General features: G+C 60.8%; 53 protein-coding genes and 2 riboswitches (2 of these 55 cut by a window edge). Of the genes, 19 read left to right on the forward strand and 34 right to left on the reverse strand.

Annotated features, from left to right (window positions below; genetic code table 11):
* The 6 genes from moaA to B5G06_RS01795 form a co-directional block, all read left to right on the forward strand.
* A protein-coding gene (moaA, locus tag B5G06_RS01770) for a GTP 3',8-cyclase MoaA (protein WP_087187393.1) crosses the window boundary here: on the forward strand, nucleotides 1–524 show its 3' portion. The gene continues 451 nt to the left of window position 1, outside the view; 524 of the gene's 975 nt are visible here — the last part of the coding sequence; its start codon lies off the left edge, out of view; its stop codon occupies nucleotides 522–524.
* A gap of 4 nt (nucleotides 525–528) precedes the next feature.
* The gene (locus tag B5G06_RS01775; RefSeq protein WP_087187394.1) at nucleotides 529–966 is read left to right on the forward strand and encodes an MOSC domain-containing protein; all 438 of its coding nucleotides are present in this window, start codon (nucleotides 529–531) and stop codon (nucleotides 964–966) included.
* Nucleotides 967–968: 2 nt separating this feature from the next.
* A complete protein-coding gene (locus B5G06_RS01780) occupies nucleotides 969–1454 on the forward strand; it encodes a MogA/MoaB family molybdenum cofactor biosynthesis protein (protein ID WP_087187395.1) in 486 nt (161 codons plus the stop codon).
* A gap of 3 nt (nucleotides 1455–1457) precedes the next feature.
* Nucleotides 1458–1576: riboswitch (molybdenum cofactor riboswitch) on the forward strand.
* Nucleotides 1569–2444, forward strand: a complete 876-nt coding sequence (modA, locus tag B5G06_RS01785) for a molybdate ABC transporter substrate-binding protein (protein WP_087187396.1) — start codon at nucleotides 1569–1571, stop codon at nucleotides 2442–2444. It overlaps the preceding riboswitch by 8 nt.
* A 55-nt stretch (nucleotides 2445–2499) precedes the next feature.
* Nucleotides 2500–3198 (forward strand): molybdate ABC transporter permease subunit, encoded by a 699-nt coding sequence (gene modB, locus B5G06_RS01790; RefSeq protein WP_087187397.1) that lies wholly within the window; start codon nucleotides 2500–2502, stop codon nucleotides 3196–3198.
* The gene (locus B5G06_RS01795; RefSeq protein WP_087187398.1) at nucleotides 3198–4253 is read left to right on the forward strand and encodes a sulfate/molybdate ABC transporter ATP-binding protein; all 1056 of its coding nucleotides are present in this window, start codon (nucleotides 3198–3200) and stop codon (nucleotides 4251–4253) included. The genes modB and B5G06_RS01795 overlap by 1 nt, the downstream gene beginning before the upstream one ends.
* A gap of 35 nt (nucleotides 4254–4288) precedes the next feature.
* Here the strand turns inward: B5G06_RS01795 and B5G06_RS01800 are convergent, their stop codons facing one another.
* The 12 genes from B5G06_RS01800 to B5G06_RS01855 all read right to left on the reverse strand — a co-directional run bounded on the left by B5G06_RS01800 (nucleotide 4289) and on the right by B5G06_RS01855 (nucleotide 19469).
* A complete protein-coding gene (locus B5G06_RS01800) occupies nucleotides 4289–4918 on the reverse strand; it encodes a YigZ family protein (protein WP_087187399.1) in 630 nt (209 codons plus the stop codon).
* On the reverse strand, nucleotides 4915–5448 hold the full coding sequence (locus tag B5G06_RS01805) for a GNAT family N-acetyltransferase (protein ID WP_087187400.1): 534 nt from the start codon (nucleotides 5446–5448) through the stop codon (nucleotides 4915–4917). Before B5G06_RS01805 ends, B5G06_RS01800 begins: the two co-directional genes overlap by 4 nt.
* Nucleotides 5449–5461: 13 nt before the next feature.
* Nucleotides 5462–6754, reverse strand: coding sequence for a GTPase HflX (hflX, locus tag B5G06_RS01810; RefSeq protein ID WP_087187401.1), 1293 nt, complete (start codon nucleotides 6752–6754; stop codon nucleotides 5462–5464).
* A gap of 34 nt (nucleotides 6755–6788) precedes the next feature.
* Complete coding sequence (locus B5G06_RS01815; protein ID WP_087187402.1) at nucleotides 6789–7292, reverse strand: flavin reductase family protein; 504 nt, start codon at nucleotides 7290–7292, stop codon at nucleotides 6789–6791.
* A 118-nt stretch (nucleotides 7293–7410) separates the two neighbouring features.
* Entirely contained in the window at nucleotides 7411–7617 is a 207-nt protein-coding gene (gene rpmE, locus B5G06_RS01820; protein ID WP_007489589.1) for a 50S ribosomal protein L31, read from the reverse strand.
* Between the two features lie 128 nt (nucleotides 7618–7745).
* A complete protein-coding gene (gene addA, locus B5G06_RS01825) occupies nucleotides 7746–11303 on the reverse strand; it encodes a helicase-exonuclease AddAB subunit AddA (RefSeq protein ID WP_087187403.1) in 3558 nt (1185 codons plus the stop codon).
* Nucleotides 11304–11347: 44 nt separating this feature from the next.
* Nucleotides 11348–12763 (reverse strand): alanine/glycine:cation symporter family protein, encoded by a 1416-nt coding sequence (locus B5G06_RS01830; protein WP_343286346.1) that lies wholly within the window; start codon nucleotides 12761–12763, stop codon nucleotides 11348–11350.
* A gap of 124 nt (nucleotides 12764–12887) precedes the next feature.
* On the reverse strand, nucleotides 12888–16205 hold the full coding sequence (locus B5G06_RS01835; RefSeq protein WP_087187405.1) for a PD-(D/E)XK nuclease family protein: 3318 nt from the start codon (nucleotides 16203–16205) through the stop codon (nucleotides 12888–12890).
* A gap of 114 nt (nucleotides 16206–16319) precedes the next feature.
* Nucleotides 16320–16577, reverse strand: a complete 258-nt coding sequence (locus B5G06_RS01840; RefSeq protein ID WP_087187406.1) for a hypothetical protein — start codon at nucleotides 16575–16577, stop codon at nucleotides 16320–16322.
* A 3-nt stretch (nucleotides 16578–16580) separates the two neighbouring features.
* On the reverse strand, nucleotides 16581–18056 hold the full coding sequence (gene guaB, locus B5G06_RS01845; RefSeq protein WP_087187407.1) for an IMP dehydrogenase: 1476 nt from the start codon (nucleotides 18054–18056) through the stop codon (nucleotides 16581–16583).
* Nucleotides 18057–18095: 39 nt separating this feature from the next.
* Nucleotides 18096–18848 carry an acyl-[acyl-carrier-protein] thioesterase gene (locus tag B5G06_RS01850; protein WP_087187408.1) on the reverse strand — a complete coding sequence of 251 codons (753 nt, stop codon included), beginning with the start codon at nucleotides 18846–18848 and terminating at the stop codon, nucleotides 18096–18098.
* A 3-nt stretch (nucleotides 18849–18851) separates the two neighbouring features.
* Nucleotides 18852–19469 (reverse strand): hypothetical protein, encoded by a 618-nt coding sequence (locus B5G06_RS01855; RefSeq protein ID WP_143382691.1) that lies wholly within the window; start codon nucleotides 19467–19469, stop codon nucleotides 18852–18854.
* Between the two features lie 192 nt (nucleotides 19470–19661).
* Between B5G06_RS01855 and spoVAD the strand changes: the two genes are divergently transcribed.
* From spoVAD to B5G06_RS01890, 7 genes are all read left to right on the forward strand, one after another.
* Nucleotides 19662–20675: a stage V sporulation protein AD gene (spoVAD, locus tag B5G06_RS01860; protein WP_087187409.1), complete on the forward strand. Its 1014-nt coding sequence runs from the start codon at nucleotides 19662–19664 to the stop codon at nucleotides 20673–20675.
* A gap of 9 nt (nucleotides 20676–20684) precedes the next feature.
* Nucleotides 20685–21053, forward strand: coding sequence for a stage V sporulation protein AE (gene spoVAE / locus B5G06_RS01865; protein WP_087187410.1), 369 nt, complete (start codon nucleotides 20685–20687; stop codon nucleotides 21051–21053).
* A 115-nt stretch (nucleotides 21054–21168) separates the two neighbouring features.
* Nucleotides 21169–22779, forward strand: a complete 1611-nt coding sequence (locus tag B5G06_RS01870; RefSeq protein WP_087187411.1) for a CTP synthase — start codon at nucleotides 21169–21171, stop codon at nucleotides 22777–22779.
* A 237-nt stretch (nucleotides 22780–23016) separates the two neighbouring features.
* A complete protein-coding gene (gene glnA, locus B5G06_RS01875; RefSeq protein ID WP_087187412.1) occupies nucleotides 23017–24348 on the forward strand; it encodes a type I glutamate--ammonia ligase in 1332 nt (443 codons plus the stop codon).
* A gap of 41 nt (nucleotides 24349–24389) precedes the next feature.
* Complete coding sequence (locus B5G06_RS01880) at nucleotides 24390–24926, forward strand: ANTAR domain-containing response regulator (protein WP_087187413.1); 537 nt, start codon at nucleotides 24390–24392, stop codon at nucleotides 24924–24926.
* Between the two features lie 114 nt (nucleotides 24927–25040).
* The gene (gene gltB, locus B5G06_RS01885; RefSeq protein ID WP_087187414.1) at nucleotides 25041–29579 is read left to right on the forward strand and encodes a glutamate synthase large subunit; all 4539 of its coding nucleotides are present in this window, start codon (nucleotides 25041–25043) and stop codon (nucleotides 29577–29579) included.
* 2 nt (nucleotides 29580–29581) lie between these two features.
* Entirely contained in the window at nucleotides 29582–31039 is a 1458-nt protein-coding gene (locus B5G06_RS01890; RefSeq protein WP_087187415.1) for a glutamate synthase subunit beta, read from the forward strand.
* Between the two features lie 37 nt (nucleotides 31040–31076).
* Here the strand turns inward: B5G06_RS01890 and B5G06_RS01895 are convergent, their stop codons facing one another.
* The 4 genes from B5G06_RS01895 to B5G06_RS01910 all read right to left on the reverse strand — a co-directional run bounded on the left by B5G06_RS01895 (nucleotide 31077) and on the right by B5G06_RS01910 (nucleotide 34391).
* Nucleotides 31077–31826, reverse strand: a complete 750-nt coding sequence (locus B5G06_RS01895; RefSeq protein ID WP_087187416.1) for a PAQR family membrane homeostasis protein TrhA — start codon at nucleotides 31824–31826, stop codon at nucleotides 31077–31079.
* Nucleotides 31827–32066: 240 nt separating this feature from the next.
* Nucleotides 32067–33077, reverse strand: a complete 1011-nt coding sequence (tsaD, locus tag B5G06_RS01900; protein WP_087187417.1) for a tRNA (adenosine(37)-N6)-threonylcarbamoyltransferase complex transferase subunit TsaD — start codon at nucleotides 33075–33077, stop codon at nucleotides 32067–32069.
* Between the two features lie 94 nt (nucleotides 33078–33171).
* Entirely contained in the window at nucleotides 33172–33738 is a 567-nt protein-coding gene (locus tag B5G06_RS01905; RefSeq protein WP_143382692.1) for a hypothetical protein, read from the reverse strand.
* A 209-nt stretch (nucleotides 33739–33947) separates the two neighbouring features.
* Nucleotides 33948–34391 (reverse strand): DUF4234 domain-containing protein, encoded by a 444-nt coding sequence (locus B5G06_RS01910; protein ID WP_087187419.1) that lies wholly within the window; start codon nucleotides 34389–34391, stop codon nucleotides 33948–33950.
* 107 nt (nucleotides 34392–34498) lie between these two features.
* On the opposite strand from B5G06_RS01910, the gene B5G06_RS01915 reads away from it, so the two are divergent.
* Nucleotides 34499–34702, forward strand: coding sequence for a helix-turn-helix domain-containing protein (locus B5G06_RS01915; protein WP_087187420.1), 204 nt, complete (start codon nucleotides 34499–34501; stop codon nucleotides 34700–34702).
* Nucleotides 34703–34764: 62 nt separating this feature from the next.
* Here the strand turns inward: B5G06_RS01915 and rimI are convergent, their stop codons facing one another.
* The 9 genes from rimI to B5G06_RS01960 form a co-directional block, all read right to left on the reverse strand.
* Nucleotides 34765–35217, reverse strand: coding sequence for a ribosomal protein S18-alanine N-acetyltransferase (gene rimI, locus B5G06_RS01920; protein ID WP_087187421.1), 453 nt, complete (start codon nucleotides 35215–35217; stop codon nucleotides 34765–34767).
* Nucleotides 35218–35229: 12 nt separating this feature from the next.
* On the reverse strand, nucleotides 35230–35463 hold the full coding sequence (locus tag B5G06_RS01925) for a DUF6199 family natural product biosynthesis protein (protein WP_087187422.1): 234 nt from the start codon (nucleotides 35461–35463) through the stop codon (nucleotides 35230–35232).
* A complete protein-coding gene (locus B5G06_RS01930; protein ID WP_087187423.1) occupies nucleotides 35448–36062 on the reverse strand; it encodes a GNAT family N-acetyltransferase in 615 nt (204 codons plus the stop codon). The genes B5G06_RS01925 and B5G06_RS01930 overlap by 16 nt, the downstream gene beginning before the upstream one ends.
* Before the next feature lie 11 nt (nucleotides 36063–36073).
* On the reverse strand, nucleotides 36074–38734 hold the full coding sequence (gene polA, locus B5G06_RS01935) for a DNA polymerase I (RefSeq protein ID WP_087187424.1): 2661 nt from the start codon (nucleotides 38732–38734) through the stop codon (nucleotides 36074–36076).
* 210 nt (nucleotides 38735–38944) lie between these two features.
* Entirely contained in the window at nucleotides 38945–39598 is a 654-nt protein-coding gene (locus B5G06_RS01940; protein WP_087187425.1) for a hypothetical protein, read from the reverse strand.
* 153 nt (nucleotides 39599–39751) lie between these two features.
* Nucleotides 39752–39946: riboswitch (cobalamin riboswitch) on the reverse strand.
* Between the two features lie 52 nt (nucleotides 39947–39998).
* Entirely contained in the window at nucleotides 39999–40826 is an 828-nt protein-coding gene (locus B5G06_RS01945) for a DUF975 family protein (RefSeq protein WP_087187426.1), read from the reverse strand.
* A 48-nt stretch (nucleotides 40827–40874) separates the two neighbouring features.
* Nucleotides 40875–42515: a sensor histidine kinase gene (locus B5G06_RS14565; protein WP_087187427.1), complete on the reverse strand. Its 1641-nt coding sequence runs from the start codon at nucleotides 42513–42515 to the stop codon at nucleotides 40875–40877.
* A 1-nt stretch (nucleotide 42516) separates the two neighbouring features.
* Nucleotides 42517–43188, reverse strand: a complete 672-nt coding sequence (locus B5G06_RS01955) for a response regulator transcription factor (RefSeq protein WP_087187428.1) — start codon at nucleotides 43186–43188, stop codon at nucleotides 42517–42519.
* Between the two features lie 102 nt (nucleotides 43189–43290).
* Nucleotides 43291–44454, reverse strand: a complete 1164-nt coding sequence (locus tag B5G06_RS01960) for a toxic anion resistance protein (RefSeq protein WP_087187429.1) — start codon at nucleotides 44452–44454, stop codon at nucleotides 43291–43293.
* 165 nt (nucleotides 44455–44619) lie between these two features.
* Here B5G06_RS01960 and ilvA point away from each other — a divergent pair, with 165 nt between their 5' ends.
* From ilvA to recR, 4 genes are all read left to right on the forward strand, one after another.
* The gene (gene ilvA / locus B5G06_RS01965; RefSeq protein WP_087187430.1) at nucleotides 44620–45840 is read left to right on the forward strand and encodes a threonine ammonia-lyase; all 1221 of its coding nucleotides are present in this window, start codon (nucleotides 44620–44622) and stop codon (nucleotides 45838–45840) included.
* A gap of 258 nt (nucleotides 45841–46098) precedes the next feature.
* A complete protein-coding gene (rpe, locus tag B5G06_RS01970; protein ID WP_087187431.1) occupies nucleotides 46099–46746 on the forward strand; it encodes a ribulose-phosphate 3-epimerase in 648 nt (215 codons plus the stop codon).
* Between the two features lie 2 nt (nucleotides 46747–46748).
* The gene (locus tag B5G06_RS01975; RefSeq protein ID WP_087187432.1) at nucleotides 46749–47216 is read left to right on the forward strand and encodes a cupin domain-containing protein; all 468 of its coding nucleotides are present in this window, start codon (nucleotides 46749–46751) and stop codon (nucleotides 47214–47216) included.
* Between the two features lie 18 nt (nucleotides 47217–47234).
* Nucleotides 47235–47837 (forward strand): recombination mediator RecR, encoded by a 603-nt coding sequence (recR, locus tag B5G06_RS01980; protein WP_087187433.1) that lies wholly within the window; start codon nucleotides 47235–47237, stop codon nucleotides 47835–47837.
* 48 nt (nucleotides 47838–47885) lie between these two features.
* Here the strand turns inward: recR and B5G06_RS01985 are convergent, their stop codons facing one another.
* The 8 genes from B5G06_RS01985 to B5G06_RS02020 form a co-directional block, all read right to left on the reverse strand.
* Nucleotides 47886–49109, reverse strand: coding sequence for a zinc ribbon domain-containing protein (locus B5G06_RS01985; protein WP_087187434.1), 1224 nt, complete (start codon nucleotides 49107–49109; stop codon nucleotides 47886–47888).
* Between the two features lie 103 nt (nucleotides 49110–49212).
* On the reverse strand, nucleotides 49213–50262 hold the full coding sequence (locus B5G06_RS01990; RefSeq protein ID WP_087187435.1) for an alcohol dehydrogenase: 1050 nt from the start codon (nucleotides 50260–50262) through the stop codon (nucleotides 49213–49215).
* Between the two features lie 83 nt (nucleotides 50263–50345).
* Complete coding sequence (locus B5G06_RS01995; protein ID WP_087187436.1) at nucleotides 50346–50912, reverse strand: prolyl-tRNA synthetase associated domain-containing protein; 567 nt, start codon at nucleotides 50910–50912, stop codon at nucleotides 50346–50348.
* 3 nt (nucleotides 50913–50915) lie between these two features.
* Nucleotides 50916–52199, reverse strand: coding sequence for an O-acetylhomoserine aminocarboxypropyltransferase/cysteine synthase family protein (locus tag B5G06_RS02000; protein WP_087187437.1), 1284 nt, complete (start codon nucleotides 52197–52199; stop codon nucleotides 50916–50918).
* A gap of 117 nt (nucleotides 52200–52316) precedes the next feature.
* A complete protein-coding gene (locus B5G06_RS02005) occupies nucleotides 52317–53240 on the reverse strand; it encodes a GerMN domain-containing protein (RefSeq protein ID WP_087187438.1) in 924 nt (307 codons plus the stop codon).
* Nucleotides 53237–54670, reverse strand: coding sequence for a sensor histidine kinase (locus B5G06_RS02010; protein ID WP_242955308.1), 1434 nt, complete (start codon nucleotides 54668–54670; stop codon nucleotides 53237–53239). The genes B5G06_RS02005 and B5G06_RS02010 overlap by 4 nt, the downstream gene beginning before the upstream one ends.
* 28 nt (nucleotides 54671–54698) lie before the next feature.
* The gene (locus B5G06_RS02015) at nucleotides 54699–55385 is read right to left on the reverse strand and encodes a response regulator transcription factor (RefSeq protein WP_087187440.1); all 687 of its coding nucleotides are present in this window, start codon (nucleotides 55383–55385) and stop codon (nucleotides 54699–54701) included.
* A 19-nt stretch (nucleotides 55386–55404) separates the two neighbouring features.
* Complete coding sequence (locus tag B5G06_RS02020) at nucleotides 55405–55839, reverse strand: ComEA family DNA-binding protein (RefSeq protein ID WP_087187441.1); 435 nt, start codon at nucleotides 55837–55839, stop codon at nucleotides 55405–55407.
* Nucleotides 55840–55937: 98 nt separating this feature from the next.
* Between B5G06_RS02020 and B5G06_RS02025 the strand changes: the two genes are divergently transcribed.
* Nucleotides 55938–57329: a D-alanyl-D-alanine carboxypeptidase family protein gene (locus B5G06_RS02025; RefSeq protein WP_087187442.1), complete on the forward strand. Its 1392-nt coding sequence runs from the start codon at nucleotides 55938–55940 to the stop codon at nucleotides 57327–57329.
* A gap of 42 nt (nucleotides 57330–57371) precedes the next feature.
* Here B5G06_RS02025 and B5G06_RS02030 read toward each other — a convergent pair whose 3' ends face one another.
* Nucleotides 57372–57671: the 3' end of an ABC transporter substrate-binding protein gene (locus tag B5G06_RS02030; RefSeq protein WP_343286347.1), read on the reverse strand. It continues 717 nt past the right edge of the window; only the last 300 of its 1017 coding nucleotides appear in the window; its start codon lies beyond the right edge, outside the window; its stop codon occupies nucleotides 57372–57374.

Raw genomic sequence — 57671 nt, forward strand, 5'->3', positions numbered from 1 at the left:
ACCTCACCGTTAAGGTCAACTGCGTCCCTTCAGGCGGCAATGACGCCCAGCTGGTGCCTCTGGCCGCGCTGGCAAAGGACCGGGACCTGACCGTCCGCTTCATCGAGCTCATGCCCATTGGTCTAGGAGACACCCTCACTCGCCGCACCGAGGAGGAGGTATTGCAGCAGCTGGAGGCTGCCTTCGGCCCCGCCCTTCCCTGCCCCTCCGATGCTCTGGGCGGGCCCAGCCGGAATGTGACCTTCCCCGGCTTCCAGGGCAAGGTGGGCTTTATTAGTGCGGTGTCCCATCAGTTCTGTCAAAGCTGCAACCGGGTGCGGCTCACTGCCACCGGTTTTCTCAAGACCTGTCTGCAATACGACCACGGGGTGGATCTGAAGGCCCTGCTGGATGCCGAAGCAGACGATTCCGCTCTTCTCCAGGCCATGGCCGACGCTATCGGCCACAAACCCGCCAGCCATCACTTTGGCGGAGACAGGCAGGCCCGGGACGAAGGGCGCAATATGAATCAAATTGGAGGATAAGACCATGGGCAAAGTGATCGCTGTCTGTGTCAGTGAACAGAAGGGTACCCAGAAGAAGAATGTGGGCTCCGCCCAGTTCGTGGAGGACTGGGGTATCCAGGGGGACGCCCATGCCGGCAAGTGGCACCGTCAGGTGTCCCTGCTCTCTCATGAGCAGGTGGAGGCCTTCCGGGCCAGAGGTGCCGTGGTGGATGACGGTGCTTTTGGGGAAAACCTGGTGGTGGAGGGCTACGACTTCAAGACCCTGCCCATCGGCACCAAATTCAAGTGCAACGACGTGGTGCTGGAGCTGACCCAGGTGGGCAAGCAGTGCCACGCCCACTGTGAGATCTACAAGGTCATGGGCGACTGCATCATGCCCCGGGAGGGAGTATTTACCAAGGTGCTCCATGGGGGCACCATCTCGGTGGGGGACGACCTCACCATCGTGGAGGAGGGCTGAATATGCGGGTAGCTATCATCACCCTCAGCGACTCCGGCTATGCCGGACAGCGGGAGGACAAGAGCGGCCCGGCCATCCGGGAAATGGTGGAGGCGGCAGGTTATGAGGTGGTCCACACCGCCCTGCTGCCCGACGGCATGGAACCGCTGGGCGGTGAGTTAAAACGGCTGTGCGACAACGATCTGGCCGACCTGATCCTCACTACCGGCGGCACCGGTTTCTCCCCTACCGACCTGACTCCGGAAGCCACCCTGGTGGTCACCGAGCGCCCCGCCCCCGGCATTGCCGAGGCCATGCGGTGGCAGTCTCTCCAGATCACTCCCCGGGCCATGCTGAGCCGGGCGGCGGCAGGCATCCGCAAACAGACCCTCATGGTCAACCTGCCCGGCAGTCCCAAGGCGGTGCGGGAGTGTCTGGAGTTCATTCTCCCCTCTCTGGCCCACGGCCTGGAGATTTTAAGGGGGACTACGGGTAACTGCGCCCGTTAAGATAAGTTCTGAATTCTTCGAGCCCGTAACGCCTAAAACCTTTGCCGTCATGGCGGCGGGCCGGGGCGCTCCTGGAAACGGGGCCGCCTACCATTTTGTAAAGGAGAATGCAGCATGAAAAAAATCGTATCCCTGATCCTGTCCCTGTCATTGATCCTGGCGTTAGCCGCCTGCGGCGGCAATTCCGGTGCCGCCCAGAGCCCCGCTCAGAGCAGCGAGACTCCCGCTGAAACCACCCCCGCTCAGGCCGAAGAGGTGGAAGTGGTGGTGTTCGCCGCCGCCTCCATGGAGGCCACCCTTACCCAGATCGCCGACCTCTACAAAGAGGTGGCTCCCAACGTCACCCTCACCTTCACCTTTGACTCCTCCGGTACCCTCAAGACCCAGATCGAAGAGGGCGCGGTGTGCGACCTGTTTATCTCCGCTGCCCAGAAGCAGATGAACCAGCTGGACAGCACCGACACCACCGGTACCAACGAGGGCCTGGATTTCGTGCTGTCCGACACCCGTATCAACTTTGTGGAGAACAAGGTGGTGCTGGCAGTGCCCGACGACAACCCCAAGGACATCCGGTCCTTCTCCGATCTGGCCACCGACAAGCTGTCCCTGCTCTGCCTGGGCAACGATGATGTCCCCGTGGGCGCCTACTCCCTCCAGATTCTGGACACCCTGGGCATTGATATCACCGCCCTGGAGGACGCCGGCAAGGTGACTTACGCCTCCAACGTATCCGAGGTGGCCAATCAGGTGAAGGAGGGCGCTGTGGACTGCGGCATCATCTACGCCACCGACGCCTTTACCTATGAGCTCACCGTGGTGGATCAGGCCACCGCCGAGATGTGCGATCAGGTCATCTATCCCGCCGCCGTCATGAAGTGCGGCGGCAGCGAAGCCAGCCAGGCCGCCGCCCAGGCCTTCCTGGACTATCTGCACACCGACGAGAGCGCCATCGCCGTGCTGGAGGGTGTTGGCTTTACCGTCATCCAGTAAACACAAGGGCCTGCCGCACAGCGGCAGGCCCATTTAATAAGGCAGGTGATCGGTTCTGGATCTCTATCCCCTCTTTAATTCCCTGCGCATTGCCGCTATTTCCACCGTGCTCATCTTCTTCCTGGGTATTCTGGCGGCCTACTATGTGGCCAAACTGCCCCGGCTGGTGAAGGGTGTGCTGGACGTGGTACTCACGCTTCCACTGGTCCTCCCCCCCACCGTGGTGGGCTATTTCCTGCTGCGGCTGCTGGGCCCCAAGCGGACCATCGGGCTGTGGTTCCTGGAGGTCTTTGACCTGCGGCTGACCATGGTGTGGTACTCGGCCATCTTCGCCTCGGCAGTGGTGGCCTTTCCTCTGATGTACCGCACTGCCCGGGGAGCCTTCGAGTCCTTCGACGTGACTCTGGCCCACGCCGCCCGCACCCTGGGCAAGTCCAATACCTGGATTTTCTGGCGGGTCATGATGCCCTACTGCAAGCAGGGCATCATCGCAGGCACCGTGCTGTCCTTCGCCCGTGCTCTGGGCGAATACGGCGCCACCGCCATGATTGCCGGATACACCCCCGGTAAGACGGCTACCATCTCCACCACAGTGTACCAGCTGTGGCGCACTGGCGACGACGCCGGAGCCATGCAATGGGTGCTCATCAACCTGGCCATCTCCGCCGTGGTACTGCTGTGTGTCAATATGCTGGAGAAAAAGGACCGCCGGCCCCGCCGCCGGGCCGCTCCTGTCTCCGGGGAGGTGGAGTGATGCGGTTACAGGTTGACATTCACAAAGACTTCGGTAAATTCCGGCTGGACTGCTCCTTTGAGACGGAGAGCGGCCAGGTTACCGGCCTGCTGGGTGCCTCCGGCTGCGGCAAGAGCCTGACCCTCAAGTGCATTGCCGGCATCGAGAAGCCCGACCGGGGCCGCATTGTGCTGGACGACAGGGTACTCTTCGACTCGGAGCGTCGCATTGACCTGCCCCCGCAGAAGCGGAAAGTAGGCTATCTCTTCCAGAATTACGCCCTCTTCCCCAACATGACGGTGGCACAGAACATTGCCGTGGGGGTGCAGGACAAATCCTCCAGAAAAGAGACGGTAAACCGTCTGATCTCCTCCTTCTACCTGGAGGGGCAGGAGCACAAATACCCCCGTCAGCTGTCCGGCGGCCAGCAGCAGCGGGTGGCCCTGGCCCGTATCCTGGCCAGTCAACCAGAGGTACTGCTGTTGGACGAGCCCTTCTCCGCCCTGGACAGCTATCTGAAATGGCAGGTGGAACTGGAGCTGGCCGACATTCTCGCCGCCTTCTCCGGGCCGGTACTTTTCGTCACCCACAACCGGGACGAGGTACAGCGGCTGTGCCAGCAGGTGTGTGTACTGGATGATGGCCGCCCCCAGGCCATGATGCCGGTGCATGAACTCTTTGAGGCTCCCCGCACCCTGTCGGCCTGTCTGCTGTCCGGCTGCAAGAACGTGTCCCGTGCCAAGGCTACAGCGGACGGCAAGGTAGAGGCTCTGGACTGGGGCGTAACTCTGAACCCAGGCCAACCGCTGCCGGAGGGACTGACCCACATCGGCGTCCGGGCCCACTACATCAGGCCGGTGGAGGGCCCCGGCCCCAACGCACTCCCCTGCCAGGTGGAGCGGGTGGTGGAGAACGTATTCTCCACGGTGGTCATGCTGTCCACCCCCGGCGGCAGCCAGGGCTTTTCCCGTCTGCGCATTGAGCTGGAGAAGGACCGCTGGGCCGCTCTGTCCCAGCGCGACCCTCTGTGGCTGGAGCTGCCCACCAAAGACCTGCTGCTGCTGACCAGCAAATAAAAAGCGTCCCCACGGCGTTGCCGTGGGGACGCTTTTTATTTGCTGGGTACTGCCCGGAAGGCTTCTCCCAAAGTCATGGGAGCCACACCTCCTGCAGTCATCTCGGTGAGCCGGGCGGCGAAAGCCTCGGTGTTCTCCTCGGGCAGCAGCACATGGACGGTAACGTCGGCGGCGTACTCGCTCTCCCCCAGTACACCACCCTGGGCCTCCGCCTCCTGGCGCACCCGCTCGAAGAAGGAGTAGGGGCAGGTCACCGCCGTCTCTACCCACCGGCGCACCACCGAGATCCCGGCGGCATCCAGAGCGTCCTTGGCGCTCTGGGTGTAGGCCCGCACCAGGCTCCCCGCCCCCAGCAGCACCCCGCCAAAGTAACGGGTCACCACACAGCACACGTTGGTGACCTCCTCCCGCTGGAACACGTTGAGCATGGGCTGACCGGCGGTGCCCTGGGGCTCTCCGTCGTCGGAGTAGCGCTCCACGCCGCCTTCCTTGATGCGGTAGCACCAGCAGTTGTGGCGGGCGTCGTAGTACTTCTTCTTCATGGCCTCAATGTAACCGCGGGCCTCCTCCTCGCTCTCCACCGGCCAGACATGGCCGATAAACCGGGAGCGCTTCTCCACAAATTCCGTCTCCGAGGGGGCGGTTGGGACATAGTATTCCGTCATCTGGCCTCCCACTCCCTTCTGGTGATGGCAAAGTAGTGGGCCAGCCGGGTCTCATTCAGCTGCTCCACCGGCTCCACCCGGCTGAGGCGGTAGGTCATGCCGCATTTCTGCATCACTCGCTTGGATTTGCGGTTGCCGTCGTAGTAAGCGGCCCAGATGGCAGCATAGCCCAGGTCCACAAAGGAATGGCGGAGGATGGCCTCCACCGCCTCTGGGATCAGGCCCTGGCCCCAGCAGTCCCGAGCCAGGGAGTAGCCCACCTCCTCGCTGGGGGTGCCCAGCTCGGTGCGGTGCTTGCCCACAAACCCGGCGGAGCCGATGAGCCGCCCGTCGGACTTTTGAATCACCGCAAGGGTGTCAGAGGGCAGGAAGATCTCCCGGATCACCCGCAAGCTCTCCGCCTCATCGGCGTGGGGCTTCCACCCCGCCCAAGGACCCACCTCCGGGTGTCTGGCATAGGCATACAGGCCGACCGCGTCCTCCTCGGTAAAGGGGCGCAGAATCAGGCGCTCGGTCTCCAGTGGCTTCATGGCGTTGCCCTCCTCAATCTTCCCAAAACTCCTTGGGTGGCGTCCAGCCGGACACAATATAGTCCTTTAACCGGCCCAGCTGGATGGGGGTACACACGGCCTCCACCTCAATGGACTCGCCGTAGTCCACCCGCTCCACCTTGGCCTCCCGGTGGAGCAGATCCACAATGCCGCCCTTGTCATAGGGGATGTGGAGCACCACCCGGTGGGCGCCGGTGTCCAGCCGGTCGCCGATCTTGCTGAGCAGCTCGTCCAGCCCCTGGCCGGTCTTGGCGGAGATGGACACGATGTCCTCCCCGTGGGGCAGAATCTCGCTGGGGCAGCGGTCGATCTTGTTGAACACGTCGATGCGGGGGGTCTGCTCCGCCCCCAGCTCACAGATCAGCTTCTCCACCACCTCGGCCTGCTCCCGCCACTCCGGGTTGGAGGTGTCAATGACATGGAGCAGCAGGTCGGCGTAGGACAGCTCCTCCAGGGTGGCCTTGAAGGCCTCCACCAGATGGTGGGGCAGCTTACGGATGAAGCCTACCGTATCGCTGAGGAGCACCGTGCAGGTGTCGGAAATCTCCAGAGTACGGGTGGTGGTGTCCAGTGTATCGAAGAGCCGGTTGTTGGCGGGGATGTCCGCCCCGGTCAGCTTGTTGAGCAGGGTAGACTTGCCCGCGTTGGTGTAGCCCACGATGGCCACCACCGGCACCTCGTTCTTCTCCCGGCGGGAACGCTGGGTGGCACGCACCCGGCGCACCTGGTCCAACTCCTCCCGCAGCTTCTGGATCTTTCGGCGGATGTGCCGCCGGTCGGTCTCCAGCTGGGTCTCACCGGGACCGCGGGTTCCGATGGCGCCTTCCTGCCGCTCCAGGTGGGTCCACATACCCAGCAGTCGGGGCAGCAGATACTGGTACTGGGCCAGCTCCACCTGGAGGCGGCCCTCCTTGGTGCGGGCCCGCTGGGCAAAGATATCCAGGATGAGGGCCGCCCGGTCCAGCACCTGGACCTTCAGGTCCTCCGACAGGGCCCGCTGCTGGGAGGGAGACAGGGGGTTGTCCACGATAACCATGTCCGCCCCCATGGCGTCCACCAGCTCCTTCACCTCCGCCACCTTGCCCTCGCCCATGAAGGTGCGGGGATCGGGGGTATCCTTATTCTGAAACACGGTGCCCACGCACTCGCCGCCCGCCGTCTCCAGCAGGTCGGCCAGCTCCTCCATAGAGGAGTCGTCGGCACTTTCCTCCCGGGACAGGCAGTGGGCATTGAGGCCCACCAGCACCGCCCGGTTGATGGCTTTTTTCTCTTGGTTTTCTGTCATGTGTCCTCCGATGGGCGCAGGACGCGCCCCTACATTATACTTTCCGCAAGACCTCCAGGATCTCGCCGATGAAGATGCGGTGATAATCCTTTTCGGGGTACCACTTGCTGTCGATCTCCCCGTCCAGGAAGTGGGTAGGGTCCATGTCCTGCCAGTAGGACTTCTTGCACACAAACACCAGGTCAGCCTCCTCAAAGTAGGGGGCGCCCTCCGCCGTGGCCACCGTGAAGCCGCACTCCTTCACCTTATCCACATCCCGGCCGCTCTTGGAACCGCACAGGGCCAGAGCCTTCCGGTACTCCTCTCCAAAGAAGCACAGGGTAAAGGTGTCCTCCCGCTCCACAAACTCCAGGGTGTACCGCTGGGGCCGGATGTAGACCGTAGCCACCGGCTTGCCCCACAGCACCCCCAGGCCGCCCCAGCTGGCGGTCATGGTGTTGCACTGGTCCTTGGTTCCGGCGGTAATGAGCATCCACTGATCCCCGATGAGGGAAAAGACGTTTTGATCCAACGCCTTGGGGTCGATCTTTTCAAACATAGCGCACACCTCCTGTTGTCTTTGCTCTATATTATATGTATCTTCCTCAGAAAAAGAAAGTGCTGTACGAGTAAAAAAGGGCCCGTACCGAAACCGGTACGGGCCCTTGTATACGGACTTACTTCTTGTCCAGGCCGAACTTCTTGTTGAAGCGGCTGACACGTCCGCCAGTATCCACCATCTTCTGCTTGCCAGTAAAGAAGGGGTGACACTTGGAGCAAACTTCCACGCGGATGTCCTTCTTGGTAGAGCCGGTCTCGATCACATTACCACAGGCACACTTGATGGTGGTCTGCTCGTAGTTGGGATGGATGCCTTCCTTCATTGTTGTGTTCACCTCTTTCTCGTTCCGGATGAAGCGGCGCAGCAAACCTCCACGCCTTATAAACGCTAGAATATAATAGCACAAAGCCTGGTGGATTGCAACAGTTTTTTTCAGAAATTTTCAAATTGCTACAGATCCACACTCTGGTTCAACGCAAAGAACCACAGCACCCGGCGGATCACCTGTTTTCCAGTGATTTCCGCCAGAGCCCGGCTGTATGCCTCCAGCTGGGGGCGGTAATGCTCTGCACGTTCTGCCACAGTGCGCTTGGTCACCCGGTCGGTCTTGAAGTCCACCACCGTGATGCCCTCCAGAGTCTCATAGTAGCAGTCCACCACGCCCTGGAAAAGCACCTGCTCCCCCTCCCCCGCCTGGGGATAGTAGCGGCTGGCAGGTTCCAAAATGGAAAACTTGAACTCCCGCCGCAGGGAGACAGAGGAGAGCAGCTGCTGCCCCAGGTCCGACCGGAAGAAGGCAGCGATGGGGGCAGGGTCCACCGCTTCCCCCTGCTGGGGGGTGATGTACTGCTGTTCCACCAGGCGGGCTATCTCCGCCCGCACCCCTTCCACCGTCTCGGACCGCTCAAAGTCGATGTACTGGAGCACCTGATGAAGGGCGGTACCCTGCTGAGCGGCGGTGAGACCCATCTCCTCGGCGGCAAACCGGGGCCGTCCAAAGCTGAGAGGTCTGGCAGGCCGTGGGGCCTCCTCCGCCGCTTCCTCGTCCAAAGCCCGGCCCTTCAGCTGAGTAGCGGTAAGCTTGGAGGGAATGGCCACCTCCGCCTCATGAGGATAGGTCCAGCGCAGCAGGTTGGCCAGATCCTCCCCACCTTCTTCCTCTTCCTGCTCCCGCTGCGGAGCTGTCCAGCGGTGAGGCGGCATCTGCGCCAAGGGCGTTCCATCCACAAATCGGATGTCCCACGCCGGACCAAAGGAGGTATCCAAGACCACCTCGTCCTGTCCTGCCGCCCGGCGGAGGGCTCCCGCCTCATGGCGGCACAGAGCATGGAGCAGCACCCACTGGCCCACACTCTGGCAGGCCAGCAGTACCTGGGGGTCCACCGGATCACCTACGTCCCCTGCCAGCTTCTCCAGATCCTTCCCCCCTCCGGTGAGGGCCACCGACAGGATCAGCTTCTCTTTGGCACGGGTCATAGCCACATATAAAAGCCGTAGTTCCTCGGCCATCATCTCCCGCTCCAGCTGGCGGGCCACTGCCATCCGGGCCAGAGTGGGGTACTCAATGCCCCGCTCCACGTCCAGCCCCTTGGGACCCACACCCAGCTTGGGGTGGAACAAGATGGGGCGGCTCATGTCCTCCCGGTTGAGCCGCCGGGCCAAGCCGCACAGTAGCACCACCGGGAATTCCAAACCCTTGGATTTGTGGATGCTCATAATACGCACTCCGCCGCCGGTGCGGCCTGGGGTAGGGGGCGTCAGAGTGTTCCCGTTCTCCCGCAGCCGGGTCAGGTAGGTGAGGAACCGGAACAGGCCCTTGTGGCCCGCCCCCTCAAACTGCCGGGCCAGCTCAGCCAGGGCCAGCAGGTTACCCTGCCGGGTCTCTCCCTCCTCCATGGCACCGAAGATACCCAGCAAATTGGTGCGGTCATAGATGTGCCACAGCAGCTGGTGGCTGCTCATGTCCCCTGACCCGAACCGCAGGTCATCCAGCTCAGCCAGGAAGGCCTTACTGTCCTCCCCGTCGTCAGCGGCCAAGGCAGCGTAAAAGTCGGTATCCGGGCTGGCCGCCCGGATCTGGGCCAGCCGGTCGGCAGAGAAGCCGTACACCGGGGAGCGCAGCACCGAGATGAGGGGCACATCCTGCCGGGGATTGTCCACGATCTGGAGCAGAGACAGGACCACTGAGATCTCGGTGGAGCTGAAGAAGTCTCCACCTCCCTCGGCCTCCCACAGGATGTCCCGCTCCCCCAGAGCCCGGGCATAGTGGCGCAGCACCGTGTTGGGAGAGCGGAGCAGAATCACGATATCGGAGGGACACACCGGCCGGGTACCCCCTTCCCCGTCGGAGACAGGGAAGTTTTGGTCCAGCAGGTCCCGGATGCGGTGGGCAGCAAACCGGGCCTCCAGCAGGTCCCGGCTCACCTTCTCCGCGCCCTCTTCTCCATCGATATCCCCGTCCAGGGCGTCCAGCTCCACGCAGTAGGTGGAGTCCGGTTGGAAAGGGGCTCCGGGGTAGAGGGCCTGGTCGTCGGAGTACTCCATCTCACCAAAGGGCACCGACATGACGGCCCGGAACAGGTCGTTGCATCCCTCCAGCACCTCGGGCCGGGAGCGGAAGTTGCGGGACAGGATGACCCGCCGCTCTTCCCCCTCCCCTGCCTCGGTGTAGGGCTTGAAAGAGCGGTACTTGCCCAGGAAGATGGTGGGGTCGGCCAGACGGAAGCGGTAGATAGACTGCTTCACGTCGCCCACCATAAACAGATTAGTCCCATCTTTGGACAGAGCGGAGAAAATGGCGTTCTGTACCTCGTTGGTGTCCTGGTACTCGTCCACCATGATCTCATCGTACCGGGTGCTCCACTGACGGGCCAGCTCGGTGGGCTGGCCGTCCTCCCCTACCAGCAGGCGTACCGCCATATGCTCCAGATCGGAGAAGTCCACCAGCCCACGCCGGGCCTTCTCGGCGGCATAGGCCTCCTCAAAGTCCCGCACCAGGGCGAACAGCCCCCGCATGGCGGGGTACACCGTCCGCAGGTCGGCTAACAGGTCGTCCCCGCTGTCGGCAAACCAGTCCTCCAGTTTTTCCAGCCGCTTTTTGCAGGCGCTGCGGATGACCTTCACCCGCTCCACGGCGGCGGGGTCATCCACCATCTTCTTCCGTCCCACTGTGGGGAAGGGAATAGGCAGCAGAGCCCGGGCAGCATCCCACCCCTGGCTCGCCGCCTCCACAAACTGCTGTAAGGCCTGGGCGGTCTGGGCTACGCTGTCCCCGTAATTGGCCAGCAGATTGGCGTCCCGCTCACACAGATCCCGGGCCTCCTCCATCCGCCGCCGCCAATAGGCGGCCTGCCCGGCGGCATCAGCCAGCAGCAGCTGCCCCCAGGGTGTCTGCACCGGATCGGAGATTCCCTCCAGAGCAAAGGTTCGCTCCTGTTCCTCCAGCCAGGCTGCGGGATTGGGGTGGGCCTGGACCCGGCCCCGGATGTCCAGCACGATTTGGATCAGCCGGGCGTCGTCCCGCCCGGCTGACATGGTGTCCACCAACTGGGCAAAATCGCTGTCCATGGCCTCATACCGCCTGTCCAGCACATCGTTGAGGGCGCGGAGCATGAGGATGCCCGCCTCCCCCTCGTCGCACAGCCGGAAATCCGGGTCCAGATCCAGCAGGTGGCCGCACTCCCGCAGCAGTTGGGCACAGAAGGCGTGGATGGTGGAGATGCCCGCCTTGTACACCAGGGTGGCCTGACGGCGCAGGTGGCCGTCGGTGGGCCGCAGAGCCAGCCGGTCGGACAACTCCTGCACAATACGGCTCCGCAGCTCGGCAGCGGCAGCCTTGGTGTAGGTGATGACCAGGAAGCGGTCTACGTCGGCCCCCTCCTCCACCCGGGCCAGCAGACGTTCTACCAGCACCCGGGTCTTACCGGAGCCTGCCGCAGCGGAGACCAGAAGGCCGCCCCCCCGGTTATCTACCGCCGCCTGTTGTTCTTCTGTCAGGGAAAAGGCCATCTGGTTTCCCCCTTTCTATGGGATCGGGTTTTATCTACGGAATATCAGTTCTCCCACTTGCGGGCATGGGCCTCGTTCCAGATCTCAGGATCGCCGACGCCCACCTCCTCATAGCGGTATACCGGGTTCTTGCCCGCCTTCTTCTGGTTCACATAATCTTTCAGCACCTTCAGGGCCTTGCCGCCCAGCAGCAGAATGGCCACCAGATTCACCAGTGCCATCAGACCCATGAGCACATCAGCCAGGTCCCACACCATGGAGAAATTCATCTGGGCGCCGATGAAGATGGCCGCCACGCAGGTCAGCCGGAAGATGAGCAGGCCGGTCTTGGAGTCACGAATAAATTTAAAGTTGGACTCGGTGTAGTAGTAGTTACCCACTAGGGAACTGAAAGCAAAGAGGAAAATGGAAACGGTGATGAAGATGGGGCCAAAGGAACCCACCTGGGCGTGGACCGCCGCCTGGACAAAGTTCATGCCCTCGCTGTAGGCGTCAATGGGCACCCCGGACAGGAGCAGCATAAAGGCGGTGGTGGAGCAGATCACAATGGTGTCGATGAACACGGACAGCATCTGCACCAGGCCCTGCTTCACCGGATGGGACACATCAGCGGCAGCGGCGGCGTTGGGGGCGGAGCCCATACCGGCCTCGTTGGAGTAGAGCCCCCGCTTGATGCCCTGCATGATGCAGGAGGCTCCGATCCCGGCAAACATGGCCTTGGGATCGAAGGCCTGGGAGAAGATCAGGGAGATCATGTGGGGCACCTGGCCGATGTTCTTAATGGTGATGAAGAGGCCCAAAGCGATATAGATGGCGGCCATCACAGGCACGATGCCGGAGGTGATGGCACTGATGCGGCGCACGCCGCCAAAGATACACACACCGGTGAGGATGGCCAGCACCGCGCCCACCACCATGGGCCAGATGCTGTTGGAGTAGTCGGGCAGATAATACTGGAGGGCAGAACCGGCGTTATAGGCCTGGAGGGCGTTGAAACCATAGGCAAAGCAGGCGATGAGCAACACGGCAAACACCACACCGAAGAAGCGGCTGCCCAGCGCCTTCTGGATATAGTAGGCCGGGCCGCCTACCCAGTTCTCCCCGTGCTTCTCCTTGTAGCACTGGGCCAGGGTGCTCTCAATAAAGGCGGAGGCGGCGCCGATGAGGGCCAGCAGCCACATCCAGAACACCGCGCCATAGCCGCCGATGAGGGTGGCGGCGATGATGGCGTTGGCCACACCGGCGATGTTGCCGGTACCCACCCGGGAGGCGGTGGAGATCATCAAGGCCTGGAAGGACGAGATATCCTTGCCGTCCTTTTTCTTCTCTCCCAGCACACGGATGGCCTCAGGGAACAGGCGAAACTGGACGCCCTTGGTACGGATGGTGAAGTAGAGCCCCGCGAAGATAAGCAGAGCAATCAAAATATAGGTGTAGAGGAAGTTGCTTGTGTTGCTCAAAAAGCTTCCAAAAAACGCCATAGAGTTTTAGTTCCTTTCTCTTATCTCTTAAGGAGATTTTGTGCTTGCTCGGTTGGATTTAAACACCAGGCCTTCTATAGCCTGTCCGAAACTGGAGGCAATTTTACTCTTGTTCCACAGCCGCCCAGAACTCCTCGCTCTTGACTGTGGGCAACCACCGCTTTTTATCGTTCCCCCTGCCCTCCTCAAAATGGCAGGCAGCAGCGTAGTCGCACCACTGGCAGGCATTGTGCTCCGGTCCCCGCCAGAAGGGGTCGGCGTTGATGTTGCCTGCCGCCAGTTCCTGACCGATCTCCCGCAGGATATGGTCGGTGTGCCGGGCCAGCTTGCCCAGCCGTTGGGCGGACACCAAGGCCTCGCCGGTGATCTGGCCGCTCTTATTTACCCGGATAGGCAGGAAACGGATGGGCCCCTCCTCCGGGTCCTCCATGGCGGCCACCACGGCGGGGTCGTCCAGCACCACGCCCTTGCGGCGCAGCTCCGTGTCCACCTTCTTTTGCCGTGCCTCATCGCTCATGGCCCGGCTGCCCGCCACCACTGCGTCTCTGGCGGGCAGGTAAAGGACGCCAGCCCCTGTCACATCTTGATTGTAAAGGTCTTTTCCCTCACGCTCCAGCGTGAAAAGATAGAGCAGCATCTGAAGGCCCATTCCATGCCAAATATCTGTCAAGTCAAATGACTTGCGTCCTGTCTTGTAGTCTACAATTCGCAGGTATAGCCGTCCGTCGTGAACCCAGCCGTCCACCCGGTCCACAAAGCCGGAGATACTGACGGTGATCCCGTCCACATTCAGCTCCACCGGAGGTAAATCTTTGCCGCTGCCGAAGCCCAATTCAAAAGAGATGGGCTGGAACTGAGAGGCCCGCAGCTCCTGGGCCACGTTGTCCACCACGGCGTACACCGACTTGCGAAGGCGACGGAACAGATACTGGAACCGGGGGCTCTCCCCCTCCAGTCCCCCCAGCTCTTCCTGCACATATTGCTCCACCACCTGATCGGTAATGGCACGCAGTTCCTCGGGCGACACTTCCTTCACGCCCCCCCGCTCCTGGCAGGCTTTGAGGACGTGTTCCAGCACAAAGTGGATAAAGGTACCGTACTCAGGAGCCTGGAACCCGGCGGCCCGCCGGGGCTCCGCCTTCAGTCCGTACTGCATGAAGTAGGAGAAGTGGCAGGCCTTGTACTTGTCCATTCGGGAGGCCGACATGGGCACCCGCCGCCCGTAGAGTACATCCACCGCCGGTCTTGACAGCCGCCCCCGTTCCCGGCAGGCAGCAGAGGTCATCCGCTCCACCAGGGAAGCGTACTCCGGCAGAGCCGTGAGGGCTGCCGCCGCCTGGGGGAACCGTCCAGCCAGCTCCAGCGCAGGCCGTGGGGCCGCCAGGCGGAAGGAACCGTCCAGCCTTCCCTCTTCCACCCGGCGCAGATGGGGCAGCAGGGCTTTCAGCCTTGACACCAGGAAGGCAGGGCGGTGCTCTTCTCCCTGGGCCCCTGCGGCAGACCAGCTGACATAAAACCGTTCCCGAGGCAGGGCGCAGGTCTCATAGACGATGGTCATCTCCCGGTACAGCTTGTCCCCTGTCCGTGGGGCAGGCTCCAGGCCATAGGAGGCCAGCAGGCTGCGGTCATCGTCGCTGAGCAGGCCGGGAGAGGGGGACACCGCCGGGATAGCCCCGTCGTCCACCCCCAGCAGGAACACCGCACGGTAACCCTTGTGAGCCAGCCGGGGCATTTCGCCAGCGTTCACCCGGTCCAGGGACACAGGGATGGAACCCACGTCGTACTGAGAGAGTACCAGAGAGAACAGTCTGGAGAACTCCTCCAGCTCCATGGGGGTATCCCCCAGGATCTGGGCGCACTGTTCCAGACCGCCGCACAAAATGTCCCACAGCTGGGCGTACTCCTCCGCCAGGGCGGCCTGATCCCGCTCTTGCAGTTCCTGGGTCCGCTGTGCCAGACGCTCGGGTACCCCCATAGCCTCCAGCAGGCGGTAGAGAGCCATGGCCTGGCCCTTTCCTGTCTTGTCCGGCTGCTTCCGCAGCTCCTCCAGAGGGGCGGTCACCTGCCGCCGCAGGCCGTTGAGCCGGGCCAGCAGGGCGGTGTCCTCCTCGGTGAATTTGCGCCCATAGCCCTTGGGGTGGTTGGTCCAGTCCTTTTTGCCGGTCCAGGCACTTCCCTCCAGACCCCAGGTCAGGGCATAGTTTTCCAACAGATCTACATCCTCCTGACTCAAATCAGTGAGGCCGGTTTTGAGGCAGCGGAAGAGATCGTCGTACCGGTAGCCCCCGGATACGGTATCCAGTGCCGCAGTAATGAAGGTTAGGATGGGCTTTTCCAGGATGTCACTCATGCGGCTGAGAAATACCGGTACCCCGTAGCGGGCAAACACCGTTTCAATGGTGGGTCCATACCCCTCCATGCTGCGGGCACACACGGCGATGTCCCGGAAGCGATAGCCCTCCTCCCGCACCAGGCGCAGGATCTCCGCCGCCGTCCACTCCACCTCGGAGTAGGGGGTGTTGGCGGTAAAGAGGGTGATTTCCTCCCCACCTTCCTCCAGAGGGGCAGGGCGGGCAGCAAACAGTTGTCCTTCCACATGGGCCAGGGCAACTCTTCGGCCGGTCCGGTCCCCCGTCAGCACCTCCACCTGAGCAGGCACGCCTCGGTCCTTGGCCAGCCGCAGCAACTGCCGGGCAGTACGCCGGGCGGGGGAAAAGATACCGGTACCCCCCTCATCCTCCTCCAGCTTATCGCAGGTCAAGGCCACCGTCACCGAGGCACCCTTATCCAGCAGGGCGGAAAGCATCTGCCGCTCCTGAGGGGTAAAGTCGGTGAAGGCATCCACATAGAAGTCCTTGCCCACCGCCCATTTGGTCCGGGTCAGCTGCTCAGCCAGCCGGGTCAGCTTGTCCCTGGGATCGGCCCACCGTTGGGCGGTCAAGGCCTCATAAGCGCCAAAGATAAGGGAGAGGTCGGTGAGCTTGTCCCCCTCCCCGCCTCCGGTATCGCTGCCAGCCTCCCACAGCTGTTCCGGGGTAATGCAGCAGCTTTTCAATTCGTCCACCGTGGCCAGCAGACTGCTGAGAAAGGCAGGCTTGCGGGAGGGCCGCTGGTAAACCTTGAGCTGATCGGACACCGATTTGAGGGCGGTATACAGCAGCAGCAGCCGTCCTCCCTGGTCCAGCGTAGGCGCGGCCAGACCGCCGTGGGCAGAGAACACCCGGTTAGCAAGCCGTGTGAAGGAGAGCACCTCAGCGTGGAGAGAGACCGCGTTTCCGCCAATGGCACACAGCTGCCGTTCCATGTCGTGGGAGTGCTGCTCGGGCACGATGAGAACCTGTGGCCGGGTAGCCGCCCCCATAGCGGTAAGCATGGCGTAGGTCTTGCCGGTGCCCGCCCGGCCCAACAGCAGCTTGAGCATGGTACTCCCTCCTTTTTGGTCAGTGGTGAGATTATAGCATATTTACCGCTCCCACACAATGCACCGCGCACAAAAGGGGACTGCCGCAAAGGCGGCAGTCCCCTTTTTGGTACTTTACCGAACGCCGTAAGTCTCCCACAGCGCCAGGGTATTCTGATTCATGAGCTTTTCCCCAAACAACTCCCGGAACTGAGCCGTCTTTTGCTTCCCCTGGGCCTTCAATGCCTCCATTTTGGCGGCAATCTCGCTCTGGCGGGCGATCAGGCGCTCATAGGCATTTTCAAAGGCGGCCAGACGGGCAGCGGCAGCTTCGCTCTGCTCCGACGGGATACTCCAGCGACCGGAAGAATCCTTTTCGGTGATACGCTCCATACCTTACTGGGGATTGACGGTATAGTTGGGAGCTTCCTTGGTGATATAGATATCGTGGGGATGGGACTCCTTCAGACCGGCAGCGGTGATCTGCATGAACTGAGCCTTGGTGTGCAGCTCCTCGATGTTGTGGCAGCCGGTGTAGCCCATGCCGGCCCGCAGGCCGCCGGTGAGCTGGTAGATGGTGTCGCCGGTCAGCCCCTTGTAGGGCACGCGGCCTTCCACGCCTTCGGGCACCAGCTTCTTGTTGTTCTGCTGGAAGTAACGGTCCTTGGAGCCGCAAGCCATGGCACCCAGAGAACCCATGCCGCGGTAGACCTTGAACTGACGGCCCTGATAGACCTCGGTGTCCCCGGGGGACTCCTCACAGCCGGCCAGCAGGGAGCCCAGCATGACCACGTTGGCGCCGGCGGCCAGAGCTTTGGCGATATCACCGGAGTACTTCACGCCGCCGTCGGCGATGATGGGAATGTCGTACTCAGCAGCCACACGGGCGGCATCATAGACAGCGGTGATCTGGGGCACGCCGATACCGGCCACCACGCGGGTGGTACAGATGGAGCCGGGGCCAATACCGATCTTCACGCAGTCGGCGCCAGCCTCAATGAGGGCGCGGGTACCCTCGGCGGTAGCCACGTTGCCGGCGATCAGCTGCACGTCGGGGTAGACGGCCTTGATGCGGCGGACACAGTCCAGAATATTGTGGGAGTGGCCGTGGGCGGAATCCAGGCACAGTACATCGGCGCCGGCATCCACCAGAGCGCGCACACGATCCAGCACGTCGGAGGTGACGCCGATGGCGGCGCCCACCAGCAGGCGGCCCTTGTCGTCGCGGGCGGAGTTGGGATACACGGTGGCCTTCTCAATGTCCTTGATGGTGATGAGGCCCTTCAGGCGGTACTCGTCGTCCACGATGGGCAGCTTCTCAATCTTGTGCTTGCGGAGGATTTCCTTGGCCTCCTCCAGGGTGACGCCCTCCTTGGCGGTGACCAGGTTGTCCTTGGTCATGACGTTGTCCACCAGCTGGCTCATGTCGGTCTCAAACTTCATGTCCCGGTTGGTGATGATACCGATGAGCTTGCCGTCCTTACAGATGGGCACGCCGGAGATCCGGTACTTGGCCATCAGGGCGTCGGCCTCGGCCAGCGTATGGCCGGGAGCCAGCCAGAAGGGGTTGGTGATAACGCCGTTCTCACTGCGCTTGACCATGTCCACCTGCTCAGCCTGAGCACCGATGGACATATTCTTGTGGATGATGCCGATGCCGCCTTCACGGGCAATGGCGATGGCCATGCGGTACTCGGTCACCGTGTCCATGGCAGCGCTCATCAGGGGCACATTCAGTTTGATTTTGCGGGTGAGTCTGGTGTGCAGGTCGATGTCCGCAGGCAGAACGTCGCTCTCCGCGGGGATGAGCAGCACGTCGTCAAAGGTAAGGCCCTGCTTCAGAAACTTCTGGTGCTCGTCAGTGTTGACCATAGTGCATCTCCTTTTTCTTTTTATAAAATTTTACCTATTCTACTTGATTGCAGACGCTCTGTCAAGTGGCGTCAGGGTAACCGCACCTTCAAAACGGCTTTTTCCAGCCGTATCAGCGCCCCGGACATATCGCAGGCCATCCTGCTCCCCGGTAAAGAGGGTTATGGTCTCACCCGCCATACACTCCGCCAGATAGTCCACCTGGAGGGCAGAGACGTAAAAATCCTGCCCCAGCTGATCCATTCGGATGGCATCGCAGATGAAGTCGGCATAGCGAACATTGTTCACATGACCGTTGATATCGGTATCGCTGTAGTGCATAGCCCGATGATCCGCCGCCGCCATCTCCTGGGGCAGCTTGAACCGGGAGAGGCTCTTGTCCTTACACAACTCGCCCCCGTCGGTACCCTGGAACTCCTCTATCTTGCTCATACGGGCCAGGCGGTGGGTATCCGCGTCGGCCAGCACCCATACAGACACCGCTTCACCTACCGGCTTACCGTCCACAAACAGGTCAAAATCCCGGTAGCTGGAGGCGCCGCTGCCGCCCCGGTGCCAGGTGCGGATGCTGAGGGTCTCATTCCACTTCAGTGGCCGGTCCAGCCGGTACCACATCCGGGCCAGCATCCAAAACAGATTGTACTTTTCCATCATCTCCGGCCGGGAGGCATGGAGCTCGCAGGCCGCGGCCACCGCCGCCTCCTGCAAAATGCCCATCAGGCCGGAGGGCTTACAGTGGTTCCAGGGGTCCACATCCCGGGAATCAATGGGGTAGCCGCCCTCAAAATACACCGCTTACCCCTCCTTTTTACCACGGATGACCAGCTTTGTCTTGCAGCAGATGTCGTCAATGTCATTGTCGGTAGCCGCCGGGATACGCATGGCAGCTCCGCAGTCGGCACAGAAGAGATCAATGGAGCTGTAGTTGACCTGGAGCTTCCAGCGGTGGGACCCGCAGGTGCAGGAAATACCGTCCCGCTGGGCAATCTCCTTCAGCTCGGAGAGCACCTCGTGCATCACCAGCTCGTCCAAAAAGGCGCCTTTCTCCTCCCCTTCCGCCCGCTCCAGCTTATCGGCGGCGGCCTCCAGCCGCTGGAGGGCAGCAAATACCGGACCTTCTTCACCCACATAGCAGCAGTCCAGGCCGGACTGGGCGCAGGAAAAGGCCAGCACCTTCTGGTGTAAGAACGCCTGGGTGGAGCAGGTCACGGTGTGGTCCCGGCCGCAGGAGAGGCAGGGCACCGTCAATCTCACCCGATCCCCCATCATCTCCACCCGAAGGGCAGACTTGCCGCAGGGACAGGGCAGTTCATTGGCGGACGCCGCCAGTTGAAACACCGTACGCTCCACCGCTACACTCCGGTGGCAGGAAGGGCACAGATAGGCCAGGGTACGTTTGGATTGTTCTTCCATAGCGGACCTCCCGTTCGGCCCGTAAGGCCGGTTGTGCCGGTGACCCGGCAATATATATGTTACATTATAACGCAAACAGGACGGATTGACCAGCCAGTCCGCCTACAAAATCCAGAGTCATATTTTGCGTACTTTTCGTTCAAAATAGTATTTGTCAGGCGGACAGCCGCCCAAGCAAACAGAGGTGAGGATATGGCAAACAAAAAACTGGGCCGGCAGACCGTGGCCCTGCAGGACCCGCCTTCGGTCATCGGCAGCGCCGCCGTGGTGGGCAAAAAAGAAGGGGAAGGTCCTCTGGCCGCCACCTTCGATCACATCAGTCAGGACGATTCCTTTGGAGAACGGAGCTGGGAAAAGGCGGAGAGCGCCATGCAGAAGCTGGCCCTGGCCGCCGCGCTCAGCAAGGCTGGCCTCAGTGTATCCGGTCTGGACTACCTGCTGGCGGGAGATCTGCTCAACCAGTGTATCGGCTCCGGCTTTGCCGTCCGGGGACAGGACGTGCCCTTCTTTGGGCTGTACGGGGCCTGCTCCACCATGGCGGAGAGTCTGTCCCTGGCCTCCATGCTGCTGGACGGGGGATACGGCACAAAGATCGCGGCCATGACCTCCTCCCACTTCTGCTCCGCCGAGCGGCAGTACCGCACCCCCCTGGAATATGGGGGCCAGCGCACTCCTACCGCCCAGTGGACGGTGACCGGGTCGGGCTGCGTCATTCTGGCCGACCAGGGGCCGGGGCCCTATATCACCCACGTCACCACCGGCAAAGTGGTGGACAAGGGCATCAAGGACGCGGCCAATATGGGCGCCGCTATGGCGCCCGCCGCCTATTCCACGCTCTCAGCCCATTTTCAGGACACGGGCCGCAAGCCCTCCGACTACGATCTGATCGTCACCGGCGATTTGGGTCAGCTGGGCCGTGACATTGTGGCCGACTGGTTTCACCGGGATGGCATGGACCTGAAAAACTTCAATGACTGCGGCACCCTGATCTACGATCTGGAGGGGCAGGACGTCCACTGCGGTGGCTCCGGCTGCGGCTGCTCGGCAGTGGTGCTGGCAGGGATGCTCCTTAACGGTATGGCAGGAGGCCGCTGGAAACGTATCCTGTTCTGCGGCACCGGCGCTCTCCTCTCTCCCACCTCCTCCCAGCAGGGGGAGAGCATCCCCGCCATCTGCCATGCGGTGGCGCTGGACATCAGAAAGTGAGGTATATCCATGGAGATTTTCTGGACCTATGCCCGGGTCTTTCTCTGCGGCGGGACCCTCTGCCTCATCGGGCAGATTCTCATTGACAAGACCTCCCTCACCCCCGCCCGCATCCTGGTCTCCTATGTGGTGGCCGGGGTAATTCTGGGCGGACTTGGGATCTACCCCTGGCTGGTAGAGTGGGGCGGAGCAGGAGCCACCGTGCCCCTCACCGGCTTCGGCTATCTGCTGTCCAAGGGTGTGGCGGAGGCAGTGGCTGAAAAGGGAGCCCTGGGCATTCTAACCGGCGGCATCACTGCCGCAGCAGGCGGGATCACCGCCGCGGTGCTTTTCGGCCTGCTAGGGGCGCTGCTCTTCAAATCCCGTCCAAAATCTTGACAAACCGTCCCTGTGGTGGTAAAGTATCCGCCGTGAACGAGGGCGTTCCATGAAATGAGGCCGTACTGCCTCCTTTGATGGACGCCCTCGCTTTTTATTGTCAGGAGGGGATTGGATGACAAAGTATATTTTTGTGACCGGCGGCGTGGTTTCTGGTTTAGGCAAGGGCATTACGGCCGCTTCCCTGGGCCGGCTGCTGAAGGCCCGGGGGCTGAAGGTAGCCGCTCAGAAACTGGACCCGTATATCAACGTGGACCCGGGCACCATGAGCCCCTATCAGCACGGCGAGGTCTTTGTAACCGAGGATGGGGCGGAGACCGACCTGGATCTGGGCCACTATGAGCGCTTTATTGACGAGGATCTGAATCAGTTCTCCAACCTGACCACCGGCCGGGTCTATTCCAACGTGATTGCCAAGGAGCGCCGGGGAGAATATCTGGGCAAGACGGTGCAGGTCATCCCCCACATCACCGACGAAATCAAGCGTTTTATCTACGCTGTAGGCCGAAAAACAAACGCGGATGTGGTGATTACCGAGATCGGCGGCACCACCGGCGATATGGAGAGCCAGCCCTTTTTGGAGGCCATCCGTCAGGTAGGCCGAGAGGTGGGACAGGGCAACGCCCTCTACATTCATGTAACCCTGGTTCCCTACCTGAAGGCCTCCGGCGAACACAAGTCCAAGCCCACCCAGCACTCGGTCAAAGAATTGCAGGGCATGGGTATCTCTCCCGACCTCATCGTGCTGCGGTGCGACGAGCCGATTACCGGCCGCAGTATTTTTGAAAAGATTGCCGGGTTCTGCAACGTGAAGCCGGACTGCGTTATTGAAAATGTTACCCTCCCCACCCTCTATGAGGCTCCTCTGATGCTGGAGGCCGCTGGTTTTTCCTCCGTGGTGTGTCGGGAGCTGGGACTGGAGGCCCCCACACCCGACCTGGCCGAGTGGACCGCCCTGGTGGAACAGATCAAAGGTCTGCGCTCCACTGTCACCATCGGCCTGGTTGGCAAATATGTACAGCTCCACGATGCCTATCTGTCAGTAGCCGAGGCTCTCCGCCACGCCGGATATCCCTTGGGAGCAAGGATCGACATTCGCTGGATCGACTCGGAGACCGTCACCGAAGAAAATTACACCCAGGTACTGGAGGATCTGGACGGCATTCTGGTGCCCGGCGGCTTTGGCGCCCGAGGCATCGAGGGCATGATCCTGGCCGCCCGGTATGCCCGGGAACACCAGGTCCCCTATCTGGGTATCTGCCTGGGGATGCAGGTGGCGGTCATCGAGTTTGCCCGCCATGTGGCCGGGTTGACAGACGCCCACTCCGGTGAGTTTGAACCTCAGTGCCCCCACAAGGTCATTGACTTTATGCCCGGCCAGAGCGACGAGATTGACAAGGGCGGCACCCTGCGGCTGGGGGCCTATCCCTGCGCCGTCCAGCCCGGAACCACGCTGGACCACTGCTACGGTGCGCCCCTGATCCAGGAGCGGCACCGCCACCGCTATGAATTCAATAACCAATTCCGGGAGACGCTCACTGAGGCCGGACTGGTGCTCAGCGGCCTGTCCCCCGACGCCCGGCTGGTGGAAGCTGTGGAACTGCCCAGCAGCCCCTTTTATGTGGGCGTGCAGTACCATCCGGAGTTTAAGAGCCGCCCCAATCGTCCTCATCCCCTGTTCCACGGCTTCGTGGCCGCTGCCGCTCATTGCCATCGTCAGGCCTGATCTCCCGCTTATGCAAGTCTATATATCGCTAGTTGCATAAAATTTAGCTTGTCAAAGCATCCCGTTTACAGTTATCTTTCCTAAATTCATTTGTACCACCAATTTCCTATTGACAAAAACAGCTGTCCACACTATACTTACACCATCAGTTGAGAACGAAGGCGTTCCAACCCGGCCAGGGTGGGAGCGCCTTCTTCTTTTTCTTTCAATTTGAAAGAAGGAAAGGAGATACCTGCAATGTCGTACACCAAGGAAGACATCATCCGCATCGTCCACGAGGAGGATATCGAATTTATCCGCCTCCAGTTCACCGACATCTTTGGTCAGCTGAAGAATGTGGCCATCACCGCCTCCCAGATTGAGAAGGCGGTCAACAATCAAATCATGTTCGACGGTTCCTCCATCGAGGGTTTCGTCCGTATCGACGAGTCTGACCAGTATCTCTATCCTGATCTGAACTCCTTCGTGGTCTTTCCCTGGCGGCCCAGCCACGGCAAAGTGGCCCGTCTGATCTGCGATGTCCATAACCCCGACGGCACTCCCTTTGTGGGCGATCCCCGCGGCACTCTGAAGCGTGTCCTCCAGCGTGCTAAGGACATGGGCTACGATGCCTTTAACGTAGGCCCCGAGGCCGAGTTCTTCCTGTTCCAGACCGACGACGAGGGCCGTCCCACCACCAAGACCAACGACGAGGCGGGCTACTTCGATCTGGGCCCCCTGGACCACGGCGAGGGCACCCGCCGGGAGATCTGTATGGCCCTGGAGCAGATGGGCTTCGAGATCGAGGCCAGCCACCACGAAGTGGCCGCAGGTCAGCACGAGATCGACTTCAAGTACGAGGAAGCCCTTCACGCTGCCGACAACATTATGACCTTCAAGCTGGCGGTCAAGACCCTGGCCCAGAAGAACGGCCTTCACGCCACCTTTATGCCAAAGCCCATCTTCGGCATAAACGGCTCGGGAATGCACACCAATATGTCCCTGTTCCGGGGCGGCAAGAACGCATTCTACGATCCCAGTGACGAGCGGGGCCTGTCCAAGGAAGCCTACTCCTTCATCGCCGGTCTGCTGGCCCATGTGAAGGGCATGGCCGCCGTAACCAACCCTCTGGTCAACTCTTACAAGCGTCTGGTGCCCGGCTACGAGGCTCCCTGCTACCTGGCCTGGTCCGCCTCCAACCGCTCCGCCCTCATCCGCATCCCCGCCTCCCGCGGCCAGTCCACCCGTGTGGAGCTCCGCTCCCCCGACCCGGCCTGCAACCCCTACCTGGAACTGGCCGTCTGCCTGGCCGCCGGTCTGGACGGCATTGAGAAGGGCATGGTTCCCCCGGCGGAGGTCACTGAGAACATCTTTGTGATGGATCAGGCCACCCGCGAGGCCCACGGCATCGACTCCCTGCCCGGCTCCCTGGAGGAGGCCATCCAGGCTATGAAGGCCGACTCCCTCATTATGGACACTCTGGGCGAGCACATTACCAGCAACTATCTGGCCGGCAAGGAAGCCGAATGGGATGAGTACCGCACCCGTGTATCCTCCTGGGAGCGGGAGAAGTACATCATCAACTATTGATTTCTCAGCAACACCCTCCTCACAGTTGGGAGTGATGATCCATGGAACAGGTGATCGTTGCCTTTGAAAATACCAAAAGCGCAAGCCGCATCAAGGAGATCCTGGAGACCTCAGGCACGGCCTCCTGTATTCTCTGCAAGACTGCCGACCAGGTCCGCCGCACGGCAAATAAACTCCACATCACCGCAGTGATCTGCGGCTTCAAGCTGGCTGATCAGAGCGTGGAGGCTCTGGCAGGCGATCTGCCCTCCTCCTGTGCCGTCCTGGTTCTGGCCTCCCAGAACCTGCTGGACCTGCTGCAGAACGACGATCTCTTCCAGCTGCCCGCCCCGGTATCCAAAGGGGACCTGACCGCATCGGTGCGGATGCTTCTCCAGATGGGGCGGCGGCTGGAGCGGGCCCTGCGGCCCCGCCGCTCCCCGGAGGAGCTGGAAGTCATTCAGCAGGCCAAGGCCCTGCTGATGGACCGCAACGGCATGACAGAAGAGCAGGCCCACCGCTTTTTACAGAAGTCCAGTATGGACAACGGTACAAAATTGCTTCAGACTGCCCAAATGGTACTGGACAGCGCAGAATAGGGCAAACTAAACAGGACGAGACAATGCAGTCTCACGGCGGCAGTCGGGGACGTACTGCCGCCGTTTTTTACTACCGTCCCACTGCCCAAACTCACCCGGAAAGGGGAATGAACCATGAAAACAGAAGGCTATCCGCCCCGGGGACTCTATCACCCCGCCTTTGAACACGACAGCTGCGGTATCGGGGCCGTGGTGGACATCCAGGGCAAACCCAGCCACCAGACAGTGGACGACGCACTGAAAATTGTGGAGAAGCTGGAACACCGCGCCGGCAAGGACGCCGAGGGCAAGACCGGCGACGGCGTGGGTATTTTGGTCCAGATCTCCCACCGCTTTTTCTCCAAGGCTGCCCAGGCGGCAGGCATCCAGCTGCCCGGACCCCGGGATTACGGCGTTGGTATGTTTTTCTTCCCCCAGGATACCCTGAAGCGGGGGCAGGCCAGAAAGATGTTCGAGGTCATCGCCGAGAAGGAGGGCCTCACCTTCCTGGGCTGGCGGGACGTACCGGTGTGCCCCGAGATCCTGGGGCAAAAGGCCCGGGACAAGATGCCTGTCATCCAGCAGGCTTTTGTGGCCCGCCCGACAGACACTGAACAGGGCCTGCCTTTCGACCGGAAGCTCTATATCGCCCGCCGGGTGTTTGAGCAATCCAACGACAACACCTATGTGCCCTCCCTGTCCAGCCGCACCATTGTTTATAAAGGAATGTTCCTGGTGGACCAGCTGCGGAAGTTCTATCCCGACCTGCAGAGCAAGGACTACCAGTCCGCCATTGCCCTAGTTCACTCCCGATTCTCCACCAACACCAATCCCTCCTGGGAGCGGGCCCACCCCAACCGGCTCATGGCCCACAACGGCGAAATCAACACCATTCGCGGCAACGTGGACCGGATGCTGGCCCGGGAGGAGACTATGTCCTCTCCCCTGCTGGATGATCAGATGGACAAGGTGCTGCCGGTGGTCAATGTCAACGGCTCCGACTCCGCCATGCTGGACAACACCCTGGAGTTCCTCATGATGGCGGGCATGGACCTGCCTCTGGCCGTTATGGCCTGTATCCCGGAGCCCTGGATGGAGGACAAGGCCATCTCCCGGTCCAAGCGGGATCTGTACCAATATTACGCCACCCTGATGGAGCCCTGGGACGGCCCGGCCTCCATCCTCTTCTCCGACGGCGACGTGGTAGGGGCGGTGCTGGACCGCAACGGCCTGCGGCCTTCCCGGTATTATGTCACCCGGGACAGGCGGCTCATCCTCTCCTCCGAGGTGGGCGTACTGGATATCCCGGCGGAGCAGATCGTGGAGAAATCCCGGCTCCAGCCCGGTCGGATGCTGCTGGTGGACACCACCCAGGGCCGCATCATCGGCGACGACGAGCTGAAGGAATCCTATGCCGCCCGGCAGCCCTACGGCGAGTGGCTAGACCGCAACCTGCTTCATTTAAAGGATCTGCCCATTCCCAACCGCCGGGTAGAGCGCCACACCAGAGAAGGGCTTCACCGCCTCCAGAAGGCCTTTGGCTACACCTATGAGGATGTGCGCAACACCATCCTCCCCATGGCCCGCACCGGTGCCGAGCCTACTGCCGCCATGGGCACCGACATTCCTCTGGCGGTGCTGGACCACAAGGATCAGCCCCTGTTCAGCTACTTCAAGCAGCTCTTTGCCCAGGTGACCAACCCGCCTATCGACGCCATTCGTGAGGAGATCGTCACCGACACCACTGTCTATGTGGGCGACGACGGCAATCTGCTCTCTGAAACGGCGGATAACTGCCGGGTACTTCAGATCCACAACCCCATCCTCACCTCCACCGATATGATGAAAATCAAGGCCATGAACCAGCCCGGCTTCCAGGTGGAAACGGTGTCCATTCTCTACTATAAGAACACCCCCTTGGACCGGGCCCTGGACCATCTGGCGCTGGCAGTGGACCGCGCCTGGCGAAAGGGCGCCAACATCATTATTCTCTCCGACCGGGGTGTGGATGAGAACCATGTGGCCATCCCCTCCCTGCTGGCAGTATCCGCCATGGAGCAGCACCTGATCCGCACCAAGAAGCGCACCGCCGTCTCCATCCTGCTGGAGTCCGCCGAGCCCCGGGACGTCCACCACTTTGCCACCCTGCTGGGTTACGGCGCCCGGGCCATCAACCCCTACCTGGCGGAGGAGACCATTGTGGAGCTCATCGAGGAAGGCCTGCTGGACAAGGACTACCACACCGCCGTGGCCGACTACAACGCCGCCATTCTCCACGGCATCGTAAAGATCGCCTCCAAGATGGGCATTTCCACCCTCCAGTCCTATCAATCCGCCCAGATCTTTGAGGCCATCGGCATCAACAAGACGGTCATTGACAAATACTTCACCAATACCGTCTCCCGGGTGGGCGGCATCGGCCTGACCGAGATCGCCGCCATGGTGGACCGCAACCACTCCAAGGCCTATGACCCGCTGGGGCTGGGGGCCGATCCTACCCTAGACTCTCTGGGCGCCCACAAGGCCCGGTCCGGCGGTGAGGACCATATGTACAATCCCCAGACCATCCACCTGCTCCAGCAGGCCACCCGCCGGGGGGACTACGATCTGTTCAAGCAATACACCGCCCAGGTGGACGACGAAACCAGTCCCCACACCCTCCGCGGCCTGCTGGACATGAAATACGCCGACACTCCCCTGCCTCTGGACCAGGTAGAGAGCGTGGACTCCATTGTCAAGCGCTTCAAGACCGGCGCCATGAGCTACGGCTCCATCTCCCGGGAGGCCCACGAGTGTCTGGCCCAGGCCATGAATCTGCTGGGGGGCAAATCCAACTCCGGCGAGGGCGGCGAGGAGCCCGACCGGCTGAAAGATCCCGCCCGCAACTCCGCCATCAAGCAGGTGGCTTCCGGCCGATTCGGCGTCACCAGTGAATATCTGGTATCCGCCAAGGAGATCCAGATCAAGATGGCGCAGGGCGCCAAGCCCGGTGAGGGCGGCCACCTGCCCGCCGGTAAGGTATACCCCTGGATCGCCCGGTGCCGTCACTCCACCCCCGGCGTCACCCTCATCTCTCCCCCGCCCCACCACGACATCTACTCCATTGAGGATCTGGCCCAGCTGATCTACGACCTGAAGTGCGCCAACCGTCAGGCCCGCATCTCGGTGAAGCTGGTCAGCGAGGCAGGCGTGGGCACCATCGCCGCCGGCGTGGCCAAGGCCGGCGCTCAGGTGGTACTGGTGTCCGGCTATGACGGCGGTACCGGCGCCGCCCCCCGCACCTCCATCCACAACGCCGGTCTGCCCTGGGAGCTGGGCCTGGCGGAAACCCATCAGACTCTGATCCAGAACGGCCTGCGGTCCCGGGTGGTGGTGGAAACCGACGGCAAGCTGATGAGCGGCCGGGATGTGGCCATTGCCTGTATGCTGGGCGCCGAGGAGTTCGGCTTTGCCACCGCTCCCCTGGTGACCATGGGCTGCGTCATGATGCGGGTGTGCAATCTGGACACCTGCCCTGTAGGCGTTGCCACCCAAAACCCTGAGCTGCGTAAGCGCTTTGCCGGCAAGCCGGAATATGTGGTCAACTTCATGCGCTTTATCGCCCAGGAACTGCGGGAGCATATGGCCAAGCTGGGTGTGCGCACTGTGGAGGAGCTGGTGGGCCGCACCGACCTTCTGGCCATCCGCAGCCCGGCAGTCAATGACCGGGCCGCCACCGTAGACCTGTCCGCCATTCTGGACAACCCCTATGTAGGCGCGGAAAAGGCCCACTTTGATCCCGCCGACGTCTATGACTTCCATCTGGAGGATACTGTGGACCTGAAGGTGCTGGAGCGCAAGCTGGGCAGCGCACTGGCTCAGGGTGCTCCCAAGCGTCTGGAAGTGGCGGTCTCCTCCACCGACCGGGCGGTGGGCACCATTCTGGGCTCCGACATTACCCGTCTCCACGGCGACAGCCTGCCCGGCGGCACCTTTACGGTCAAGTGCACCGGCGGCGGCGGCCAGTCCTTCGGCGCTTTCCTGCCCAAGGGCCTGACTCTGGAGCTGGAGGGCGACGCCAACGACTACCTGGGCAAGGGCCTCTCCGGCGGCCGTCTGGTGGTCTATCCCCCCAAGGACAGCACCTTTGATCCCGCGAAAAACATCCTGGTAGGCAACGTAGCCCTCTACGGCGCCACCAGCGGCCAGGCCTACCTGAACGGCGTGGCGGGCGAGCGTTTCTGTGTCCGCAACTCGGGCGCCACCGCCGTGGTGGAGGGCGTGGGCGACCACGGCTGCGAGTATATGACCGGCGGCCGGGTGGTGGTGCTGGGTCCCACCGGCAAGAACTTTGCCGCCGGTATGAGCGGCGGCGTGGCCTATGTACTGGATGAGCACCGGGACCTGTACCTGCGGCTCAACAAGGCTCTGGTATCCATGGAGCCGGTCACGGAGAAGCACGACGCCGCCGAGCTGCGGGAGCTGATCCAGGCCCACGCCGACGCCACCGGCTCGGCCAAGGCAAGCTGTATTTTGGCTCACTTTGAGGATTATCTGCCTCTGTTCAAGAAGATCCTGCCCCACGACTACGACCGGATGCTGCGCACCATCGCCCAGTATGAGGAGAAGGGCATGAGCCGGGAGGAGGCCCAGGTAGAGGCCTTCTATGTCAATACCCACCAGAAGGGGGAATAACCATGGGAAAACCCACAGGATTTATGGAATATCAGCGCAGGGGGAATCCCTCTGAGACCCCTCTGGAGCGCATCAAGCACTACAACGAGTTTCACCCCCGGCTGGGCCGGGACGACCGGCGGCGGCAGGGCGCCCGGTGTATGGAGTGCGGCGTGCCCTTCTGTCAGTCGGGGGCGGTACTGAACGGCATGGTGTCCGGCTGTCCCCTCCACAACCTGATCCCCGAGTGGAACGACCTGGTGTACACCGGCAACTTTACCCATGCACTGGAACGGCTTTTAAAGACCAATAACTTCCCTGAGTTTACCGGCCGGGTGTGTCCCGCTCTGTGCGAGGCGGCCTGCACCTGCGGTCTCCATGGAGACCCGGTTACCGTAAAGGATAATGAGCTGGGTATCATCGAGGACGCCTGGGACCGGGGCCTCATGTCCCCCCGTCCCCCCAAAGCCCGCACCGGCAAAAAGGTGGCGGTGGTTGGTTCCGGCCCCGCCGGTCTGGCCTGTGCCGATCAGCTGAACCGCCGGGGCCACAGCGTTACCGTCTTTGAGCGGGAGGATCGGCCCGGAGGCCTTTTGATGTACGGCATTCCAAACATGAAGCTGGAAAAGCCGGTGGTCCAGCGGCGGCTGGACAAGATGGCCGCTGAGGGAATCACGTTCCGCACCGGCGTGGATGTGGGCAAGGACCTCAGCCCGGAGCAGCTGCGGCGGGACTTTGACGCAGTTGTGCTGTGCTGCGGCGCTGCCCAGCCCCGGGATCTGGCCATTCCCGGCCGGGAGCTGGACGGGGTGTGGTTCGCGGTGGACTTTTTAAAGGAGACCACCCGTTCCCTGCTGACCCACGATCTGGCCGAGGGCACCTACCCCTCCGCCAAGGGCAAGCACGTTGTCATCGTGGGCGGCGGCGACACCGGCAACGACTGCGTTGGCACCTGCATCCGCCACGACTGTGCCAGCGTAACCCAGCTGGAGATGATGCCCAAAGCCCCCGATCAGCGGGCAGAAAATAACCCCTGGCCGGAGTGGCCAAGGGTGTGCAAGACCGATTACGGCCAGGAGGAGGCCATCGCCCTCTTTGGCCACGATCCCCGGGTCTATGAGACCACTGTGGCCGAATTGATGGGTGACGAGCACGGCAAGCTGAAGGCAGTGAAAACCGTCAAGCTGGGTCCCGACCACCAGCCCATCCCTGGCACCGAGGCGGTACTGGACTGCGAGCTGCTCCTCATTGCCGCCGGATTCCTGGGACCCCAGGACTATGTACCCCAGGTGTTCGGGCTGGAACGTACCCCCCACTCCTGTGTCAAAACGGCGGAAGGCGGCTACGCCACCACCGTTCCCGGCGTCTTTGCCGCTGGCGATATGCGCCGGGGCCAGTCCCTGGTGGTGTGGGCCATCCGGGAGGGCCGGGAGGCCGCCCGGGATGTGGACCAGTATTTGATGGGATACACCAATCTATAAAGAAAGCCCCCGGCCAAGCCGGGGGCTTTTGCTTGATTTACAGCGCGGCGATTACCTGATACATCAGCATGAAGTGGAATAGGGAGCCCGCCAGGATAAACACATGGAAGATCTCATGGCAGCCGAACTTGGGGTTATTGCGGCCAGGCCACTTGACGGCGTAGAGTACGCCGCCGATGGTGTAGAGCACGCCGCCACCCAGCACCCAAAACATTCCCGCCCCAGGCAGCACCTGCATCAGGGGCACCAAAGCAATGATGGCCAGCCAGCCCATGGCGATATAGATGCCGGAGGTGAGCCAGCGGGGGGCGGAGAGCCATACCAGGGTGAGCACCAGTCCCGCCAGAGCCAGCCCCCAGATCACACCGAAGAGGCTCCAGCCCCAACCGCCCATTTCCCGCAGGGCTACCAGACACACAGGGGTGTAGCTGCCGGCGATGAGAAAATAGATGGAGGCGTGGTCATACTTCCGCAGGGCGATACGCCCGGCCACGCTGGTATTGATGCAGTGGTACAGGGTGCTGGCGGTATACAGGCCCACCATGCTGATCCCATAGATCAGGAAGGAGACCAGATGCCACACGCTCAGCTCTTCCAGCAGGCAGCGGGCCACCAACAGCACCGTGCCCACGGCAGCCAGTGCTGCACCTATGCCGTGGGTAATGGCCGACCAGGGCCGCAGGCCGTCATAGGGGTCCCGCTCTTGTTTCGCCTTCCGAGCCGGACGGGCCTTGGGATGATAATAGAGGGCGGAAGGGTTGCCTCTTAAAATATTCTCCTGATTCATACCATACACCTGCCATTCTGTCAAAGCTGATAGGAGATATCTTTTCTTCTCTTATAGTATAGTTCCAATCTCATAATATTGTCAACATCAAAAGATAATATAATTTTTAAAATTATATTACAGTTTCTGTACATGATGTCTGTAGCATACCCTTTTCTCCCCCATCCTATCCTCTTTTCAGAAAAGACAGCAAAAAGCGGCGGTTTTTACAAAAAACCGCCGCTTTTGATTCAAATCCAATTAACCTTTTTTAATGTCCCGGGTGGCGTAGGCGTTCAAGTCCATGCCGCCCCGCTTTCCCGCCAGATATTCATAGTAGCCCTGACAGCCGATCATGGCCCCGTTGTCCCCGCACAGAGACAGAGGAGGCAGGAACAGTTTATCGCCGGACTGGCGGCAGGCCGCCTCCAGATCGGCCCGAATACGGGAATTGGCCGCTACGCCTCCCGCCACAGCAATTTTGCCATAGCCGCAGCGCTTGGCCGCCTCCATGGTACGGGGCACCAGGGTATCGCTGACGGCGGCGGCAAAGGAGGCCGCCAGGCCCTTCATGTCCAGTTCTTCCCCCTTCTGAGCAGTGTTGTGGGCCAGATTGAGCACCGCTGTCTTAAGCCCGGAAAAGGACATATCCAGAGGGGCGTCCGCCACATGGGCCCGGGGCAGCTCGTAACGGGTATCATCACCGCCCTGTGCCAGCTTGTCCATAGGAGCGCCGCCAGGATAGCCAATCCCCAGCACCCGGGCCACCTTGTCAAAGCACTCCCCCGCCGCGTCGTCCCGGGTAGCACCCAGGATCTCCATATCAGTGTAGCCCTTTACGTCCACGATCATGGTGTTGCCGCCGGAGACACAGAGACACACAAAGGGGGGCTCCAGGTCGGGGTGGGCGATGTAGTTGGCGGCGATATGGGCCCGGACATGATGGACCGGGATGATGGGCACATTGAGGCCGTAGGCCACCGACTTAGCAAAGTTCACGCCCACCAGCAGGGCGCCAATGAGGCCGGGGGCATAGGTTACCGCCACGGCGTCGATGTCGCTCCGGGTGACCCCCGCCTGTCGGAGGGCCTGGTCGGCCAGCCCGGCGATGGCCTCGATGTGTTTGCGGGAGGCAATCTCAGGCACCACGCCGCCGTAAATGGCGTGCATATCCGCCTGGGAGGCAATGGCGTCGGACAGGACGGTGCGGCCGTCCCGCACCACTGCCACGGCAGTCTCGTCGCAGGAGGATTCAATGGCAAGTATCAGCATAGCAGTTCATCCATTCTTTTACGTTTCGTGAACTACACTTTAACGCAAAACGGTGGAACAGTCAACCGTTTGTTGCCGTTCCACCGTTTTGCCCTTATCCCAGCGCACGATACAGAAAACCGCTCTCCAGCAGGCCACACAGCAGCAGGAGTAGCAGCAGTTGGGCAAAAAAGACCTCCTGCAGCACCTCGCCCACCGGATTTTGGTCAAGAAAGGAGCTCAGAACTTTGGCTGCCGGATTTCCGGTCAGCTTTGCCGCCGTGGCGATCAGCTTGGCGAGGGGCGCCAACGCCATCACAAACATGGCTACCAGGACTGTTTTCCCGAAAATAAGCCAAATTTCCTGCGGCAGAACTCCGTTCAGATATCTGATGAGGAAAAAGGCTGCCGCTCCCGCCCCCACACAGGTTATGTATCGCAAAAGCCACGGCACCAGCCGTGCCGCAAAGCCCACCACAGAGCCAATTGTGCCAGGCAAACCGGAGGCCCAATTCATCCATCCATTCAGCTCCGATTCTAACATCTCCTCCAGCGTCAGCAGGATATCACATAGGAGCAGAAGCAGAAATAAACCGGCTATGGCCCAGTCCATACTTCCGTCAAAGAGAAGGGAGGGTGTAAAGTCCGATGGTCCCTGGCAGGCCTGGATGATATACCCCATAAAGGGTACCTGTTGGGCCCAGGCCGGGTCCGGTGAGACAGACAGCGTCTGACACAAAATCGCGCCTCCGAAGGGGAGCATGGCCGCCCAGGCCAGCGCTCCGCCCACACAGACACCCAGAGTCTGCTTCAGCTTTCCGGAAGCAAAAATCCCCACCAGACAGAGCAGCAGCACTACCAGCATCCACGGCCGCTGAACCACATACTCCATCACAGACTCGCCTGATTATAACTCTTGGCCAACAGATTCATAGCCCGCAGGATCTTCCAGAGATAGACCAAAGGCCCAATCAAAATGATGGCGCCCAAGACCCCCCACAGCCAGAAGCTGCCCGGCGTCAGACAGACCTCCAGTCCACGGCGCTGCAATTCCTTCTGGACCCGCCCGCAAAAACGGTGGTTCCAGAACAGATATCCAAGGCCGAAGGTAATTGGGCCCACGATGAAAAAGAGCAGCCAATAGCTCATGGTCTTTTTCCCATCGTAGCGGCTGGCAATGGTATTGATGTTGTGCCCAAAGCAGGCATACAAATAGATTCCGTATATTCCAAAGGTAATAACAGACAATAAGATGCAGGACAGCAGATGGTAATTGTCCTTTAATCGGTAGACTGCCCTATCAGGCTGAGGCTTGTTTGTCGTCTCCATCGACATGATATTTCCTCCTCAATCATTTTTTTACAGTAACGACGTCGTGTGCCTCACATTATACTCAATATATTGAGTATAGTCAAGCAAAAAAGAAGTGCTATAATGAGCCCATGATAAGCTATGCGCCTTTTTATGAGACGCTTTTGCGTCAAAACGTAACTGAATATCAGTTGATCTTCAAGCATGGCATTTCTGCAAATACGCTTCACCGGATGAAGCATGGATGTACCATTACGCTTAAGACACTGGACACCCTCTGTTTTATCTTGAACTGTCCGGTTCAGGACATTATCGAGTATGTCCCTGATGAGTGAAGCGCCCGTTTGACGATAAAAAAATCTGCCCAGGATGATCCTGGGCAGATTTTTTATCTGCTTCAATTTTGGGGCTTAAACTCCACCGTCATCAACAGGGCATCCTCATGCTCCTCCCGGTAGTAGTTTTTCCGGCGGCCCACCGTCTGAAAGCCCAGCTTTTCATACAGGGCAATGGCGGGAGCATTGCTCTCCCGCACCTCCAGGGTAAGGAAAGCCAGATGGGCCTGTCCCAGACGCAGGTAGGCCTTCAGAATCTCCTCTGCCACGCCCTGACGGCGGTAGGCCGGAGCCACTGCGATCTTCTCCAGGGTACCCTCGTCCAGCACGGCCCGCACCTCCCCGTAGCCCAGCACGGTGCCGTCCTCCCCCTCGGCCACCACCAGGGAGATCATATCGTTATACAGCTCCTGCTCCAGCAGGGCCTCCGACCAGGGGTGGGAAAAGCACTCCCGCTCGATGGCCGCCACCTGGCTCAGGTGGGACTTGTCCATAGGGACCAGTTTATAATTCACAGTATCCGCTCCTTAAAACGCCAAACTGCAGATCAGTTCAACCAGCAGAAACAGCAGGATTCCAACACCCAGCAGGAGAAACAGCACGCCCGCCAGTCGTGTCACCGTGAGATACCAGTCAGATGGCTCTCCGCCTATGGTATCCAGAAAATGTTCCAGCTTCCAGCAGAGTTCCGGCTTGGCCAGCATAAAAATACCCAGGGCAATGCAGGCCAACGCAGCCAGGCACATCAGCAAACGCTCCATTCCGTCTCTCCTTTCTCCATCCACGCCGGCGGGCCGGGCGGCAGCTCATCCGGCCCCAGCGGTACCTTTACATCGGTGCGGACGGGGCCGTAAATAGCCTTATGCAGGGCCATCACCGGGGCCAGATCGGCAGGACGTTCCGGCAAAAAGGTGGTAAAGCGCATCCCGCAGGTGGCCATATCGTAGGCAGGAATCAAACCGCACCGCTCATAGAAGGCCAGGCGGCGGCGACGGAGCGCATTCTCCGCCGGGTCGTCCCCCTCCACCGGCCGCTCCGCCTCAATGAGCAGCAGGGACTTCCCCGCCAGCCGCTCCGCCAGCATCCGGACAATCTGACTGCCCAGGCCTCCATTCCGCCGGGCGGCGGTCACCCCCAGATAGTCCAGCAGAATACAGCTTTTATCCCCGGGTTCCATCCAAAGGGTGGCGTAGCCCAGCAGGGTCTCACCGTCAAAGAGGCCCCACACCTCATAGCGTCCCTGGTCCATCAGGGCCTTGATGTCCGCCAAAGGCTTACACTCATTGGGCGGAAAGGCCTGGGTCAGTTCCTGGTCATACCAGTCTCGCAGTGCGCCGCCGGTCACAGGACGCAATTCCATAACTGCTCCTTTCAGCCTTTGGCCTCCGCCCAGCTCTTCCCGGCATGAGCCTCGGCAATGAGAGGCAGGGCCAGCTGCACCACCTGCTCCATCTCGTTCTCCAGCAGAGCCTTGACCCGGTCGGTCTCCCCTTCCGGGCACTCCACGATGAGTTCGTCGTGGACCTGGAGGATAAGCCGGGCCTCCAGCCCCTCGGAGCGCAGCTTGTCCGCCACCCGGATCATAGCCAGCTTGATGATATCGGCGGCGGTACCCTGGATGGGCATATTCAGGGCCACGCGCTCCCCGAAGGAGCGCATATTGAAGTTGGAGGATTTCAGCTCGGGCAGCCACCGGCGGCGGCCCATGAGGGTGGACACATAGCCGTCTGCCTTGGCCTGCTCCACCACCTGGGTCATATAGGCGTGGACACCGGAGTATTTCTCAAAATATTTCTCCATATACTCCTTGGCTTCCGCCCGGGTGACCCCGATGTCCTGGGACAGGGAGAAGTCGGAGATACCGTAGACGATACCGAAGTTCACCGCCTTGGCCCGGCGGCGCATCTCGTGGGTCACATCTTCAGGAGCCACTCCGAACACCTGGGAGGCGGTAACGGTGTGGATGTCCTCCCCGGAGCGGAAGGCGGATATCATATGTTCGTCTCCTGCGATGTGGGCCAGCAACCGCAGCTCGATCTGGGAGTAGTCGGCGTCCACCAGCATCTTCCCCGCCGGGGCCACAAACATCTTCCGCAGCTCCGCCCCCAGTTCGGTGCGGACGGGGATGTTTTGCAGGTTGGGCTCGGTGGAACTGAGACGCCCGGTGGCGGTGACGGTGTTCTGGAAGGAGGTGTGAATGCGCCCGTCGGCGGCGATCACCTTGGTGAGCCCGTCCACATAGGTGGACTTCAGTTTGGCCAGCTGACGGTAGTCCAGCACCGCCTCCACAATGGGGTGCTTGTCCCGCAGCTTTTCCAGCACCTCGGCGTTGGTGGAGTAGCCGGTCTTGGTCTTTTTCACCGGGGGCAGGCCCAGTTTGTCAAAGAGGATCTTGCCGAACTGCTGAGTGGAATTGATGTTGAACTGCTCCCCCGCCAGTTCGTAGATCAGGGCCTCATCGGCCTGAATCCGCTCATCCAGCATCTGGCCAAAGGCGGTGAGGGCGTTCCGATCCACCAGCACCCCGGCGTGTTCCATCTCCGCCAGCACCGGGCACAGGGGGAGCTCCACCTCATAGTACAGCTTATCCATACCCAGCTCCGTGAGCCGGGGGGCCATAGCCTCCTTCAACGCGCCGATAAGGGCGCAGTGGGAGAACAAGGCACCCAGCACCGTTGCCTGATCGGCCAGAGGGGTAAAGGCATCCTTGGCCAGGTAGGTATCCTTGGCCTTGGCATACTCATGGTTGAACCACCGCATACCCAAAGTCTCCAGCTCGTAGCTGCCGTCGGTGGGAGCCAGCAGATAGGCCGCCAGAGCCGTATCAAAGACAAAGCCGCCTCCCTCGATGCCCTCGTCCAGCAGCCGGGACAGCAGGGTTTTCACATCGTGGGTGTTCTTCTTGATGTCAGGAGCAAAGAGGGCTTTCAAAACGCTGTTATACCCCTCCAGCTGGTCAGCCCGGAGAATGGCGGCGTGGCTATCCTGCTCACTCTCCCAGTGCTCCACCACAACCACGTCCAGAGAGGGCAGGGCCAGCACATCCACGCTGTCCTTCTGCCGCCAGATGGACAACAGCTCCTCTGCCCGGTTCAAATCGGTGACATCTTCGCTGGTGCAGGTGCCGGTAAACTGTTCCTCCTGCTGCACCTCCCCCTGAGGAGCGCTGAGGCCCAGCTTGTCGATGAGCTTATTGAACTCCAGCTTGAGGAAAAGCTCGTACAGGACGGCGGCATTGGGTTCCTTCCGCAGGTTGGCCTCGGGGGTGAAGTCGATGGGGGCATCGCAGTGGATGAGGGCCAGGTCGTAGGACATTTTAGCCTGGTCTGCCCCTTCGGTCAGTTTCTTAAGCACGGCAGGCTTGGCCTCTACGCTTTCCAGATCCTGATAAATGGCTTCCACGCTGTGGTAGCGCTGGATCAGGTCCATGGCGGTCTTTTCACCGATCCCCTTGACACCGGGGATGTTATCGCTGGTATCCCCCATCAGGGCCTTCAGGTCCACCATGTGGATGGGATCAAAGCCGTAGGCCTCCCGGAAGGCCTCGGGGGTCATCTCCTTGGTGGTGGTCTGGCCCATGCGGGTGGACACCAGCTTCACCCGGGTGGTATCGGTGACCAGCTGGAGGGAGTCCTTGTCGCCGGTGACGATGACGGTATTCCACCCGGCGGCGGTATCCTTCACCGAGATGGTACCGATGAGGTCGTCGGCCTCCCAGCCATCCATCTCATAGCGAGGGATGTTCATGGCCTCCAGCACCCGCTTCAGGATGGGCAGCTGAGCCGCCAGTTCTTCCGGCATTCCCTTCCGCTGGGCCTTGTAGCCCTCATAGGCCAGGTGGCGGAAGGTGGGGGCCTTCCGGTCAAAGGTGACACACAGGGCGTCGGGCTGTTCCTCGTCTATCAGCTTGAGCAGGATATTCACGAAGCCATAGACAGCGTTGGTGGGGGTGCCGTCCTTGGTGGTGAGCAGCTTGATGCCGTAAAAGGCACGGTTGATGATGGAATTGCCGTCAATGACCATAAGCTTCATGAAAGGACCTCCTGCTGTCCGGCACACCGGACATAAAATCTCAGGTTATAGTATACCAGCTTTCTCCGTCCCATACAAGAGAAACGCCCGCCGGGTCACCTCACAATGGTGACCGCTATGCGTGCCGAGGCCAAATACCCCTCGGCAGAAGCCAGCAGGATATAGATCCTTCTGAGACGGCGGTATCAGGAAGGTCCTTCCCCTCCGGCTTCAGGCATGGCTAACATTCCGCGCCCAATAACGCCGCATATGCCGGCGCACAGACTTGCTCAGCGCAGGAATGCCCAGCAATTCCAGTCCGGTCTGCCAGGTGCAGCCCACTTGTCTGAACAATACATCCAGCTCCCCGGGCAGCTCCTCCCGGCAGGGAGGCTGACCTGTCCGCCGGACCGCCGCGCAGTACTCCCCCAGTGTTTGTCGGGCGTCCTCATCCAGGCATACGCCCCGGGACGCGCACCGCTTCAGGAAGGGCAGGGTGTCCACCCGCTCGGGCCAGTCCGCCGGCCACATCCGCTCTGCCGCCTGCTGGCGGCTCCTGCCCCGGGCCCGCCAACAGGCATGATGGAGGGAACCAAAGCGCTTTTCCAGATACCAGCGGTAGACGCACAGCAGCCGCTCCGGACGGGGCGAACCATTGCGCCCCTCCATGGTCTCCACCAGTGACTCCAATAGTTCTTCGTCGGAAAAGCTGGTATACACCTGTCTGCCAATGGGACATTCCGGGGAAAAATAGAGGGTAAGATCTCCATCCAGCTGCTGAGATAATCCGGGCGTATCGGTCATCTCCTCCTCCAGTTCCGCCAGCCACTGGCGATATTCATTCAATTCCCGCTGGGACAATCTGTTCTTTCCGGTCCGTTCCATAGCTTTACTACCTCCCTGCCGCTGCAAATGGATTCCGGCGGGGACATCCATGGCCCAGGCCATAGCAAAAGAAAAGAGTTTCCCGGACGGGAAACTCTTTTTTCATCAGCTCAAATGCCTGTGCTGTCACGCGCCATTTCCCCGCCGAATATGCGCGTTACCGTCGCGGCTGGCTGGTCTCCTGGCTTGGATTCAACCTTACGCCCGTCTTCCCATCCGTACCCGGACAGTGACCTTATGAGCGCTCGTCATCCTTACAGTAGAGAGGGCTGCTGCGGACTTGCACCGCATTCCCATTGAAAGCTCCGCCCCTGAGGACGGACAGCTACCAACCGCTGATTGGATTCAGTTGTTGTTTCTATTATATCATCTTCGTCCGAAAATACAATGCCTACTTTGGTTACATCCCGCCGTAAGGTCCGTTCCACCCGCCGGGCTGAGGCCGCTGAGGAAAGGCTCCATACACCACCCAGTTATAAAAATTGGCATTGGCCGCCCCCATATAGGGGCCGATCCACAGGCTCAGAATACCCAGGGTGAAGGGAGACAAAATCAGCCATCCCAGGAAGGACAGGTCCTGTACGAACAGTGCCATGATATTGCCCCGCATGGCGTGGCGGCTGTGGCCAATGGCCTCCAGGGCGCCCATCTCCGGGTGGTCCAGCAGAAAGTAGACCGCCAGCCGGTAACGATAGGATATGGCAATCATCCAAACCAGCATGATCAAAGCGCCGACAAGGATCAGGGTGACGCTGTGCATTAGATAGGCCAGGAACACAAAGCCCACATAGACCGCCATACCGATGAGCCCCCACAGGAACACAAACAGGGCCGACAGGAAATTCACAGCCAGTGCCCGTCCTATCGTATAAAAGCCATCCAGCAGATTTCGGTAGCTGGGACCTTCCCGCCGGGTCAATCGCAGGCTATAGGAGGTATATCCGTAATCCATCACCCAGCTATAGAGCGCCAGCAGCAGCTCCATGACCAGAATCACCGCAATGCGCTGGGGGGTAAAGATGGCGGTCAGGATCTCTTCCACTTCATAGCTGGTCTCTGTCAGATAAAAATAGGCAGCCTGAAAAGGCTCAGATACAAAATTCAGCACCACACTGCTCAGTACACCGGTCAGCAGCACATACACCAGCGTCACCAGCATGGGGTGGGGATAGGCCCCCCGCATGGCATCCCGTGCCAGCCACTTGGACTCAGGACGGTTATATCCCATGGTACTCCCTCACAATCGTTTCTACCTTGTTGAGGAAATGATACCACATCATGTTTCCGATTGCAACCCGGGCAGCACCACCGTAAAGGTCACGCCCCCCGTCCGGTTGACCGCCCAGCAGCGGCCTCCATGGGCCTCCACCGCCGCCCGGACAATGGCCAGGCCCAAACCGGTACCTCCGTCCGCCCGGCTGCGGCCCTCATCCCCCCGGTAGAAGGGCTCGAACAGGCGGTCCAGATGTTTTTGCGGGATGACGGGGCCGTCATTGTCCACGGTCAGCGTGATCCGCCGTCCCTTTTGGGCCAGGGCAATGGTCACCGCGCCGCCGGGGGTGCAGTGGCGCAGGGCATTGTCCGCCAGATTGTCCACCACTTCCTCCAACCGCAGCCGGTCCCCCAGCATGGATGCCGGGGCCAGTTGAGTACGCAGTTCAATGTTCTTTTCCTCCGCCAGCAGGGACAGCCGTGCAGCACCATTCTCCACCAGCGCGGCCAGATCCAGGGGCTCCCGCTCCACCTTGCCGCCGCTCTCCAGCCGGGCCAGGTCCATCAGGCTCCCCACCAGGGCCGCCATCCGGTCGCTCTCAGCCACTACGGTGTCCAGGTACTGGCCCCGCTTGGCGGGGTCGATGTCCTCCCGCAGGGCCTCGGCATGGGTGCGCAGCACCGCCAGAGGAGTCTTGAGTTCATGGGCCGCCCCCCGGACGAAGGCCCGTTCCCGCCGGATGGCCCGACTCTCCAGCCAGGCGGTGAACAGCGCCAGGGCCACCGCCGCCCCCAGGGTACTCAGGGCAAGGGGACCCAACCCATAGAAATAATAAGTATCAGGCAGCTGATAGGTGGTGGCAAGGGTCATCTCTTCGCACGGGGTCATCATGGTCACTCCATCCCCCAGGGCGATGCTTCCACCGTGTTCCTCCCAATATAACTCCAGCTGGTCCAATTTCTCTTCCATGGCCTGGTACGCTTCCAGCCGGGCCTCCGGCCCGCCTGCCCCTACCAAGGCGGCGTAGATCTGCACATCAAAGGCTTGATATTCTTCCAGTTCCTTTCCCTGGAAAAAACCACTTTTCGACTCCATCAGGGTGACAGGGCCGTCAGCAAACTTCAGTACCACCTTCTGTGGATAGATCACAGCCCCATCCCGCCAGCCGGTGACCACCACTCCCTCAAAGCTGTCCTGCTCCGGGTTGCCGTAGGGTTCCGACCCGGTGAGCCAGGGGTGTTCCTCCAGAATGCGGGCCGCCGCCACCTGCTCCTCGTCCGTCATCACCGGGTCAAAGAGCAGATCATAATCCTCAAAATGCACGGTATCTCCCGGCGGATACACGGTGATCGAGGCCGTGAGCAGCTGGCTCTGACCCAGCAGGCTCCCCTCCTTGTCATAGGCCCGACTCACCAGCTGTCCCCCATAGCGGCCCAGCAGATAGGTATTCCGGCTCAGCAGTATGTCTGCCCGCTCCGGGTCCCAGGTCCCGAAGTACACCACCCCGGTATGCGTCCCCGGCGACCAGGTCAGCTGGCTGTTGCGCTGGAATCCCATACGATATTCATTCATGCGCCGGGAGACATCTTCCCGGCTCCACTGGCTGTTCCGCCAGACGGCGGCCCCCATGACCGCCCCCCACAGCAGCAGAAAGATCACTGACATCAGCACAAAACGTTTCAGCAGGAGCCGTCCATTCTTCATGTCAGTCCCCCTCCATTCGATACCCTGTTTTGAACACCGTCCTAATCTGTTTCCCGGCAGTCCCCAGAGCGGAGCGCAGACTCTTGATGCGTACGTCTACCGCCCGCTGGCCTCCCTCGAAGTCGATGCCCCACACCTTGTCCAGCAGCCGGTCCCGGCTGAGCACCTGACCTTTGTTGCGGATGAGGCAGAGCAGCAGGTCATATTCCCGCTTGGTCAGGCTTACCGGCTTCCCCGCTGCGGTGCAGGTATGTCCAGCAAGGTCCACGGCAATGGCTCCGCATCTCAAGATCTCACTATCTCCCGCTCCCCGGCTGCGGCGGATCACCGCCTTTGTCTTGGCCAGCAATACCGCCAGGGAGAAGGGTTTGGTCACATAGTCATCCGCGCCCAGGGCGTACCCCTGAAGCACATCCTCTTCACTGCCCAGAGCGGTAAGGAAGAGGATGGGCATCCGGCTCTTGGCGCGTACCACCCGGCAGACCGAAAAGCCGTCCAGGTTTGGCATGAGCACGTCCAGCAGCATGGCATCGTAGTCGTGGTCCCGCAGCAGGTCCAGGGCCTCCTCCCCGTCCCGGGCCAGATCGCAGTCCAGACCGTGAGCAGTAAAGTAGTCCCGAATAATATCACGGATACGGGCCTCGTCCTCCACCACCAGAATATGGTCCGCCATGGCTCCCCTCTCCTTTCATTCACAGGATAGCAAAAAGATATGTCCATCTGATGTCAAAAAAGGCGCTGCAATGATATTGCAGCGCCTTTTAATTGTTCCTGCTTAGCCTCTCAATTCCAGAAGCTTCTGCTTCAGCTCGCCTTCGATACGGCCCAGCTCCGCTTCGGCCTCCCGGCGCTTCTGGGCGCCCTCCTGCTGGATGTTCATGACCTCATCCAGGGTGGAGATGAGCTGCTGGTTGGTATGCTGGAGGGTCTCCAGGTCCACCACGGAGCGCTCGGCCTCCTTGGCGGTCTCCAAAGTGCCCATTTTCAGCATATCGGCGTTCTTTTGCAGCAGTTCGTTGGTCATGTTGGTCACCGCGCTCTGGGCGGCGGTGGCCTGACGGGAGTGCTCCAGCCCCAGGGCCAGCACCATCTGGCTCTTCCACAGGGGGATGGTGTTCACCAGAGAGGACTGGATCTTCTCCAGCATCAGGGTGTCGTTGTTCTGGATCAGCCGGGTCTGGGGCCCCATCTGGATGGAGATCATCCGGGTCAGCTCCAGGTCGTGGATCTTCTTCTCAAAGCGGGTGCACATATTGGCCAGGTCGTTATAGGCCTGGGCGTCCTCCTGGGCGCCGCTCTGGGCCGCCTTCTGACGCAGCTGCTCCAGCTCTCCGGCCCGCACCTGGGCCAGGCGCTTCTTGCCCGCCAGGATATACATGGTCAGTTCCTTATAATATTTGGTGTTGAGGTCGTACATCTGGTCCAGCATGGCGATGTCCTTCATCAGGGTCACCTGGTGGGCCTCCAGCACCTCCACGATCTTATTCACGTTGGTCTCCGCCTTGGAGTAGGAAGCCTTCATGGCCTCCAGCTGGTTGCGCTTCTTCTTGAAGAAGCCGAAGAAGCCCTTCTCGTCCTCCTCGCCGCCGAAGCCCTTCAGCTCCACCACCAGAGAGGACAGGGCCTGTCCCACCTCGCCCAGATCCTTGGTACGCACCGAGTTGAGGGTATTTTCCGAGAAACCGGCAATGTTCTTCTGGGCCGCAGCGCCGTACTGGAGCACCAGATTGGTATCGGTCAGATCGATCTTCTGGGCAAAGTCATCCACCATCTTGCGCTCAGCTTCGGTGAGCTGGCTTTCGTCCAACTGAATGGCCTTGGCCTCCTCACTGGCGTTGGGGTCCAGGCTCAACTGAGGCGCGGCAGGCGCTTCCGCCGCGGCGGTACCCAGATCCGGGGTCAGCGTCAGCTCCGGGGTAAAATCCATGTTGTCAGCCATGACTGCGTCCCTCCATATTCCATACCGGCAGCGCCGGCTTGTTCTTCCAAATCATTGTACCGTTCCCCCATTCCCCTGTCAAGAACACGTTGACTTTCCCTCAAAAAGTCAGTATCATTAAAAACATATTCCGATATTCCGTTTTTAGAGAGGAAGTCTTGCCCCATGCTCACCCTGAAAGAATTTAAGGAGGCCCGCAGCGTGCTCTCCGGGGTCATCCGGAACACCAGTCTGGTCTACAGCACCGCCTTTTCCAAGGCAACCGGCAACCATATCTACATCAAGCCGGAAAATATGCAGGTCACCGGCGCCTACAAGATCCGGGGCGCCTACTATAAAATCAGCACCTTGACCGAGGAAGAAAAGGCCAAGGGTCTGGTCACCGCCTCCGCCGGCAACCACGCCCAGGGTGTGGCCTACGCCGCCCAGCAGGCCGGCGTGAGCGCCACCATCGTCATGCCCACCACCACTCCCCTGGTGAAGGTAAACAACACCAAGGATTACGGTGCCAAGGTAGTGCTCCACGGCGAGACCTTTGACGACGCCGCCGAGCTGGCCGCCAAGCTGTCTGCTGAGGAGGGCCTGACCTACGTCCATCCCTTCAACGATCCCGCCATCGCCACCGGCCAGGGCACCATCTCTTACGAAATCTTCCAGGACCTGCCCGACGTGGACGTGATCCTGGTGCCCATCGGCGGCGGCGGACTGGCCACCGGCGTGTCCACCCTGGCCAAGCTGCTCAATCCCAACGTCGCCGTCATCGGCGTGGAGCCCACCGGGGCCGCCTCCATGAAGGCCAGCCTGGATGCCGGTCATGTGGTCACCCTGGACAAGGTGGAGACCATTGCCGACGGCGTGGCGGTCAAGACCCCCGGCGACCAGATCTTCCCCTACATCCAGCAGAACATCGACGACATCATCACCATCGACGACGACGAACTGGTGGATGCCTTCCTGGATATGATGGAAAAGCACAAGATGATCGTGGAAAATGCCGGTCTGCTGCCCATTGCCGCCCTGAATCACCTCAAGTGCAAGGGCAAGAACGTGGTGCCTGTCCTCTCCGGCGGCAACATGGACGTGATCACGGTAGCCAGCCTGGTACAGCACGGTCTCATCAACCGGGGCCGGGTATTCACCTTCTCCGTTCAGCTGCCCGACCGTCCCGGCGAGCTGCTGCGGGTGGCCCAGATCGTGGCCGAGGCCAACGGCAACATCATCAAGCTGGAGCATAACCAGTTTATCAACATCAATCGCCAGAGCGGCGTGGAGCTGCGGGTTACCCTGGAGGCCTTTGGCCACACCCACAAGCGGGCCATTTTGGACGCCATGTGTGCTGCCGGCTATCAGGCCCGGGAGTGCCACACCAACGACTTCTATAATTAAGCGGACCGGCCCCCGCAAACCAACTGTGTCCGGGGGAGCACGCTCCCCCGGACACTATATGATGCGGCGCGCGATTCCGGAGCATAGACCGCCGGGCCGGCAGCCCGTGGGTACGCGGGGGGAGCGGCGGGGCCCCGGGCGTCATCCGCTTGCTGTATCTTATGTTCCCAACTTTCCCTTTGCCCCGGCCCATCCGCCAATGAGGGACAGGCTCTTTGCCCGTTCTCCCCATCTTTTTTGATAATGGAGTGGTAAATGATGATCAAGATCGCCCCTTCCATCCTCTCCGCCGATTTTGTAAACCTGGAGCGGGATATCCAGCGGGTATCCTCCGCCGACTGGCTCCATGTAGACGTCATGGACGGTTGCTTTGTCCCCAACATCACCATCGGCGTACCGGTGGTCCAGTCCATCCGCAAGTGCACCGATATGTTCCTGGACGTGCACCTGATGATCGACAAGCCGGTGCACTACATTGAGGCCTTTGCCAAGGCGGGGGCCGACCTGCTGTCGGTCCACCTGGAGGCCGACCACCCCACCCGCATCGCCGAGGCGCTCCGCCTCATGGACGAGTTCGGGGTGAAAAAGGCGGTAGCACTGCGGCCCATCACCGCCGCCAGCGCCATTCTCCCCTATCTGGAGAACCTGGATATGGTGCTGGTCATGACGGTGGAGCCCGGCTTCGGCGGCCAGGCCTTTATGGAACACCAGCTGGACACCATCCATCAGGTCCGTACCCTCATCGATCGCTATAATCCCGCCTGCCGTCTGGAGGTAGACGGCGGGATCAGTCCCAAGACCGCCGGGAAGGTGATCTCCGCCGGCGCCGATACCCTGGTGGCCGGTTCCGCGGTGTACGGAGCGGTGGACCCCGCTGCCGCCATCGCCGCCCTGCGGGAGGGCTGACTATGCCTGCGCCCCTGACCGACCGGCAGGCCAAAGACCTGGGCATCACCACCCGTCATGAGCGGATGGACAACGGCGAGCTGCGGTTCCGGCTGTGCGCCTGTGACGGAAGTTCCTACATCCGTACCGAGGCCAGCGACCAGAGCGGCTGGCAGAACAGCCACCTCCATCGGTATGTCCATGAGCTGAATGTGATTCAGCAGGGCACTATGCTGGTGGTGGAGGAGCGGGACGGAGCCCTTATTCCCCGGGTGCTGCACACCGGCGATTTTTATCTCTGCCCGCTGAATGTGCCCCACAACTCCTATCTGCTGCCAGGCACGGTGGCCCACACGGTGAAATACGGTCAGGAACTCCCCGACGTGGACTGGGTAGCCTGTCCCCAACTGGACCTGCGCTGCCGCGCCCTGGATGTGGACGCCCTCATCCAGGCGGGTTCCCCTCCCCGCACTCAGGGGATCGATCTCTAAGAAGGGATGTTTTCATCTATGCAATATTTTCCCCCCGCGCTGGAGCAGCTGGTGGAGCAGTTCGCCCGGCTGCCCGGCATTGGCCGGAAGAGCGCTCAGCGGCTGGCCTTCTATGTCCTCTCCCTGCCGGAGGAGGATGCCGCCGCCTTCGCTCAGGCCATCACCGAGGCAAAGGCCGCCATCCACTGCTGCCCGGTCTGTCAGAATTTCTCCCAGGGAGACGGCCTGTGTCCCATCTGCCAGGACCCCAAGCGTGACCCCTCAGTCATCTGCGTGGTGGCAGACCCCAAAGATGTGGCCGCTATGGAGCGCTCCCGGGAGTATCCCGGTGTGTACCACGTCCTTCACGGCGTCATCTCCCCCATGAACCATGTGGGGCCCGATGAGCTGCGGGTGAAGGAGCTGGTAAACCGGGTGGCCGAAGGCGGGGTCAGCGAGGTCATTATGGCCACCAACCCGGACACTGAGGGAGAGGCCACCGCCATGTATCTCTCCCGTCTGCTGCGCCCCTTCGGGGTCAGGGTGACCCGGCTGGCCTACGGTATTCCGGTAGGCAGTCATCTGGAATATGCCGACGACGCCACCCTTATGCGTGCCCTGGAGGGCCGCCGGGAAATGTAAAAAAAGAGTTCCGCGCCAGTGGCGCGGAACTCTTTTTTTATTTTATGATCAGCGATTAACGAACAGATAGGACCGCTTTTTGAAGTAGACGATCTGCAGAATCAGGATCAGCACATTGACAGCCATACCAATCAGGGGGAATGTCATGTACTCCATCAAATAGCTGCTGGGGATGTACTGCCCCACCTGGACAAACACCATAAACAAATTAAAGGCCAAAAATGCGGTGGGCAATGCACTGAGCACCAGGTACAGGCTCCATCCGCCCTGCCGAAGCCGGATCATCTTTACCCAGGCCACCAGCATCAAGACGCCATAAGCCGCAGAAATCAGGCCGATGATCATCGGATTAGGAATGAAGGCAGGCAGATACATCAGGATTGCACCCTGGGGTTCGCTCAGCGCATAGATGAAATCCCGGTAGAAATACTCGATGCTGTAACTATAGCTAGACGTAGCTGCAGCCATACCAACCAGGAGCGCACCCAGGATCAGGTAGAAAAAGGCGGTGGGGATCATGTTAAAATAGACCTGGAACTTATACCAGTTCATGGGGCAGCCGTAATCAATTCGGCCGTTGCTGTAGGTGGGCTGTCTCCGCTCCTCATAGGGGGAACTGTAGGCACTCTGCTGGGGCGCAGACTGCCAGCCGCCCTGATAGCCCTGCTGGGGAGCACTCTGCCAGCCACCGGGCTGCTGATTATTCTGCCAGCCGCTCTGCTGCCAGTTATTCTGCTGCTGCCAACCGGGTGCACTCTGCTGAGCGCCGTTCTGCCAGCTATTCTGCTGCCAGCCGGGAGCACTCTGCTGAGTACTGTTTTGCCAGCCACTCTGCTGCCAGCCGCCGGACTGGGCGTTCTGCTGGCTGCCCTGCCAGGAATTCTGCTGGGGCTCCTGCTGAGAAGTACTGGCCTGCCAGGGACTCTGAGTCTCCTGCTGCGGAGCGGAAGCCTGCCAAGGACTCTGGGCTTCCTGCTGGGGCGCGCTGCTTGCCTGCCAGGGGCTCTGAGGCTCCTGCTGAACAGGTTCCGGCTCGGCCTTTACCTGCTCCACCGGCTCCTCCGGCACGGGGTTAAAGGTACTCCAGTCAAATTCATCGTTGGACGGGGTGTTCTCCGGCTCCGCCTGGGGCACGACAGTCTCAGGCTCCTGGGGCGGAATCATATCCTGCCGGGGCTCCTCCGTGACAACGCCGCCGGACTGCTTCTTTCCACAGGCAACACAGAATATGCTGCCGTCCGGGATCTGAGTCCCACAGTGTTCACAATACATATGCTTTTACTCTCCTCTACACTCTCTTGCGGTTGCTGGGATATCTTATTTTATGTCATCTTTCGACGTTTGTAAACCCATATCTTTCACAAATTCTCCAGCCTTATCCATCTGTCTCGTCCGCTGTCACGGCTACCTTAATTACGCCGTCCCGCCGGTTCTCAAAAAGCTCATAGGCCTCCTCAATACGGCTGAGAGGATAGGTATGGGTGATAAGGGCGGTGGTATCCAGTTTCCCCTGCGCGATCAGATCCAGCGTTTGGGCACAGTTGCAGCCGTCCACCCCGCCGGTCTTGAAGGTCAGGTTCTTGCCGTACATCTCTGGCAGGGGCAGCACCTGGTCATTGTCATACAGGGCCACCACCGTCACTACGGCATTGGGCCGGGCGCACTGCCAGGCCAAGCGGAAGGTATCCGGTCTGCCCGCCACCTCCAGCACCACATCGGCGCCGCCATGGTCGCTGTGAGCCTGCACAAAGGCCTCCGCCTCCTCCGGTCCTACCGTCAGCACACCGGGATAGTGTGCCTCCACAAAGGCCCGGCGCAGAGGGTCCCGCTCGCACAGAATGATCTGTCGGGGACTCTGAAGCTGGACGCACTGGAGGGTACACAGGCCGGTGGGGCCGCCGCCGATGATGAGCACCGTGTCCTCCGGGCTGATCTCTGAAATATCCGCCGCCCAGTACCCGGTAGCCAGGATATCCCCCACGAAGAGGGCCTGCCGGTCGGATACCTCGTCCGGGATCTTGTTCAGCCCCTGGTCCGCATAGGGCACCCGGACATACTCAGCCTGACCGCCGTCGATGCGGCAGCCCAGGGCCCATCCGCCGTTAGGATCGGTGCAGTTATTTACCCAGCCGTGGCGGCAAAACCAGCACTGGCCGCAGAAGGTCTCCACGTTCACGGTCACCCGGTCGCCGGGTTTTACCGTGGACACCCCGGCGCCTATCTGCTCCACGATGCCCACCATCTCGTGGCCTACCGTGATCCCGGGCACCGCCCGGGGCACCGAGCCGTGCTTGATATGCAGATCACTGGTGCAGATGCTGGACAGGGTAACCTTTACAATGGCATCCCCGTCCTCCATCAGCTGGGGTTTTGGCTTGTTCAGCAGGGCAAATTTCCCCCGCTCCACATAAGTATAGGCCAGCATGACTCCCCCTCCTTTTTGCCACAGTATACCATATTCCCAGCCATGATGCAAAAGGGCGTGCCGCAAATGCGGCACGCCCAATATCATACTTCTGTTTCCGGCTCCGGCCAGGGCAAATCCACCAGGATGGGCTTGTGGCCCACCGCCGGCAGAAAGCGGTCCAGAAAATCGGACCGGGTCAGCTTGAGGGTAGAGGTGGAAAAGCAGGGATGACCACTGATAAAGTCCCCTTCCATCAGCTCTCGGTCCATCACCAGCTGCACCTTCCCCTCCTTGTCGTGCACCAGCTCAAAAGCACTGGCAGAGCCAGGGGCAGCCCCCAGCAGGTCCATCATATGCTCCGGCGTGGCAAAGGACAGCCTGGCACAACCCAGCTGGGCGGTGACGTCCTTGGTTTTGAAGGGCTTGTCCCCCGGCATCATCAACAGGTAGAAGTCGGTCTGCTTTCGGTTGGTGAGCAGCAGGTTCTTGCAGATAGGAGCCCCCAGCACCTGCTCCACCGCCTTACAGTCCTCCATGGTGTTGGCATAGTCATGGTCACACCGCTGATAGGAGATACCCAGCTTGTCCAGATAGGCATACACCGCCATCTCGTTGGGATGGCGCTCCTCCGCGGGCGGGCCGCTGTATACGTTGGGATCTACTACCATGGCTTACACCTGCTCCAGGGCGTGGGCCACGTCCTCCAGAATATCGTTGATATCCTCGATGCCCACACTGAGGCGCACCAGGTCGGGGGAGACGCCGGCGGCGGCCAGCTCCTCATCGGTCATCTGGCGGTGGGTGGTGGAGGCGGGATGCAGGGTGCAGGTCTTGGCATCGGCCACATGGGTGGCGATGGAGGCCAGCTTCAGACCTGCCATGAACTTGGAAGCCGCCTCACGGCCGCCCTTCACGCCGAAGGACACCACGCCGCAGGTACCATTAGGCATATACTTCTGAGCCCGCTCGTAGTAGGGGTCCCCCTCCATGCCGGGGTAACGCACCCAGGCCACCTTGGGATGGTCCTTCAGGAATTTGGCCACGGCCAGACCGTTCTCACAGTGCTTTGCCACCCGCAGAGGCAGAGTCTCCAGGCCGATGTTCAGATAATAGCAGTTCTGGGGAGAGGGAATGGCGCCCAGGTCCCGCATGAGCTGAGCGGTGGCCTTGGTGATGTAGGCCCCCTCCAGGCCGAAACGTTCGGTGTAAGTAATGCCGTGATAGCTCTCGTCGGGGGTGGTCAGACCGGGGAACTTATCGGCGTGGGCGGTCCAGTCAAACTTACCGGAGTCCACAATGGCGCCTCCCACCGCGTTGGCGTGGCCGTCCATGTACTTGGTGGTGGAGTGGGTGACAATGTCGGCTCCCCACTCAATGGGACGGCAGTTCACCGGGGTGGCAAAGGTATTGTCGATGATGAGGGGCACACCGTGGGCATGGGCCGCCTTGGCAAACTTCTCAATGTCCAGCACGGTGAGAGCCGGGTTGGCGATGGTCTCGCCAAACACCGCCCGGGTCTCCGGCCGGAAAGCGGCATTCAACTCCTCCTCGGTGCAGTCTGGGTCCACAAAGGTAAAGTCAATGCCCATCCGCTTCATGGTCACGGCGAAAAGGTTATAGGTACCGCCGTAGATGGAGGAGGAGCAAACCACGTGCTCTCCGCAGGAAACGATATTAAAAATAGCATAGAAAGAAGCAGCCTGACCGGAGGAAGTAAGCATGGCCGCAGTGCCCCCCTCCAGGGCGCAGATCTTGGCCGCCACATGGTCATTGGTGGGGTTTTGCAGCCGGGTATAAAAATAACCGCTGGCCTCCAGATCAAAGAGGGCCCCCATCTGCTCCCCGGTGACATACCGGAAGGTGGTGGACTGAACAATGGGGATGTTTCGGGGCTCTCCGTTGCCGGGGGTATAGCCCGCGTGGATACACTGGGTACTAATACGGTGCTGGCTCATGGGCTGATTCTTCCTTTCTTTGCGTGGGTTACAGTGCTGGATCTCATCACACACTAATGCTATGAAGCATCAAATAATATGTGGTATGGTACACCCGGTAACGCCGGTTGTCAATACTTACCCTTCCGTGCCCAGGGTGGTGTCCGGGATCAGGGCCCGGTCCAGAGGCAAGCTGCCTACAGCAGGTGCCGGCTCTCCATCGATGTAGAGCTGTACCGCCTCCACCCCATCCAGTTCGCACAGGGTATTGACCATGGCGTACACCATCAGGGCCGCCGTTGTTTCACTGCCGGGCAGCCCCTGGATAAACTCAGGAGACAGATCCACCAGACAAACACCGTCCTCTACCTGAGCCGACAGGATCTGGCTTCCCTGGGGCAGGCAGGGACTCAGTCCTGCCTCTTCCGGCCCCTCGGCCCAGGCAGACAGCACCGCCTCTACCACAGTCTGGTCCACATCCTTGATGATCTGGCGCCGTTCCACGCCCAAATTCTGTCCTCCCTGCCGCAGATACCACAGATCCACACCCAGGGACATGGGCTCATCCGCACCGCCGGCCAACAGAATATCTTCCGCGGACAGCTGTTGAATAGAGCGATAGGGCAGTTCATGGCCCTCCACGGTCACATAGACAGAGTCCACCTCCTCCAGCTGACAGAGGGTCAGGGTCAGGCAGGCGTCAGCCAGGGTCAGGTTGACCCCGGAGAGGCTGTAATATTGGTCGGACAGGTCCAGATGGAGTACTCCCTCCTTCAACTGCCAATCCAGCAGCTGCAGGCCGCTGGGGAAGGGGGTGGTCAGCTCCGGCGACTGGGGCTGCTCCAGCAGCAGTTCCATCAGGCCGGGAATGGTCTCCTGTCCCTGAGAAAGGACCCGGCGCTCCCCCTCTACCGCTGATTCTCCCTCCTCATTTGACAGGGCAGAGTAATAGATCACATAGCTCTGGCCATCCTGCTTGCCGGATCCGGCCTCCTGGGCAGCACATCCACTGGCGGTCAAAAGGGCGGCACAGAGCAGCACCGATATGCCTCGCTTGCTCACGGTTCCTCCCCTCCCTTCTCCGTCCAGCAGGAAAATCGCACTTCAAAGCAGGTGCCTTCCGGCTCCCGCCGCCGGGCGGTCACGGTTCCGCCGTGCTGGCGCACCGTGTCCCGGACAATGGACAGGCCCAGGCCGGTACCGCCCGCGGCCCGGGAACGGGCCTTGTCCACCCGGTAAAACCGGTCGAAGATCTTGGGCAGATCAGCCTCCGGAATACCCACGCCGGTGTCCTCTACCAGCAGGATCACCTGATCTTCCTCCTGCTTCAGGGTCACGGTCACGGTGCCGCCGGGCAGGTTGTATTTCACGGCGTTCTCCATCAGGTTAAATGCCACCTGATACAGATCGTCCTCGGTAGCCCGAATGATACATCCGCTCTGGAGCCACAGCTTCAGTTCCACCTCTGCCGCTCGGGCCAGGGGGGTGAGCATATGCTCCACCCGCTCCACCACCGTCTTGACGTCCACCGGTCCGGTATGGATCTCATGGGCGGTGTCCAAACGGGTGAGGGTGAGCAGCTTTTCGGTAATACGGGTAAGGCGCTCGGCCTCGTCCCCGATATCAATGAGAAATTCCCGGGCAGTATCGCCGTCCATATTATCCGCCTGGAGGATAGAGTCGGTCAGCAGACGGATGGAGGCCAGCGGGGTTTTCAGCTCGTGGGAGGCGTCGGAGACAAAGCGCCGACGCACCTCCTCCGTGGTCTGGAGCCGCCCGGTCAGTTCGTTGAATTCGTCGGCCAGACGGCTGAGCTCGTCCCCGCCCTTAACGGTAACCCGGTGGCTGTACTCGCCCTGGCGCACCGTATGGATACCCCGCAGCAGCAGGGCGATCCGCCGGGTCAGGGCTTTGGAGAACACCACGCCCATCGCCGCCGTCACCACACAGATCACAATGGAAATGGTCCGCAGGTTGTTCTGAATGCCCTGGAGCAGGGCCCCCTGCTGAGCGTCGTACTCATAGAGGTAAACCGCTCCCTGAGTCATGGAACGGTAGGTCACCGGAACCGCCGCCCGGCTGCACAACGCCCCGTCCTCATACTCCGATCGGAACACATCATTGCCCTGCAAAGCCGTGACAATTTCCCAGATCATGGCATACTGGCCAGCGGTATCCGACCGCTGGCTGCCCTCCTGAAAGTCACACAGCACCAAGCCGTTGGGATCGGTGACCACCACCCGGGTCACCCCCAGGCTGCCCAGCAGCAGGCTGACCGTCTTGGTGGCTCCCTCCTGAGTCAGGGCTTCCGGCCCGGTAGCCAGGGCGGAAGCCAGCACCGAGGCCTGGTTCTGCAGGGAGGTCTGCTTGGACTGGTAGGCCAGAGTCTGGGTCACCATCACCGGATAGGTGTTGAGCAGTACCACCACCGCCGCCACAATGACCAGATAGGTCATGGCGTACTTAACCCGGAGGGATCGCCAGAAGGGCACTCGTCTGGCCCCCTCTTCTCTCTTCTGATTATCCATTCTTCAAATAATAGCCCACGCCCCACTTGGTGAGGATGTAGGTTGGATTGGCAGGGTCCAGCTCCAGTTTCTCCCGCAGGCGGCGGACGTGCACATCCACCGTCCGGTAGTCACCGGCGTACTCATAGCCCCACACCACGTTGAGCAGATTCTCCCGGCTGTACACCCGGCCTGGATTGCGCATCAACAGCTCCATCAGGTCAAACTCCTTGGCAGTCAGATCCACGCTCTTGCCGTCCTTCCAGGCCGCCCGGGCATCCGGGTCCAGGGTAATGTGCCCGATGACCAGCTTGCGGCCACCGCCCATCTGCTGGGCAGCCATGCCTGCCCGGCGGAGCAGGGCTCGCACACGGGCTTTCAGCTCCAGGATGTTGAAAGGCTTGGTAATATAGTCATCCGCCCCACATTCAAAGCCGATGATCTTGTCGGTGTCCTCGCTGCGGGCGGTGAGCATGATGATGGGCACGTTGGAAAACTCCCGAATCCGCATACAGGCCTGAAGTCCGTCGATTTTGGGCATCATCAGGTCCAGGATGATGAGGTCGAAGCCGCCTCCCCGGGCCAGCTCCACCGCCTCTTCCCCGTCGTAGCCCACTTCCACCTGGTAGCCTTCGCTCTCCAGGTTGAACTTGATGCCCTTGACCAGCACCTTTTCATCGTCCACAACCAATATTTTCAAGGCAGTTCCTCCTTTTTTATTAAGAAACGGTAACCATATCAATCAGTCCGCCTAAAATGCCCTCGCCGATGCCGTCTACACGGGTCAGGTCCTCCGGCACCCGGAAGGGGCCGTTGGCCTCCCGGTCGGCGACGATGGCAGCCGCCCGCTTCTCGCCAATGCCGGGCAGTGTCATCAATTCCTCCATTGTGGCGGTGTTCAAATTGATTTTGTCGGAGGGCGAGGCCGCAGGGTTCTCACTTTCCGGTGCCGGAGTCCCGGTAGCTACCGGGACAGCTGACGGCTGGGCAGAGGTGACTGGAACTGTGACGGCGGTAGGTTGCGCCAGCAAGTTCTCCGTCTCCACCCGTACAGGTTGAGCGCTGGAAGCGCCCCGCAGAAACCACCCCGCCGCAAAAGCCGCAAAGGCGGCGGCCAACAGGAGGGAAATTAGTTCCAGTTTGGAAATCTTCATATTTTGTAACCGCCTTCCCGTTGCTTCCAGGTCCAGGGTTTGCTATAATGGATAAGAAAACTTTGATCTTATTATATCATACACAAATGGAGTTTCCTATGAAAAAATCAAGACTGCTCTCCCTGTTTCTTTCCCTAGTCCTGATCACCGGACTACTTACCACCTTCGCCTCCGCCAGCAGCGGCAGCGCCATTCTGGACGAGATGGATGTCAACGCCAAAGCTGCCGTTTTGGTGGACCCCAATACCAATGAGGTCCTCTACGAGAAAAACGCCCACGAGAAGATGTATCCCGCCTCCATCACCAAGGTGATGACCTGCCTGCTCACCCTGGAGGCGGTGGATGAGGGCAAGCTCTCCCTGGACCAGACCGTCACCGCCAGTGCCAGCATCCACACCGGCATCGGCGCTGGCGCCTCTACCGCCGACATCAAGGAGGGCGAGGAGATCCGGATCATCGACCTGCTGTACGCCGCCCTGATCCCCTCCGCCAACGAGGCCTGTAATGTGATGGCCGAGGCGGTGGCCGGCGACGTGGCCAGCTTTGTGGACCTGATGAATCAGCGGGCAGCCGAGCTGGGCATGACGGACACCCATTTCACCAACACCCACGGCTACCACGATGACAACCACTACACCTCTGCCTACGACGTCTTTCTCATGTGTCAGGAGGCCATGAAGCGCGAGACCTTCCGTACCATTGTCACCACCAAGAGCTACGATATGCCCGCCACCAACATCCATCCTGAGGTCCGCACCGTTCACTCCACCAACGCCCTGATCTCCAACTGGAACGTGACCGGTTACCTCTACTCCTACGCCACCGGCATCAAGACCGGCCACACCAACGAATCGGGCTACTGCTTGGCCGCTGCCGCCACCAAGGAGGACCGGAGCCTGATCTCGGTGGTTATGGGCTGTGAGCGGGAGCCGGGCTCCACCGGCAGCAAGGGCCGCACCGACTTCTCCGAAACCATCCGGCTGTTTGAGTGGGGCTTCAATAACTTCTCCACCCAGACCATTCTGGATGCCACCAAGCGGGATATTCCCGAGGTGGAGGTCACCCTGGGCAAGGGCACCAACTATGTGACCCTGGAACCCCAGGGTGAGATCACCGCACTGCTGCCCAATGACATCTCCACTGAGGATTTCAAGTATGACTATACTCTGAACGCCAATACCGTGGAGGCTCCTGTAGAAAAAGGCCAGGTGCTGGGTACCATCACCGCCACCTTCAACGGCAAGGAATACGGCTCCCTCCCCCTGGTAGCCAGCATTGCCGTTGATGCCGATCCCCTGCTCTACAATCTGGACCGCATCCAGCGCTTTTTCTCCCAGCTGTGGGTAAAGATCATTCTGGTGATCCTGCTGGTCTTTATCGTATACCTCATCATCCGCCGTCTCTTCTTCCGGGGCCGGCGGGGCGGACGCCGGGGCGGCTACTCCTATAGCGGCGGCTCTCACTACAGCGGACGCCGCAGAAGAAGATAACAAAAAATCGCCTGCCGTTGAAACGGCAGGCGATTTCTTTTCTTATTCACTCAGCAGGTCCACATACAGCTGGCCCAGCGCAGGGGCCTGGTCGATCAGGCCCTCGCTGAGCAGCCAATTCACGTTTTCCTGCCAGCACTCTGCGCTCTGGGTCAGGAAGGGGGCATCCGCCGTCTCCATCATGGGCAGCAGGGTTTCCATGCTCTTCTGCTCCACCGTCTTGGACAGGGGGAAGTTCTCCTCATTCTGGTTGTCCAGCAGGATCTGGAGCACCCCATCCGGGTCGGCCTGCATATCCTCAAAGCCCTTCTGGCAGGCCCGCAGGAAGCCCTTAAGCACCTC

The sequence above is a fragment of the Flavonifractor sp. An52 genome (genome assembly GCF_002159385.1).
Lineage (GTDB): Bacteria > Bacillota > Clostridia > Oscillospirales > Oscillospiraceae > Flavonifractor > Flavonifractor avicola.

Coding starts and splice junctions, on each gene's coding strand:
- B5G06_RS01815 (WP_087187402.1), bottom strand. CDS start 7,292: ATGTTTGAAAAGATCGACCCCAAGGCGTTGGATCAAAACGTCTTTTCC.
- B5G06_RS01835 (WP_087187405.1), bottom strand. CDS start 16,205: ATGCTCAAGCTGCTGTTGGGCCGGGCGGGCACCGGCAAGACCTACGCC.
- addA (WP_087187403.1), bottom strand. CDS start 11,303: ATGGCCTTTTCCCTGACAGAAGAACAACAGGCGGCGGTAGATAACCGG.
- B5G06_RS01840 (WP_087187406.1), bottom strand. CDS start 16,577: ATGGAGCGTATCACCGAAAAGGATTCTTCCGGTCGCTGGAGTATCCCG.
- B5G06_RS02025 (WP_087187442.1), top strand. CDS start 55,938: ATGAAAAAATCAAGACTGCTCTCCCTGTTTCTTTCCCTAGTCCTGATC.
- B5G06_RS01890 (WP_087187415.1), top strand. CDS start 29,582: ATGGGAAAACCCACAGGATTTATGGAATATCAGCGCAGGGGGAATCCC.
- B5G06_RS01985 (WP_087187434.1), bottom strand. CDS start 49,109: ATGTATTGTGAACACTGTGGGACTCAGATCCCGGACGGCAGCATATTC.
- guaB (WP_087187407.1), bottom strand. CDS start 18,056: ATGGTCAACACTGACGAGCACCAGAAGTTTCTGAAGCAGGGCCTTACC.
- spoVAD (WP_087187409.1), top strand. CDS start 19,662: ATGGCAAACAAAAAACTGGGCCGGCAGACCGTGGCCCTGCAGGACCCG.
- B5G06_RS01955 (WP_087187428.1), bottom strand. CDS start 43,188: ATGGCGGACCATATTCTGGTGGTGGAGGACGAGGCCCGTATCCGTGAT.
- B5G06_RS01780 (WP_087187395.1), top strand. CDS start 969: ATGCGGGTAGCTATCATCACCCTCAGCGACTCCGGCTATGCCGGACAG.
- B5G06_RS01990 (WP_087187435.1), bottom strand. CDS start 50,262: ATGCTGGCCTATACTTATGTGGAGCGGGGGAAATTTGCCCTGCTGAAC.
- B5G06_RS01940 (WP_087187425.1), bottom strand. CDS start 39,598: ATGGAACGGACCGGAAAGAACAGATTGTCCCAGCGGGAATTGAATGAA.
- B5G06_RS01925 (WP_087187422.1), bottom strand. CDS start 35,463: ATGGAGCGTTTGCTGATGTGCCTGGCTGCGTTGGCCTGCATTGCCCTG.
- ilvA (WP_087187430.1), top strand. CDS start 44,620: ATGCTCACCCTGAAAGAATTTAAGGAGGCCCGCAGCGTGCTCTCCGGG.
- B5G06_RS01905 (WP_143382692.1), bottom strand. CDS start 33,738: ATGGGGTATATCATCCAGGCCTGCCAGGGACCATCGGACTTTACACCC.
- B5G06_RS01960 (WP_087187429.1), bottom strand. CDS start 44,454: ATGGCTGACAACATGGATTTTACCCCGGAGCTGACGCTGACCCCGGAT.
- B5G06_RS01995 (WP_087187436.1), bottom strand. CDS start 50,912: ATGGTAGTAGATCCCAACGTATACAGCGGCCCGCCCGCGGAGGAGCGC.
- B5G06_RS01795 (WP_087187398.1), top strand. CDS start 3,198: ATGCGGTTACAGGTTGACATTCACAAAGACTTCGGTAAATTCCGGCTG.
- B5G06_RS01915 (WP_087187420.1), top strand. CDS start 34,499: ATGATAAGCTATGCGCCTTTTTATGAGACGCTTTTGCGTCAAAACGTA.
- modA (WP_087187396.1), top strand. CDS start 1,569: ATGAAAAAAATCGTATCCCTGATCCTGTCCCTGTCATTGATCCTGGCG.
- tsaD (WP_087187417.1), bottom strand. CDS start 33,077: ATGCTGATACTTGCCATTGAATCCTCCTGCGACGAGACTGCCGTGGCA.
- spoVAE (WP_087187410.1), top strand. CDS start 20,685: ATGGAGATTTTCTGGACCTATGCCCGGGTCTTTCTCTGCGGCGGGACC.
- B5G06_RS01910 (WP_087187419.1), bottom strand. CDS start 34,391: ATGTCGATGGAGACGACAAACAAGCCTCAGCCTGATAGGGCAGTCTAC.
- rpe (WP_087187431.1), top strand. CDS start 46,099: ATGATCAAGATCGCCCCTTCCATCCTCTCCGCCGATTTTGTAAACCTG.
- glnA (WP_087187412.1), top strand. CDS start 23,017: ATGTCGTACACCAAGGAAGACATCATCCGCATCGTCCACGAGGAGGAT.
- B5G06_RS01945 (WP_087187426.1), bottom strand. CDS start 40,826: ATGGGATATAACCGTCCTGAGTCCAAGTGGCTGGCACGGGATGCCATG.
- B5G06_RS02020 (WP_087187441.1), bottom strand. CDS start 55,839: ATGAAGATTTCCAAACTGGAACTAATTTCCCTCCTGTTGGCCGCCGCC.
- B5G06_RS02000 (WP_087187437.1), bottom strand. CDS start 52,199: ATGAGCCAGCACCGTATTAGTACCCAGTGTATCCACGCGGGCTATACC.
- B5G06_RS01975 (WP_087187432.1), top strand. CDS start 46,749: ATGCCTGCGCCCCTGACCGACCGGCAGGCCAAAGACCTGGGCATCACC.
- rpmE (WP_007489589.1), bottom strand. CDS start 7,617: ATGAAGGAAGGCATCCATCCCAACTACGAGCAGACCACCATCAAGTGT.
- B5G06_RS01895 (WP_087187416.1), bottom strand. CDS start 31,826: ATGAATCAGGAGAATATTTTAAGAGGCAACCCTTCCGCCCTCTATTAT.
- hflX (WP_087187401.1), bottom strand. CDS start 6,754: ATGACAGAAAACCAAGAGAAAAAAGCCATCAACCGGGCGGTGCTGGTG.
- B5G06_RS01800 (WP_087187399.1), bottom strand. CDS start 4,918: ATGACGGAATACTATGTCCCAACCGCCCCCTCGGAGACGGAATTTGTG.
- gltB (WP_087187414.1), top strand. CDS start 25,041: ATGAAAACAGAAGGCTATCCGCCCCGGGGACTCTATCACCCCGCCTTT.
- recR (WP_087187433.1), top strand. CDS start 47,235: ATGCAATATTTTCCCCCCGCGCTGGAGCAGCTGGTGGAGCAGTTCGCC.
- B5G06_RS01930 (WP_087187423.1), bottom strand. CDS start 36,062: ATGGAATTGCGTCCTGTGACCGGCGGCGCACTGCGAGACTGGTATGAC.
- B5G06_RS01775 (WP_087187394.1), top strand. CDS start 529: ATGGGCAAAGTGATCGCTGTCTGTGTCAGTGAACAGAAGGGTACCCAG.
- B5G06_RS14565 (WP_087187427.1), bottom strand. CDS start 42,515: ATGAAGAATGGACGGCTCCTGCTGAAACGTTTTGTGCTGATGTCAGTG.
- B5G06_RS01870 (WP_087187411.1), top strand. CDS start 21,169: ATGACAAAGTATATTTTTGTGACCGGCGGCGTGGTTTCTGGTTTAGGC.
- polA (WP_087187424.1), bottom strand. CDS start 38,734: ATGAAGCTTATGGTCATTGACGGCAATTCCATCATCAACCGTGCCTTT.
- B5G06_RS01880 (WP_087187413.1), top strand. CDS start 24,390: ATGGAACAGGTGATCGTTGCCTTTGAAAATACCAAAAGCGCAAGCCGC.
- B5G06_RS01855 (WP_143382691.1), bottom strand. CDS start 19,469: ATGGAAGAACAATCCAAACGTACCCTGGCCTATCTGTGCCCTTCCTGC.
- B5G06_RS01805 (WP_087187400.1), bottom strand. CDS start 5,448: ATGAAGCCACTGGAGACCGAGCGCCTGATTCTGCGCCCCTTTACCGAG.